Source organism: Bradyrhizobium australafricanum, from assembly GCF_020329495.1.
Classification (GTDB): domain Bacteria; phylum Pseudomonadota; class Alphaproteobacteria; order Rhizobiales; family Xanthobacteraceae; genus Bradyrhizobium; species Bradyrhizobium australafricanum.
The window spans coordinates 1-57,671 of the sequence record NZ_JAGKJL010000030.1; the positions used below are offsets into that span (position 1 = coordinate 1).

General features: G+C 65.3%; 47 protein-coding genes and 2 tRNA genes (1 of these 49 running past the window's edge). 13 read left to right on the top strand and 36 right to left on the bottom strand.

Features of this window, described 5'->3' with window-relative positions:
- From J6525_RS24895 to dusB, 9 genes are all read right to left on the bottom strand, one after another.
- A partial coding sequence (locus J6525_RS24895) for a helix-turn-helix domain-containing protein (protein ID WP_225646685.1) occupies positions 1 to 206 on the bottom strand: 206 nt, incomplete at its 3' end.
- 286 nt (positions 207 to 492) lie between these two features.
- Complete coding sequence (gene mgtE, locus J6525_RS24900; RefSeq protein WP_225646686.1) at positions 493 to 1,863, bottom strand: magnesium transporter; 1,371 nt, start codon at positions 1,861 to 1,863, stop codon at positions 493 to 495.
- A 153-nt stretch (positions 1,864 to 2,016) separates the two neighbouring features.
- Positions 2,017 to 3,399: a GTPase HflX gene (gene hflX, locus J6525_RS24905; protein ID WP_225646687.1), complete on the bottom strand. Its 1,383-nt coding sequence runs from the start codon at positions 3,397 to 3,399 to the stop codon at positions 2,017 to 2,019.
- An 11-nt stretch (positions 3,400 to 3,410) separates the two neighbouring features.
- A complete protein-coding gene (hfq, locus tag J6525_RS24910) occupies positions 3,411 to 3,659 on the bottom strand; it encodes an RNA chaperone Hfq (RefSeq protein ID WP_006020546.1) in 249 nt (82 codons plus the stop codon).
- 376 nt (positions 3,660 to 4,035) lie between these two features.
- Entirely contained in the window at positions 4,036 to 5,406 is a 1,371-nt protein-coding gene (gene ntrX / locus J6525_RS24915) for a nitrogen assimilation response regulator NtrX (RefSeq protein WP_028331957.1), read from the bottom strand.
- A gap of 17 nt (positions 5,407 to 5,423) precedes the next feature.
- Positions 5,424 to 7,907, bottom strand: coding sequence for a sensor histidine kinase NtrY-like (locus J6525_RS24920; RefSeq protein ID WP_225646688.1), 2,484 nt, complete (start codon positions 7,905 to 7,907; stop codon positions 5,424 to 5,426).
- A gap of 189 nt (positions 7,908 to 8,096) precedes the next feature.
- On the bottom strand, positions 8,097 to 9,539 hold the full coding sequence (ntrC, locus tag J6525_RS24925; RefSeq protein WP_050419700.1) for a nitrogen regulation protein NR(I): 1,443 nt from the start codon (positions 9,537 to 9,539) through the stop codon (positions 8,097 to 8,099).
- A 9-nt stretch (positions 9,540 to 9,548) separates the two neighbouring features.
- On the bottom strand, positions 9,549 to 10,724 hold the full coding sequence (locus J6525_RS24930; RefSeq protein ID WP_026192783.1) for a two-component system sensor histidine kinase NtrB: 1,176 nt from the start codon (positions 10,722 to 10,724) through the stop codon (positions 9,549 to 9,551).
- Complete coding sequence (dusB, locus tag J6525_RS24935; protein WP_225646736.1) at positions 10,721 to 11,722, bottom strand: tRNA dihydrouridine synthase DusB; 1,002 nt, start codon at positions 11,720 to 11,722, stop codon at positions 10,721 to 10,723. Before dusB ends, J6525_RS24930 begins: the two co-directional genes overlap by 4 nt.
- A 285-nt stretch (positions 11,723 to 12,007) precedes the next feature.
- Here dusB and J6525_RS24940 point away from each other — a divergent pair, with 285 nt between their 5' ends.
- The 3 genes from J6525_RS24940 to J6525_RS24950 all read left to right on the top strand — a co-directional run bounded on the left by J6525_RS24940 (position 12,008) and on the right by J6525_RS24950 (position 14,389).
- On the top strand, positions 12,008 to 13,219 hold the full coding sequence (locus J6525_RS24940) for a bifunctional 2-C-methyl-D-erythritol 4-phosphate cytidylyltransferase/2-C-methyl-D-erythritol 2,4-cyclodiphosphate synthase (RefSeq protein ID WP_225646689.1): 1,212 nt from the start codon (positions 12,008 to 12,010) through the stop codon (positions 13,217 to 13,219).
- Between the two features lies 1 nt (position 13,220).
- Entirely contained in the window at positions 13,221 to 13,820 is a 600-nt protein-coding gene (locus J6525_RS24945) for a CinA family protein (RefSeq protein WP_038386736.1), read from the top strand.
- Positions 13,821 to 13,993: 173 nt separating this feature from the next.
- The gene (locus J6525_RS24950) at positions 13,994 to 14,389 is read left to right on the top strand and encodes a BA14K family protein (protein ID WP_225646690.1); all 396 of its coding nucleotides are present in this window, start codon (positions 13,994 to 13,996) and stop codon (positions 14,387 to 14,389) included.
- Between the two features lie 86 nt (positions 14,390 to 14,475).
- Here J6525_RS24950 and J6525_RS24955 read toward each other — a convergent pair whose 3' ends face one another.
- From J6525_RS24955 to lipA, 3 genes are all read right to left on the bottom strand, one after another.
- The gene (locus J6525_RS24955) at positions 14,476 to 14,943 is read right to left on the bottom strand and encodes a type II toxin-antitoxin system RatA family toxin (RefSeq protein WP_225646691.1); all 468 of its coding nucleotides are present in this window, start codon (positions 14,941 to 14,943) and stop codon (positions 14,476 to 14,478) included.
- Entirely contained in the window at positions 14,943 to 15,482 is a 540-nt protein-coding gene (locus J6525_RS24960; protein WP_225646692.1) for a P-loop NTPase family protein, read from the bottom strand. The genes J6525_RS24955 and J6525_RS24960 overlap by 1 nt, the downstream gene beginning before the upstream one ends.
- 90 nt (positions 15,483 to 15,572) lie before the next feature.
- The gene (lipA, locus tag J6525_RS24965; protein ID WP_225646693.1) at positions 15,573 to 16,532 is read right to left on the bottom strand and encodes a lipoyl synthase; all 960 of its coding nucleotides are present in this window, start codon (positions 16,530 to 16,532) and stop codon (positions 15,573 to 15,575) included.
- 164 nt (positions 16,533 to 16,696) lie between these two features.
- Here lipA and J6525_RS24970 point away from each other — a divergent pair, with 164 nt between their 5' ends.
- The gene (locus J6525_RS24970) at positions 16,697 to 17,302 is read left to right on the top strand and encodes a DNA-3-methyladenine glycosylase (RefSeq protein WP_092084129.1); all 606 of its coding nucleotides are present in this window, start codon (positions 16,697 to 16,699) and stop codon (positions 17,300 to 17,302) included.
- Positions 17,303 to 17,320: 18 nt separating this feature from the next.
- Here the strand turns inward: J6525_RS24970 and J6525_RS24975 are convergent, their stop codons facing one another.
- The 7 genes from J6525_RS24975 to J6525_RS25005 all read right to left on the bottom strand — a co-directional run bounded on the left by J6525_RS24975 (position 17,321) and on the right by J6525_RS25005 (position 24,997).
- Positions 17,321 to 20,188 carry a valine--tRNA ligase gene (locus J6525_RS24975; protein ID WP_225646694.1) on the bottom strand — a complete coding sequence of 956 codons (2,868 nt, stop codon included), beginning with the start codon at positions 20,186 to 20,188 and terminating at the stop codon, positions 17,321 to 17,323.
- Between the two features lie 172 nt (positions 20,189 to 20,360).
- Entirely contained in the window at positions 20,361 to 21,095 is a 735-nt protein-coding gene (locus tag J6525_RS24980; protein WP_225646695.1) for a PopZ family protein, read from the bottom strand.
- A 334-nt stretch (positions 21,096 to 21,429) separates the two neighbouring features.
- On the bottom strand, positions 21,430 to 22,833 hold the full coding sequence (locus J6525_RS24985; protein ID WP_028331944.1) for a TolC family outer membrane protein: 1,404 nt from the start codon (positions 22,831 to 22,833) through the stop codon (positions 21,430 to 21,432).
- 215 nt (positions 22,834 to 23,048) lie between these two features.
- Entirely contained in the window at positions 23,049 to 23,714 is a 666-nt protein-coding gene (locus J6525_RS24990; protein ID WP_225646696.1) for a protein-L-isoaspartate O-methyltransferase family protein, read from the bottom strand.
- Positions 23,715 to 23,849: 135 nt separating this feature from the next.
- Positions 23,850 to 24,029, bottom strand: coding sequence for a hypothetical protein (locus J6525_RS24995; RefSeq protein ID WP_016842100.1), 180 nt, complete (start codon positions 24,027 to 24,029; stop codon positions 23,850 to 23,852).
- 135 nt (positions 24,030 to 24,164) lie between these two features.
- A tRNA-Asn gene (locus tag J6525_RS25000) sits at positions 24,165 to 24,239 on the bottom strand.
- 272 nt (positions 24,240 to 24,511) lie between these two features.
- Positions 24,512 to 24,997: an anthrone oxygenase family protein gene (locus J6525_RS25005; protein ID WP_092084121.1), complete on the bottom strand. Its 486-nt coding sequence runs from the start codon at positions 24,995 to 24,997 to the stop codon at positions 24,512 to 24,514.
- A 94-nt stretch (positions 24,998 to 25,091) separates the two neighbouring features.
- Here J6525_RS25005 and J6525_RS25010 point away from each other — a divergent pair, with 94 nt between their 5' ends.
- Together J6525_RS25010 and J6525_RS25015 are read left to right on the top strand one after the other, a co-directional pair.
- Complete coding sequence (locus J6525_RS25010) at positions 25,092 to 25,736, top strand: TetR/AcrR family transcriptional regulator (protein ID WP_225646697.1); 645 nt, start codon at positions 25,092 to 25,094, stop codon at positions 25,734 to 25,736.
- A gap of 396 nt (positions 25,737 to 26,132) precedes the next feature.
- The gene (locus J6525_RS25015; RefSeq protein ID WP_016842103.1) at positions 26,133 to 26,315 is read left to right on the top strand and encodes a hypothetical protein; all 183 of its coding nucleotides are present in this window, start codon (positions 26,133 to 26,135) and stop codon (positions 26,313 to 26,315) included.
- 43 nt (positions 26,316 to 26,358) lie between these two features.
- Here J6525_RS25015 and J6525_RS25020 read toward each other — a convergent pair.
- The 6 genes from J6525_RS25020 to J6525_RS25045 all read right to left on the bottom strand — a co-directional run bounded on the left by J6525_RS25020 (position 26,359) and on the right by J6525_RS25045 (position 36,434).
- A tRNA-Cys gene (locus J6525_RS25020) sits at positions 26,359 to 26,432 on the bottom strand.
- 55 nt (positions 26,433 to 26,487) lie between these two features.
- Positions 26,488 to 27,213 (bottom strand): tRNA-uridine aminocarboxypropyltransferase, encoded by a 726-nt coding sequence (locus tag J6525_RS25025; RefSeq protein WP_225646698.1) that lies wholly within the window; start codon positions 27,211 to 27,213, stop codon positions 26,488 to 26,490.
- Between the two features lie 35 nt (positions 27,214 to 27,248).
- On the bottom strand, positions 27,249 to 30,353 hold the full coding sequence (locus J6525_RS25030) for an efflux RND transporter permease subunit (protein WP_225646699.1): 3,105 nt from the start codon (positions 30,351 to 30,353) through the stop codon (positions 27,249 to 27,251).
- On the bottom strand, positions 30,350 to 33,478 hold the full coding sequence (locus J6525_RS25035; protein ID WP_225161975.1) for an efflux RND transporter permease subunit: 3,129 nt from the start codon (positions 33,476 to 33,478) through the stop codon (positions 30,350 to 30,352). Before J6525_RS25035 ends, J6525_RS25030 begins: the two co-directional genes overlap by 4 nt.
- 48 nt (positions 33,479 to 33,526) lie before the next feature.
- Entirely contained in the window at positions 33,527 to 34,975 is a 1,449-nt protein-coding gene (locus J6525_RS25040; RefSeq protein ID WP_225646700.1) for an efflux RND transporter periplasmic adaptor subunit, read from the bottom strand.
- A complete protein-coding gene (locus J6525_RS25045) occupies positions 34,965 to 36,434 on the bottom strand; it encodes an efflux transporter outer membrane subunit (RefSeq protein WP_225646737.1) in 1,470 nt (489 codons plus the stop codon). The genes J6525_RS25040 and J6525_RS25045 overlap by 11 nt, the downstream gene beginning before the upstream one ends.
- Before the next feature lie 614 nt (positions 36,435 to 37,048).
- On the opposite strand from J6525_RS25045, the gene J6525_RS25050 reads away from it, so the two are divergent.
- Complete coding sequence (locus J6525_RS25050) at positions 37,049 to 38,083, top strand: cysteine synthase A (protein ID WP_057016559.1); 1,035 nt, start codon at positions 37,049 to 37,051, stop codon at positions 38,081 to 38,083.
- Between the two features lie 251 nt (positions 38,084 to 38,334).
- Here the strand turns inward: J6525_RS25050 and J6525_RS25055 are convergent, their stop codons facing one another.
- Genes J6525_RS25055 through J6525_RS25070 form a run of 4 tightly spaced genes read right to left on the bottom strand, consistent with a single transcriptional unit; the run spans position 38,335 to position 42,849 of the window.
- Entirely contained in the window at positions 38,335 to 39,075 is a 741-nt protein-coding gene (locus tag J6525_RS25055) for an amino acid ABC transporter ATP-binding protein (RefSeq protein WP_225161972.1), read from the bottom strand.
- 11 nt (positions 39,076 to 39,086) lie between these two features.
- The gene (locus J6525_RS25060; protein WP_225646701.1) at positions 39,087 to 40,607 is read right to left on the bottom strand and encodes an amino acid ABC transporter permease; all 1,521 of its coding nucleotides are present in this window, start codon (positions 40,605 to 40,607) and stop codon (positions 39,087 to 39,089) included.
- Positions 40,604 to 41,809: an amino acid ABC transporter permease gene (locus tag J6525_RS25065; protein WP_225161970.1), complete on the bottom strand. Its 1,206-nt coding sequence runs from the start codon at positions 41,807 to 41,809 to the stop codon at positions 40,604 to 40,606. Before J6525_RS25065 ends, J6525_RS25060 begins: the two co-directional genes overlap by 4 nt.
- 23 nt (positions 41,810 to 41,832) lie before the next feature.
- Entirely contained in the window at positions 41,833 to 42,849 is a 1,017-nt protein-coding gene (locus tag J6525_RS25070; protein WP_028331912.1) for an amino acid ABC transporter substrate-binding protein, read from the bottom strand.
- A gap of 328 nt (positions 42,850 to 43,177) precedes the next feature.
- Here J6525_RS25070 and metC point away from each other — a divergent pair, with 328 nt between their 5' ends.
- The 5 genes from metC to J6525_RS25095 all read left to right on the top strand — a co-directional run bounded on the left by metC (position 43,178) and on the right by J6525_RS25095 (position 48,975).
- On the top strand, positions 43,178 to 44,374 hold the full coding sequence (gene metC / locus J6525_RS25075; RefSeq protein ID WP_225646702.1) for a cystathionine beta-lyase: 1,197 nt from the start codon (positions 43,178 to 43,180) through the stop codon (positions 44,372 to 44,374).
- A gap of 281 nt (positions 44,375 to 44,655) precedes the next feature.
- A complete protein-coding gene (gene cpaB, locus J6525_RS25080) occupies positions 44,656 to 45,456 on the top strand; it encodes a Flp pilus assembly protein CpaB (protein WP_092083935.1) in 801 nt (266 codons plus the stop codon).
- Positions 45,457 to 45,490: 34 nt separating this feature from the next.
- The gene (locus tag J6525_RS25085) at positions 45,491 to 46,939 is read left to right on the top strand and encodes a type II and III secretion system protein family protein (RefSeq protein ID WP_038377148.1); all 1,449 of its coding nucleotides are present in this window, start codon (positions 45,491 to 45,493) and stop codon (positions 46,937 to 46,939) included.
- Between the two features lie 33 nt (positions 46,940 to 46,972).
- On the top strand, positions 46,973 to 47,710 hold the full coding sequence (locus J6525_RS25090) for a CpaD family pilus assembly protein (protein WP_176936961.1): 738 nt from the start codon (positions 46,973 to 46,975) through the stop codon (positions 47,708 to 47,710).
- The gene (locus J6525_RS25095) at positions 47,707 to 48,975 is read left to right on the top strand and encodes a CpaE/TadZ family protein (protein WP_225161967.1); all 1,269 of its coding nucleotides are present in this window, start codon (positions 47,707 to 47,709) and stop codon (positions 48,973 to 48,975) included. The genes J6525_RS25090 and J6525_RS25095 overlap by 4 nt, the downstream gene beginning before the upstream one ends.
- A gap of 15 nt (positions 48,976 to 48,990) precedes the next feature.
- Here J6525_RS25095 and J6525_RS25100 read toward each other — a convergent pair whose 3' ends face one another.
- The gene (locus tag J6525_RS25100; protein WP_225646703.1) at positions 48,991 to 49,818 is read right to left on the bottom strand and encodes a tetratricopeptide repeat protein; all 828 of its coding nucleotides are present in this window, start codon (positions 49,816 to 49,818) and stop codon (positions 48,991 to 48,993) included.
- Between the two features lie 140 nt (positions 49,819 to 49,958).
- The gene (locus J6525_RS25105; RefSeq protein ID WP_026192789.1) at positions 49,959 to 50,204 is read right to left on the bottom strand and encodes a PilZ domain-containing protein; all 246 of its coding nucleotides are present in this window, start codon (positions 50,202 to 50,204) and stop codon (positions 49,959 to 49,961) included.
- A 337-nt stretch (positions 50,205 to 50,541) separates the two neighbouring features.
- On the opposite strand from J6525_RS25105, the gene J6525_RS25110 reads away from it, so the two are divergent.
- Positions 50,542 to 52,242: a Na/Pi cotransporter family protein gene (locus tag J6525_RS25110; protein ID WP_225646704.1), complete on the top strand. Its 1,701-nt coding sequence runs from the start codon at positions 50,542 to 50,544 to the stop codon at positions 52,240 to 52,242.
- 49 nt (positions 52,243 to 52,291) lie between these two features.
- Here J6525_RS25110 and J6525_RS25115 read toward each other — a convergent pair whose 3' ends face one another.
- From J6525_RS25115 to J6525_RS25135, 5 genes are all read right to left on the bottom strand, one after another.
- On the bottom strand, positions 52,292 to 54,094 hold the full coding sequence (locus tag J6525_RS25115) for a M23 family metallopeptidase (RefSeq protein ID WP_225646705.1): 1,803 nt from the start codon (positions 54,092 to 54,094) through the stop codon (positions 52,292 to 52,294).
- Between the two features lie 198 nt (positions 54,095 to 54,292).
- Positions 54,293 to 54,631 carry a lipid-A-disaccharide synthase N-terminal domain-containing protein gene (locus J6525_RS25120; protein WP_016845896.1) on the bottom strand — a complete coding sequence of 113 codons (339 nt, stop codon included), beginning with the start codon at positions 54,629 to 54,631 and terminating at the stop codon, positions 54,293 to 54,295.
- Positions 54,631 to 55,422 carry a glycosyltransferase family 2 protein gene (locus J6525_RS25125; RefSeq protein ID WP_092083923.1) on the bottom strand — a complete coding sequence of 264 codons (792 nt, stop codon included), beginning with the start codon at positions 55,420 to 55,422 and terminating at the stop codon, positions 54,631 to 54,633. The genes J6525_RS25120 and J6525_RS25125 overlap by 1 nt, the downstream gene beginning before the upstream one ends.
- Before the next feature lie 66 nt (positions 55,423 to 55,488).
- The gene (locus tag J6525_RS25130) at positions 55,489 to 56,334 is read right to left on the bottom strand and encodes a phosphatase PAP2 family protein (RefSeq protein WP_092083921.1); all 846 of its coding nucleotides are present in this window, start codon (positions 56,332 to 56,334) and stop codon (positions 55,489 to 55,491) included.
- Between the two features lies 1 nt (position 56,335).
- Positions 56,336 to 57,671 carry the 3' portion of an ArnT family glycosyltransferase gene (locus J6525_RS25135; RefSeq protein WP_376708560.1) on the bottom strand. It continues 410 nt past the right edge of the window, so only the last 1,336 of its 1,746 coding nucleotides appear in the window; its start codon lies off the right edge, out of view — the gene reads right to left on this strand; the stop codon is at positions 56,336 to 56,338.

Here is a 57,671-nt window from a genome sequence, read left to right on the forward strand (position 1 = left end):
TCAGCATTGGCACCGGACAGAACCGGCTTCTTGTGACCGCCGATCTTGCCGGGCGAAACGCCCCCAGTCTCCCGTCTCAGATTCTTCCACTTCGTTACACAGGACGGGCTGATCTGAAGCGCCTCTGCAATCGAACGAACTGTCTCTCCTGCATCAGCTCGCGCCAGAGCCCGTTCACGAAGGTCTTCTGAATAGGGTCGCGTCATCCATGCTGGCCCCCGTTCTCCAGCACGGAGTTTGAATCAGAAATCGCTCCCGCTGGGAATCCCGATTCTGCGAAAAAACAACATGCTCTAGAAAACCGACTCATCATCAAGGGGGTAGCTACTAGGCGAGAGCCGAAATCGGCGGGCGCAACCCTAGTGCAGATGAGTAAGTTCTCTGCGGTTTTCGGCCAACTCTTTGAGAAGACTCCGGAAAGACTGCGGAGGATATGTATATACGCTAGTGCGAAAGCAGGGACGACACCGAGGTTGAGGGCGCAGGCTCAGCCTACAACAGCGTCCCGCGCAGGATCACCGCGGCGACGCCGAAATAGATCACGAGGCCGGTGACGTCGACCAGTGTCGCGACGAATGGCGCGGAGGCGCTGGCCGGGTCGAAGCCGATGCGTTTGAGGATGAACGGCAGCATCGAACCGCACAGCGATCCGAAGGTGACGATGCCGATCAGCGCGGTACCAACGGTCGCGGCGACGAGCACCCAATGCGGGCCGTAGTCGAACAGGCCGAGCGTCTGCCACAGCGTGATCCTGACGACGCCGATCAGGCCGAGAATGGCGCCGAGCACGATGCCTGTCGGCAATTCCCTCACGGCGACACGCCACCAGTCGCGCAGCCGGACCTCGTGCAGCGCCAGCGAGCGGATCAACAGCGAGGTTGCCTGCGAGCCGGAATTGCCGCCCGAGCTCATGATCAACGGGATGAACAGCGTCAGGACGATCGCCCTCTCGAGCTCGCTCTGGTACGACTGCATTGCGGTCGCGGTCAGCATTTCCGACAGGAACAGTGCGCACAGCCAGCCGGCGCGCTTCTTGATCATCTCGCCGAAACCGATCCGCAAATACGGCTCGTCGATCGCTTCCATGCCGCCGAACTTCTGGGCGTCCTCGGTCGATTCCTCGACGATGGCGTCGATGACGTCGTCGACCGTGACGATGCCGAGGATATGGCCGGGGCCGTCGACGACGGCGACGGCGAGCAGGTCGTAGCGCGAGATCAGCCGCGCCGCTTCCATGCGGTCAGCCTCCGGCGAGATCATCAGCGGCTTCCGCGCCGGCGCCGCGGTCAGCACATTGGCGTGCGGATCGCCCGAGATCAGGCGACGCAGCGGCACGGCCTGGATCAGGGTCTTCTTGACCGGGTCGATCACGAAGATCGAGTAGACGGTCTCGCGGGTGCGCTCGACCATCCGGATGTGATGCAGGACCTCGGCGATGGTCCAGCTCGAGGGCACGCTGACGAACTCGGTCGTCATGATGCTGCCGGCGCTGCGCTCGGGATAGGCCAACAGGCCCGAGATGACGTTGCGGGTCTCCGGATTGAGCCCGTTCAGCAGCGTGGCGCGCAGCGGCTCGACCAGCTCCTTGAAGATATCGGCGGCACGGTCGTCGGAGACGCCCGACAGCAGCGAGACCGCGGTATCTTTCGGCAGCTCGGCGAGGATCTCGCAGGTATTGTCGAGCCCGGGCAGGTCGAGCACCTCGATCGCCTTCTCGGCCGGCAGCGATCGCAGCAGCTTCGCGGCATCCGCGGGCTCGCGGGCATTGAGCGCCTCGACGATTTCGGGCGCCCGCTCCTGGGCAAGATCACCGCTCTGGCCGGCGAGCGTCTCTTTCGTGATGGTTTCGCTGGTGTCCTGCATCGATCCGCCTCGGCTTTGCGTTCTGCAGCGCAATGAACCAAGGCGGCGCGGATTTCAAACAGAAAGTGCGACGCCGCGTCGCAGGCGCATCGGCACCCGCAACGTCACGGCATCGTCATATTTCGGAAGATTGCAGGGCCCGTATTCGAGGGCTTACGCCTCGTAGGGGACGGCGGCGAACCGGCTCATCACGATGTCGCGCTTGGTCTCGTCGACGCGCACCGTCATGTCGAAGCGCTCGCCATGCAGCTCCTTGTTCAGGACCTCGGCATTGCGGTGCAGCCAACTGATGCCGGCGCCATCGGAGGCGTCGATCGAGAGATTGAGCGTCGAGCGCTTGGCCGCGAGGCGATCCTCGATCGCGGTGAGCAGCGCATCGATCCCCTCGCCTGTCGCGGCCGAAACCAGGAAGCATGGCCGCTCCGGCGGACGGCGCGCGGCGATATTGCGCAAATTGTCCCGCTCCTCGGGATCGAAGCGGTCGATCTTGTTCCAGACCTCGATGATGCGCTGGCCACCGTCGGCATCGGGATCGATGCCGAGCTGGCGCAACACCGCCTCGACGTCGCGCTCCTGCGCCTCCGCGTCCTCATGGGAGATGTCGCGGACATGCAGGATGATGTCGGCTTCCAGCACCTCTTCCAGCGTGGCGCGGAACGCGGCCACCAGCTGGGTCGGCAAATTGGAGATGAAGCCGACCGTGTCCGACAGCATCGCCTTGCCGCCATGCGGCAGGTTGAGCGCGCGCAGGGTCGGGTCGAGCGTCGCAAACAGCATGTCCGCGGCCTGCACGTCGGCGCGGGTCAGGCGGTTGAACAGCGTCGATTTGCCGGCATTGGTGTAGCCGACCAGCGCCACCACGCGATACGGCACGCGCTGGCGGCCGGCGCGATGCAGCCGCCGCGTCGCCTGCACCTTCTTCAACTCGCCTTCGAGCTTGGTGATGCGCTCGCTGATCAGGCGGCGGTCGGCCTCGATCTGGGTTTCGCCGGGGCCGCCCATGAAGCCGAAGCCGCCGCGCTGGCGCTCGAGATGGGTCCAGGACCGCACCAGTCGGCTGCGCTGGTAGTTGAGATGGGCGAGTTCGACCTGCAGCGCGCCTTCCTTGGTCTTGGCGCGGCGGCCGAAGATTTCCAGGATCAGGCCGGTGCGGTCGAGCACCTTGGTGCTCCAGGCCTTCTCGAGATTGCGCTGCTGGATCGGCGACAGCGCGCAATCCATCACCACGAGCTCGACCTCGTTGCTGGCGACGAGGCCGTTGATCTCCTCGACCTTGCCCTTGCCGAGATAGGTCGCCGGCCGGATCTGGCTGATCGGCGCGATCACGGAGTCCACCACCGTGAGGTCGATCGCACCAGCGAGGCCGGCGGCTTCCTCGATCCGCGCTTCATAGTCGCGGACAGAGGAATCCGTTTGCGCATCGCCGTCGCCACGGCGCGTGCGCAGGTACGGGCCGATGACGATCACCCGCCCGGTGCTGCCGTCCCCCGCCGACCGGGCACGGTCGGCGCCCCCTTCACGATTGAAGGGTTCCAATCAGTTCACTCTCAAGCCGGTGCGTCCTCACCACCTTCGAACAGCTGAATCGGAGCTCCGGGCATGATGGTCGAGATCGCGTGCTTGTAGACCAGCTGCGAGTGACCATCGCGCCGCAGCAGCAAGCAGAAATTGTCGAACCATGTGACAATGCCCTGCAGCTTTACTCCGTTGACCAGAAATATCGTCAGTGGCGTCTTGGTTTTACGAACGTGATTAAGGAAGGTGTCTTGTAGATTCTGTGCGCGGTCTGCCGCCATTGTTTTTGTCCCGCAAGCTTGTGCTTCTTTTTATTGAACCGGTTGCTGCTCTCTCACGGAGCCTCCTCCGGCTGCCCACCTGCCACGAGATCCCCCTCCGGCAGGCATAGCGGTAGGATTAGAGGCTACGCGCGGTTTTTAGGCAAGCCAGTTCGCGGTGCAGTCGGTAGGAACACGGTGGCAATTCTAAGAAAGTGCGGGGAAAGAGACGAATATTCTCGTGGAGAGTGGATAAATCCCCGGTTGTACCGGCCCCGCCCTCGCCCCGCTGATCGATCCAAACCGCCCCCGAGAGCCGCCTGCCGGCACCCCGGCGGGTGATCGCCGGGGCTTCGCTCCGAGCCGCCGGCGGACTTGCCGGCCTGCCGCGCCGGGGTCAGCCGACCCCGAGCGCCTTCAGCTTGCGATGCAGCGCCGAACGCTCCATGCCGACGAACTCCGCGGTGCGCGAGATATTGCCGGAAAAGCGGCTGATCTGGGCGATCAGATAGTCGCGTTCGAACACCTCGCGCGCCTCGCGCAACGGCAGGCCCATGATGTGCTCGCCATTGTTGGAGGTCGGCATCGCCGGCACCATCGAGCCGACGTCCTGCGGCAGCATGTCGGCGGTGATGATCGCCTCCGGACCGCCGCCGGCCAGGATCATGACGCGCTCGACATTGTTGCGGAGCTGGCGGACGTTGCCCGGCCAGACATGCGACTGCAGGACCGCCATCGCGTCCTGCCCGATTTGCCGCTTCGGCAGGCCGGTGGCGGCCGAGATCTGGTCCATGAAATAGTCGATCAGCTCGGGGATGTCCTCGCGTCGCTCCGACAGCGGCGGCACCCGGATCGGCACCACCGAGAGGCGATGATAGAGGTCCTCGCGGAAGCGGCCTGCGGCGATCTCCTCCTCGAGATTGCGCGCGGTCGAGGAGATGATGCGGACGTCGACATGAACCTTGCCGGTGCCGCCCTGGCGCTGGAAGGTCTGATCGACCAGCACACGCAGAATCTTGTTCTGGGTCTCGCGGGGCATGTCCGCGATCTCGTCGATGAACAGCGTGCCGCCGTGCGCCTCTTCGAGCGCGCCGGCCTTGCGCTGCTGCTCGCCGTTCGATCCCTCGATGCCGAACAGCTCGATCTCCATGCGCTCCGGCGTGATCGCGGCCGCATTGATCACCACGAACGGCCCCTCGGCGCGCCCGGAGGCATGGTGCAACGTGCGCGCGGCAAGCTCCTTGCCGGCGCCGGAGGGACCGACGATCAGGATGCGGCTGTTGGCCTTGGCGGCGCGGTCGATGGTCTGGCGCAGCTGGTTCATGCAAGCCGAGCGGCCGGTCAGGACGCTCGCCGCCGGAGCCAGCTGCTTGAGCTCCTTCACCTCGCGCTTGAGCCGCGAGGTCTCCAGCGCCCGGGTCGCGACCAGGATCAGCCGGTCCGACTTGAACGGCTTCTCGATGAAGTCGTAGGCACCGCGCTTGATCGCGGCGACCGCGGTCTCGATGTTGCCGTGGCCGGAGATCATCACGACGGGCAGATCGGCATTGTCCTTCTTGATCTGCTCGAGCAGCTGCAGGCCGTCGAGCTTGGAGCCCTGCAGCCAGATGTCGAGGAAGACCAGATTGGGCCGGCGGTTGGCGATCTCGGCGAGCGCCGAGTCGCTGTCGCGCGCGGTGCGCGTGGAAAAGCCCTCATCGTCCAGAATACCCGCGACGAGGTCGCGAATGTCAGCTTCGTCGTCGACAATCAGAATGTCACTTGCCATGGGTTACACCTGCCTTGTCAGTCGCTCGTCGCGGCTTTGAATTTTGGCTTTTGCGCATTTGGCTCTTGATTATTTGGCCCTTGATCAGCGGGATCTCGGATAGGTTCTTGGGTTGGTTCTTGGGTCGGTTCTTGGATTTTTGGTTCATTGTTGGTCGCTTGTGCCGGGCCGTTGGTCGGCTCCTCCGGCGGATTTTTTTCACTGTCCGGTTCGGTCTTGTCCGGTTTGACGTCCGGTTTTTGGTCCTTGCTTTCGGGCTTGTTCTCCGGCTTGGCCGCCTGGCCCGTGACGGCAAAGCGCAGCCGCATCCAGGCGCCGCGCTGGCCGTCGCGGAAATCGGAGGCATCCTTGAGCTCGATACGGCCGCCATGGTCCTCCAGAACGCGGCCGACGATCGCCAGGCCGAGGCCGGTGCCCTTCGCCCGGGTCGTGACATAGGGCTCGAGCAGGCGCGCGCGGGCGACCTTGGGCAGGCCGATGCCGTTGTCGACCACGTCGATCAGGATGTCGTCGTTCTCGCGCTGCGCCACGACGTCGATGCGGCCCTTGCCGAGCTCCTCGCGCGGGACCTGCTCGATCGCCTCGGTGGCGTTCTTGATGATGTTGGTCAGCGCCTGCGAGATCAGCCGGCGGTCGAACTGGGCGGGCAGCGGTGACTGCTTGATGTCGGCCTCGATGTCGAGATCGGGATGGGCGACCTTCATCAGGAACACCGCCTGGCGCACCACGTCGGCGACGTCCTCACCTTCCATCACCGGCTTCGGCATCCGCGCAAAGCGCGAGAATTCGTCGACCATCCGCCTGATGTCGTCGACCTGGCGCACGATGGTATCGGTGCACTGTTCGAAGATCGACTTGTCCTTCTCCTCGGTGATGGTCTTGCCGAACTTGCGGCGGATGCGCTCGGCGGAGAGCTGGATCGGGGTCAGCGGGTTCTTGATCTCGTGGGCGATGCGGCGGGCGACGTCGCCCCAGGCCGAGGTGCGCTGCGCCGACACTAGCTCGGTGATGTCGTCGAGTGTGATGATGTAGCTGTCGCGCGATTGGCTGGTCTGCTCGGCCGAGACGCGGACCGACAGATTGCGCTCATGGCCGTCGCGCAGGATCGTGACCTGCCCCTGCACCAGGCGCTGCGTTCCCTCGCGCGCGGTCTTCATCATCTCGTCGAGCTCGGGCAGCACGTCCGAGAGCGGATGGCCGAGCGTCTCCGACTCGGCGTGCCCGATCAGCTTCTCCGCCGAGCGGTTGAGGACGCCGATGGTGCCTGAGGCGTCGACCCCGATGATGCCGGCAGAGGCCGACGACAACACCGCTTCGATGAAGCGGCGGCGGCTGTCGATGGTTTCGCTGGCATCGACCAGCTCGTTGCGCTGGGTGCGCAGCTCCTGGGTCATCTTGTTGAAGATTTCGCCGAGCAGCGCGAGGTCGCTTTCCGACTTGTTGACGGGCACCTGGACATTGAGATTGCCGGTCGAGACCTCGCTCGCCGCGCCCATCAGCTGGCGGATCGGCGACACCAGCCCGTTGGCGAAGTTCAGGCCGATCAGCACCGAGGCCATCAGGATGGTCAGCGCGATCACCGCGAACATCAGCGCGAACGCGACCTGGATGCCGAGCCTGCGGGTCTCGAGCTGGGCATATTCGGCCGCGCTGGTCTGGGTCTGCTTGAGCTGGGCAACCACCGCCGGATCGAGCAGCCGCGCCACATACAGGAACATGTCGTCATAGGCCCGCAGGCGGACCACGGAGGCGACGTAGTTTTCCGGAAAGACCGAGATCTTCGGCTCGGTCTCGTTGATGTCCTTCAGGATGTCGGGCGGCGGCGCCTCGTAGTTCAGGCGAACACCGGTCTCGGCGCTGGCGACGATCTTGCCGTCCTTGTCCATCAGCACCGCGACAGGGAGATTGCGCGACTCGGCGCCGGCCGTCATCAGCTGCAGGAACGTCATGCGATCCTGGTCGTAGAGCGGCCGGGCATGGGCGAGATCGTTGGCCATCGCCAGCGTGTCGCCGTTGATGAGCTGGGCGTGCTCCTGCATGTAGGCGCTGGCGATGGTCAGCGAATTCTGGATCACCTGCTTGGTGGGACCCGAGAACAGCCGGTCGAGGCCGCGCTCTATGGTGACGTTGGCCACGATCGACACCAGCACGGCGGGCAGCACCGCGATCACCGAGAACAGGCCGACGATCTGCACATGCAGCCGCGCCGCCGCCCGGCCGCGCCGCCTCGCCTGCACCATCTGCCAGACTTCCCGGACGATGATGCCGACCAGCAGCAGGATGGTGCCGGCATTGATCATCAGGAAGGAGCGGACGACGTCGGAGGTCGGCTCGATCGGGGTCAGGCCGGTCAGCACCACGAAGGTCAGGAAGGCAGACAGCAGCGCGATGGCCACGGCAAACGGCGCCAGCCAGCGCCGCAGCGGGAAGCCCCGCGCCTCTGCATTGGGCTCGGCCGACGGGGCGCGTAATGTTGAAGCGGTGGTCTCTGCGCTGGTCATACCGGCAATTGAGCTGAGAGCGATCGCCCGCGGGAATTGCGAACTGATGCAATCATATCACAATGTTGCCGAATTGCGACATTTCCGCGGCGCAAACCTTTGGTGCGGCGCCGTGTCCCCAAAACCATTTGTGACTACTCAATAACGGTAGCGGGCTTGAAGCGAGGCTTGCGCCCCGCCCCGGCAGCCCTAGCCGCCGCTCCGGTAGACCTGGATGTCGAGGTCGCGGATCTTCTTGCGCAGCGTATTGCGGTTCAATCCGAGCAGGTCGGCGGCCCGGATCTGGTTGCCGCGGGTCGCCGCCAGCGCGGCGGTCAGGAGCGGGATCTCGATCTCCTTGAGGATGCGGTGGTAAAGGCCCGGCGGCGGCACGCCGTTCGGGAAGCCGGAGAAGTGCGAGGACAGATAGGCCTCGACCGCGCCGCCGAGATTGTCGACGCCGACGGTCGCCGTGCTGCCCGAGGTGACCGCGGGCGGCGCCAGCTCGCCGTCGATGACGGAAGACGTGATGACGTCCTGCGGATAGAGGGCGGCGAGCCGCCGGGCGAGGTTTTCCAGCTCGCGAACGTTGCCCGGCCAGCGGTGCTGCTTGAGCCGCTCCAGCGCCTGGGCGTCGAGCTTCTTCGGCGGCAGGCCGTCCTTCTCGGCGAGCGAGAAGAAGTGCCTGATCAGGTCGGGCAGATCCTCGATGCGCTCGCGCAGCGGCGGCAGCCGCAGCGGCACCACGTTGAGGCGGAAAAACAGGTCCTCGCGGAACAGGCCCTGCTGGATCAGGATGCGCAGGTCCTTGTTGGAGGCGGCGACGATGCGCACGTCGGTCTTGATCGGGGTGCGGCCGCCGACCGTGGTGTATTCGCCCTGCTGCAGCACGCGGAGCAGCCGGGTCTGCGCCTCCATCGGCATGTCGCCGATCTCGTCGAGGAACAGCGTGCCGCCCTCGGCCTGCTCGAAGCGGCCGGAGGCGCGGGTGTTGGCGCCGGTGAAGGCGCCGCGCTCGTGGCCGAACAGCTCCGATTCGATCAGGTCGCGCGGGATCGCCGCCATGTTGACCGCGACGAACGGGCCGTTGCGGCGCCGCCCGTAGTCGTGCAGCGCACGCGCGACCAGCTCCTTGCCGGTGCCTGATTCGCCCGAGATCATCACGGTGAGGTCGGTCTGCATCAGCCGCGCCAGCACGCGGTAGATTTCCTGCATCGCCGGCGAACGGCCGACCAGCGGGATCGAGTCGAACTCGCCGTCATCGGCGGGACTGGAGACCCGCTCCTTCGGCTCGGCCAGCGCGCGGCCGACGATGGTGATCAGCTCCTTCAGGTCGAACGGCTTCGGCAGATATTCGTAGGCGCCGCGCTCGGAGGCCCGGATCGCGGTCATGAAGGTGTTCTGCGCGCTCATCACGATGACCGGCAAATTCGGCCGCATCTTCTTGATCCGCGGCAGGAGATCGAACGCGTTCTCGTCGGGCATCACCACGTCGGTGATGACGAGATCGCCCTCGCCCTGGCTGACCCAGCGCCACAGCGTGGCGGCGTTGCCGGTCAGGCGCACCTCATAGCCGGCGCGCGAGAGCGCCTGGTTCAGCACGGTCCGGATGGCGGTGTCGTCGTCAGCGACAAGTATGCTACCTGCAGGCATTGGTGTTCCTCATCGTGCATCCTGAGAGGCAGGCGAGGACGTACCCGGAACGTCATCGCGGTTGCTTTGGTCGAGTTGCTTGGCGGCGCTGTACATCGGCATCAGCACGCGGAAAGTGGTTTTGCGCGGCTGCGACTCGCATTCGATGATGCCGCCGTGATCGCCGACGATCTTGGCGACCAGCGCGAGGCCGAGCCCGCTGCCGGTCTGCTTGGTGGTGACGAAGGGATCGAACAGGTTCGGCAGCAGGTCTTCCGGCACGCCAGAGCCGTTGTCCTTGACGCAGAATTCCAGCGGCAGCGAGACCCGCGATTTCTTGCCGGGCACCGACAGCCGCACGCCCGGCCGGAACGCGGTGGTGAGCTGGATCTCCGCATCGGTACCGAGATCGGCGACCGCTTCGGCCGCGTTCTTCACGAGGTTGAGGAACACCTGGATCAGCTGGTCCTGGTTGGCCAGCACCGGCGGCAGCGACGGATCGTAGTCCTCGATAAAGCGGACATTGCGGGCAAAGCCGGACTGCGCCAGGCGCTTCACATGATCGAGCACGGAATGGATGTTGACCGGGCCGCGCGCCACCGGGCGGTCGTCGCCGAACACCTCCATGCGGTCGACCAGCGTCACGATGCGGTCCGCCTCGTCGCAGATCAGTCGTGTCAGCAGCCGGTCCTCGGAGGACGCCTGCTGCTCCAAAAGCTGCGCCGCGCCGCGGATGCCCGACAGCGGGTTCTTGATCTCGTGGGCGAGCATCGCCGCCAGCGCGATCACCGAGCGCGCCGCGCTGCGATGGGTAAGCTGGCGATCCATCTTGTCGGCGATGGTACGCTCCTGCAGCATCACCACGATATGTCCGGGCCGCTCGGTCAGCGGCGCGACGTGCAGATCGACCTGGCGATCGCCGCCGATCCGCGGCGTGCCGAGATCGACCTTATATTCGTTGACCGGCGAGCCGCTCGTCCGCACCTGCTCGATCAGCGCCAGCAGCGGACTGCCGAACGGCACCAGCTCCTTCAGCGACTGCCGGCGCAGGAACTGGGTCGAGATCTCGAAGAAAGATTCGGCTGCGATATTGGCGTCGACGATCCGCCCGTCGGGTGCGACCAGCAGCACCGGATTGGGCAGCGCATTGAGGATGGCCTCCCCGTCAGTCGGCACCGGCCGGCGGAATTCCATGGCTGACGTCATGCGGCAGCACTCCAGGCAAAATCGTCGTAGGCGTCGGCGAGCGAGCGATGCACGCTGGACGGCTCTTCCGCGGTCAGGATGGCCTGCCGCCAGGCCTTCAATGTCGCGGCCGGCGCGCAGCTATAGGCCGCAGCAGCCTCCAGCGCCCAGCCCAGATGCTTGCGTGCATGCTTGAGCCCGATGCGCAGGCCATAGTGGCTGCAAACTTCGTCATAGAGCGCGCGAATGTGCTTGAGCTGCTCGGCAAGCGACGGCGCGGCCTCGGCGATCCCGGTCTCGAGGCGGCGGCCGATCTGTCCCGGCAGCCAGGGCTGCCCCTGCGCGCCGCGGCCGATCATGACAGCGTCGGCGCCCGACATCTCGAGCGCACTGACAGCCTTGTCGAACGAGGTGATGTCGCCATTGACCACGACCGGGACAGTAACGGCGTCCTTGACGGCGCGGACGGCGTTCCAGTTGGCCTCGCCCTTGTAGAACTGGCAGCGGGTCCGGCCATGCACGGTGATCATCTGCACGCCGGCGTCCTCGGCGCGGCGCGCCAGTTCCGGCGCATTGAGCGAGCGGTCATCCCAGCCTAGCCGCATCTTCAGCGTCACCGGCACCTTGACCGCCGAAAGCGTCGCCTCGATCAGCGTGATCGCGTGGTCGAGGTCGCGCATCAGGGCCGAGCCCGACTGGCCCCCGGTCACGTGGCGGGCCGGACAGCCCATGTTGATGTCGATGACGTCGGCGCCGGCGCCTTCGGCGATCCGTGCGCCCTCCGCCATCCAGTGGGTCTCGCAGCCCGCCAGCTGGACCACATGCGGCCCGACCCCGGCTGCCTCGCAACGCAGCTTCGACATCGGTTTGCCGTTCACCAGATCGTTGCTGGCAGTCATCTCGGAGACCACTAGGCCGGCGCCCAAAGTGGCAGCGAGTCGCCGGAAGGGCGCATCGGTGATGCCGGACATGGGCGCAAGGAGAACCCGGTTGGCGACAGCAATATCGCCGATCTTCAATGGGTTACGAGGAGTACTTTGCACGCCGGTCACAGCCGTCTCGTCGTTCTGTCAGCCACGCCATTGCAGCTGACGTCGTCTATTCTGCGCACAATTCTTGTGCAGTCAAGGCTCATGCCTACGGTTTAGACATTCCTATCATCAGTGCAGGTGCACTGCAACAAGATCTGCTTTTCCCACAGTCATCGGCAAACGCTCTGTTTTTGCGCAGCGGTCATGCTAAGGGCTGTGCGCGGCGATCCTCGCCGTCCCCCTCATCCCCGATTCGTCTGTCACTGGTTCAAAATGCCGAAGCCTGAGCGTACCGCAGCCATCCTTGTCGCAGCCGGCCGTGGACTGCGCGCCGGCGCAGGCGGGCCGAAGCAATACCGGACGATCGGCGGACAGACGGTGATCTACCGCGCCATGGAGGCGTTCTCCGGACACCCGGACGTGTTTGCGGTGCAGCCTGTGGTCAATCCTGACGACACCGCGCTGTTCGATGAAGCGGTCGCAGGCCTCCGCCATCGGCCGCCGACGCCGGGCGGCGCGACCCGGCAGGCCTCGGTCCATGCCGGGCTCGAGGCGCTCGCAGGCGAGAAGCCGGATATCGTGCTGATCCACGATGCCGCGCGCCCCTTCGTCACATCAGCCGTGATCTCGCGCGCGATCGCCGCGGCCGGCCGGACCGGCGCTGCGATCCCCGTGATTCCCGTCACCGACACGATCAAGCTCACCGGCGATGCCGGCGACGTCGAGGCGACGCCGGAGCGCGCGCGCCTGCGGATCGCGCAGACGCCACAGGCTTTTCGTTTCGACGTAATATTGGAGGCGCATCGTCGCGCAGCGCGCGATGGCCGCTCCGATTTCACCGACGATGCGGCGCTTGCCGAGTGGGCGGGATTGACGGTTGCGACGTTTGAAGGTGATGCTGCCAACATGAAACTCACCACACCCGAGGACTTCGTGCGCGAGGAAGCGCGGCTCGCAAGCCAGCTCGGCGACATCAGAACCGGCACTGGCTACGACGTGCATGCCTTTGGCGACGGTGACCATGTGATGATCTGCGGCGTGCGCGTGCCGCACACGAAAGGATTCCTGGCCCATTCCGACGGCGATGTCGGGCTGCATGCGCTGGTCGACGCGATCCTCGGCGCGCTGGCCGACGGCGATATCGGCTCGCATTTTCCGCCGAGCGACGCCAAGTGGAAGGGCGCCTCCTCCGACCAGTTCCTGAAATACGCGGTCGAGCGCGTCACCGCGCGTGGCGGACGGATCGCCAATCTCGAAGTGACGCTGATCTGCGAGCGGCCGAAGATCGGGCCGTTGCGCGACACCATGCGGGCGAAGATCGCGGAGATCTCCGGCGTCCACATCTCGCGCGTGGCAGTCAAGGCCACCACCAGCGAGCGGCTCGGCTTCACCGGCCGCGAGGAAGGCATCGCGGCAACCGCGAGCGCCACGGTCCGTCTCCCTTGGGACGATAAAGGCTGGGACGATAAAGGCCGGAGTGCCTGACATGGGCGGCAGCGACGCTCGTGCCCTCTCCCGCTCGCTGCTCGACCTGTGCCGGATGCGCAAGCTGACCATCGCGACCGCCGAATCCTGCACCGGCGGCCTGGTCGCGGGTGCGCTCACCGACATCCCGGGCTCTTCCGACGTGATCGACCGCGGCTTCGTGACCTATTCGAACGAGGCCAAGCGGGTCATGCTCGGCGTCAAGGCGGCGACGCTCGAAACGTTCGGCGCGGTGAGCAAGGAAACCGCGACCGCGATGGCGATCGGCGCGCTGGAAAAGGCCGGCGTCGACCTTGCGGTCTCGATCACCGGCATCGCGGGCCCTGGCGGCGCGACACCGGGCAAGCCGGTCGGCCTGGTGCATTTCGCCGTCGCCGCGCGCGACGGCCGCATCATTCATCGTGAGCAGCGATTTGGCGCAATCGGCCGCAGCACGGTGCGGCAGCGCTCCGTGGTCGAAGCCTTGCGCATGCTGATGGAGCTGGCGCGCCCGCCGCAGGCCGCCAAGCCGCGCCGCGAGGCCGCCAGCCGGTTGCGGCCAAGGGTGGCTCGGTCGCCGCGAAGCCACGCTGCGAAACGCCGCCGGCCGCCGCGCGGATAGGCCCAACCCAAAGTCGAGTCGCGCCACGGCCCGCCTTACACGGGCTTGTGTCAACTGCGGCCCGGTGACGCCTTCCTAAAATGGAACTTTGACGCGGCTTCGCCGCTTTATGTTGTTCCAACTCTGCTGTTTCGATTGTTCGTCCAACAGCAAAATCCCACAACAAGGAGAAAATGATGAAGTTGGGAACTTTGGTCGTGGCCGCCATCAGCGCTGGCGCCATGACGCTGTCGACTGTCGCGCCTTCGTCCGCCGCACCACTCGCTCCCGCGCGAGTGCAGGACCAGCCTACCTCGGTCGAGCATGTGCAGTATCGACACTGGCACGGTGGTCCGCGCTACGGCTATCGCGGCGGGTACGGTTACCGCGGTGGTTACTATCGCGACCGTGGTAACAACGGCGCGGCGATCATCGGCGGGCTGGCGGCCGGCGCGATCATCGGCGGCGCGATTGCGGCGAGCCAGGCCAAGGCCAACAACGACGCCTATTGCTCCCAGCGTTTCCGCACCTACGACCCGGCTTCGGGCACCTACATCGCATCCGGCGGCGTGCGGCGATCCTGCCCGTAAGTCGGCGAACGGTCTCCCGCATCATCCGTCGTGCCCGGCCTCGTGCCGGGCATTTGCGTTCCAGGGAGGCAAACGAGACGGATTCGCTACGTCGACAGCTGCGGCTTGCCGTAGACCTGATCCGCGCGCTTCTCGAACGCCGCGGCAAAGCGTGAGAATGCGGCGTCGAACATCGAGCCCATCAGCATCGCCAGCATCCGGCTCTTGAATTCGTAATTCAGGAAGAAGCCGACATCGCATTCGGTTTCCGACTTCGGCTCAAAACTCCAGCGATTCTCCAGATTGCTGAACGGGCCGCGCAGATATTCGACCAGGATATTCAGATTGGTCCGGTCGAGCGTCACCTTGCTGGTGAAGGTTTCCCGCACCAGCTTGAAGGACACCGTCATGTCCGCCACCACGACCTCGGTGCCGTCGTCCTTGGGCGTGCGCTGGCGGATCTTGAGCGACTGGCATAGCGGCACGAATTCGGGATAGCGCTCGACGTCGGCGACCAGATCGAACATTTGAGGTGCGGTGTGCCGGACCCGCCGCTTGCTTGAGAATCGTGGCATCAGTGGATACTCGCACGGTTTTGCCCGAGTGCGAGGCGCTTCAGATAATCATCCGCCTGCGCCCGATCGGTGAAACAGACCAGCGATTGATCGGGCCGCAAGCCGGCAAAATACTCGATCAGCTTCGGCCGCTGCTGCCGGCGATAGGTCCAGACGTAGCGGAAGAATTCGAGATCGATCTTCTCAGGGCAGCCTTCCGCCATCTCCGGGCGGACCTCGCCATAGCTCCCGGCTATCCGCCTGAAGATACCGAGCATGCAGGTCGACCGCGGCAGGTCGAACCAGATGATCGTATCGGAGAGCTCCCGGCGCAATTGCCCTGCACCATGCCTCATGTAGTTCCCATCCATGATCCAGCGCGGCTCCGGGGCTGCTTCGGTCATGCGGCGCGCGAATTCGTCCCTGCCCGACTCGACCCAGCCCGGCTTCCAGAACAGCGCATCGATCGACACGGCCGGAATCCCTGTCATCGCGGACAGCCGCCGCGCAAAGGTCGACTTGCCGGATCCCGACGATCCCATCACCAGAACGCGCTGCATTGGTCCAGTCCAAGGTTCGCTCAAGGTTCGGTCAAGGCCCGATCAAGCAACGGCGCGCGACGGCGCCGGCTTACCGCCGTTTGCAAAAATCTAGCGACCGCGGGCCGTGCGCGCCGCCTGTAGTTTGGCGAAATCCTCGCCGGCGTGATGCGACGAGCGCGTCAACGGGCTCGCCGACACCATCAAAAAGCCCTTGGTATAGGCGACCCGCTCGTAGCCTGCGAACTCATCCGGCGTCACGTAGCGCATCACGGCGTGATGCTTGCGGGTCGGCTGCAAATACTGGCCGATGGTCAGGAAATCGACGTCGGCCGAGCGCAGATCGTCCATCACCTGCAGCACTTCGTGCCGTTCCTCGCCGAGGCCGACCATGATGCCCGACTTGGTGAAGATGGTCGGATCGATCTCCTTGACCCGCTGCAGCAGCCGGATCGAATGGAAATAGCGGGCGCCGGGACGGACCGTCAGATAGCGCGACGGCACGGTTTCCAGATTGTGGTTGAAGACGTCGGGCTTGGCCACGACCACGCGCTCCAGCGCGCCGTCCTTGCGCAGGAAGTCCGGTGTCAGGATCTCGATCGTGGTGCTCGGGCAGCGTGCACGGATGGCGCGGATGGTCTCGGCAAAATGCTCGGCGCCGCCGTCGGCGAGGTCGTCGCGGTCGACCGAAGTGACCACGACATGACTGAGCCCGAGCTTGGCGGTGGCCTCCGCGACGTATTCCGGCTCGCTCGCCTCGAGTGCGCCGGGCATGCCGGTCTTGACGTTGCAGAACGCGCAGGCGCGCGTGCAGGTGTCGCCCATGATCATGAAGGTGGCGTGCTTCTTGTCCCAGCACTCACCGATATTGGGGCAGCCCGCCTCCTCGCACACCGTGACGAGGCCGTTCTCCTTCACGATCCGGCGCGTATCTGCATAGCCGCGCGTGTTCGGCGCACGAACGCGGATCCAGTCCGGCTTCGGCGGCGACACGGCATCCGGCCGGTTGACCTTTTCGGGGTGCCGCGGGCGGAGCTGAGTGGTGGAGATGGTGTCGACGATGGTGACCATGGATGCCTGCAAGTCGCGGGAGCATGATCCAGGCAGATCATGCTCCGAACCAAGGGCTTAGCTAATCGGTGTTGACGCGGCTCGCAACCCGCCCCGCGACCCTAGCAGACCTGCCGATATATTGGCAGTCTTGCGGCCCGTTCCATGCCGATTCCCACCTCAAAATGGCTCAAAAACCCCGATCCATCCGCGCGACCGCGCCGCGCCTCGGCAAGGCGCTGAAACGCTCCTTCTTCGATCGCAGCGTCCACGAGGTCGCCCCCGACCTGATCGGCGCGACCTTCCTGGTCGGCGGCGCCGGCGGCATCATCACCGAGGTCGAGGCCTATCATCACACCGACCCGGCGGCGCATTCCTACCGCGGGCCGACCCCGCGCAACCAGGTGATGTTCGGCCCGCCGGGCTTCTCTTACGTCTACCGCTCCTACGGCATCCATTGGTGCGTCAACTTCGTCTGCGAGGAAGCGGGCTCGGCCAGCGCCGTGCTGATCCGCGCGATCGAGCCGACCCATGGGCTCGCGGCGATGCGCCGGCGGCGCGGGCTGGAAGACGAGCGCGCGCTGTGTTCGGGGCCCGGCAAGCTCTGCGAGGCGCTCGGCATCACCATCGCGCACAGCGAATTGCCACTCGACCGCGCCCCGATCGCGCTCCATGCGCGGACCGAAGCCCCCGACATCATCACCGGGGTGCGGATCGGCATCACCAAGGCGGTCGACCTGCCCTGGCGCTACGGGCTGAAGGGATCGAAATTCCTCAGCAAGCGGTTTTGAGCGCCACGGCGTTATCAGCTATGACGCCTTCTTCAACCGCTCGATCGCCTCGAGAATCTTGGCGCGGCGCTCCGCTGCTGCCGCGCGCTTTTCCTTCTCTTCCTCGACGAGCTCTTCCGGCGCGTTGGCGACGAACTTCTCGTTGGCGAGCTTGGCATCGACCCGCTTGATGTCGGCGTCGGCCTTGCCGAGCTCCTTCTCCAGCCGCGTGCGTTCAGCCGCGAGATCGATCACGCCCTTCAGCGGCAGCGCGACCGCCTCGCCGCGGACAAGGAGCTGCACCGCGCCTTCCGGCGGGTGATCGGCGAACGAGATATCCGACAATCGCGCGAGCCGCTTGATGGTGTCGTTCCAGCGCTGCGCGCGGTCCCGTGTCTCGTCGGAGGCGCCCGCGATCACCAGCGGCGTCAGTGTCGACGGCGGGATGTTCATTTCCGCCTTCACCGACCGCATCGCAGTGACGAGATCGACCACCCAGCCGATCTCGGCCTCGGCCGCAGGATCGCTGAACTCGTCGGCGTCGAGCGCGGCAATCACCGGCGGAATGATCGGATCGACCACCGGACCGGCGGTCGCGATCGCGGCCAGCTGCTCGCCGGTCACGCCCGACTTGCGCGGCCAGGACGCCAGCACCAACAGGCCGTCGCGCTTTGCGGTCACCGCCCACAGCTCCTCGGTGATGAAGGGCATGAACGGATGCAGCAGCTTGAGGATCTCGTCGCGGGTCCAGGCGACCATGGCGCGGGTCTCGGCCTTGGCCGCGCCCTCATCGCCCATCAGCACGGGTTTCGCGAGCTCAAGATACCAGTCGCAGAACACGTTCCAGACGAAGCGGTAGATCGCGCCCGCGGCATCGTTGAAGCGATGATCCTCGATCGTCTCGGTGACCTCGCGGGTGACGCGCGAGGTTTCGTGCGCGATCCAGCGGTTCAGCGTCTCCTTTGCGCCCTTCGGATCGAAACCGTCCGGCTTGACGCACTCGTTCATCTCGGCGAAGCGGCAGGCGTTCCAGAACTTGGTCGCGAAATTGCGGTTGGTCTCGACCAGATGCGGCGACAGGCGGATGTCATGGCCTTGCGCTGCCTCGCGGGTCAGCGCGAAGCGCAGCGCGTCAGCGCCGTATTCGTCGATCACGCCGAGCGGGTCGATGACGTTGCCCTTCGACTTCGACATCTTGGCGCCCTTCTCGTCGCGGACGAGGCGGTGGATGTAGACGGTCGAGAACGGCGCCTCCTTCATGAAATGGAGGCCCATCATCATCATGCGGGCGACCCAGAAGAAGATGATGTCGAAGCCGGTAACCAGCGTGTTGGTCGGGTAGTAGCGCGCGACCTCCGGCGTGTCGTCCGGCCAGCCCAGCGTCGAGAACGGCCACAGGGCCGACGAGAACCAGGTGTCGAGCACGTCCTCGTCACGCGTGATGAAGCCCTCGCGCTTGGCGGGGTCGACCGCCATGTCGTGGCCCTGCTCCGGCGTGATGACTTCCTGCTCGACGTAATAGCCGAGCGCGTGGCCGACCGCCTCTTCCTCGGTCTCGGCGACGAACACCTTGCCGTCGGGTCCGTACCACGCCGGGATCTGATGGCCCCACCAGAGCTGGCGCGAGATGCACCAGGGCTGGATGTTCTCCATCCACTCGAAATAGGTCTTTTCCCAGTTCTTCGGCACGAACGTGGTTTCGCCGGAGCGCACCGCCGCGATCGCCGGCTGCGCCAGCGTCTTGGCGTCGACATACCACTGGTCGGTCAGATACGGCTCGATCACGACGCCGGAGCGGTCGCCATGCGGCACCATGTGGGTGTTGGGCTCGATCCGCTCGAGGAAGCCGAACTCTTCCAGCCTTGCGACGATCTTCTTGCGCGCCGCGAAGCGCTCGATCTTGTCAAACTCGTCGGCGAACTCGTCGGCGCCCATCGGCAGGCCGCGCAGATAGTCCTCGTTGCCCACCAGGCTGAGGCTGCCTTCCTGGTCGAGCACGCTGATCTGCGGCAGGCCGTGACGCTTGCCGATCTCGAAGTCGTTGAAGTCGTGCGCCGGCGTCACCTTGACCGCGCCCGAGCCCTTCTCCGGATCGGAATAGTCGTCGGCGACGATCGGAATCCTGCGGCCGACCAGCGGCAGGATGACGTGCTGGCCGACCAGATCGGCGTAGCGCTCGTCGTCCGGATGCACCGCGATCGCGGTGTCGCCGAGCATCGTTTCGGGACGCGTCGTCGCGACCACGATGAACGATTTCGGATCCTCGGGGCTGAAGTTGCGGCCCTCGATCGGGTAACGCAGGTACCAGAGATGGCCCCTGACCTCGACCTGCTGCACTTCGAGATCGGAGATCGCGGTGAGCAGCTTCGGGTCCCAGTTGACCAGGCGCTTGTCCTTGTAGATCAGGCCATCGCGATGCAGCTCGACGAACACCTTGACGACGGCGCGCGACAGGCCCTCGTCCATGGTGAAGCGCTCGCGCGACCAGTCGCAGGAGGCGCCCAGGCGCTTGAGCTGGTTGACGATGGTGCCGCCGCTCTCGGCCTTCCACTGCCAGACCCGCTCGAGGAACTTGGCGCGGCCCATATCGCGCCGGCCCGGCTCCTGCCGTTCCATCAGCTGACGCTCGACCACCATTTGGGTGGCGATGCCGGCGTGATCGGTGCCGGGCTGCCACAGCACGTCGCGGCCGCGCATCCGCTCGAAGCGGCACAGGATGTCCTGCAGCGTGTTGTTGAGCGCGTGGCCCATGTGCAGCGAGCCGGTCACGTTCGGCGGTGGGATCACAATGGTGAAAGGCGCGGCGTCCTTGCGTTCAGGCCGGCCGGCCTTGAACGCACCGCTCTCCTCCCAGATCCGGGCCATCCGGTGCTCGATATCGGCGGGCTGGTAGTTTTTCTCGATCATGACAATGCGCTGTGGACCATGGAAAGCGTTAGAAAGCCGCCGGAGCGCACCAAGTCAACCGGACCGGTACGTCAAATCGACGTTTAGGGCATTTGGGGAGCTGATTGAGGGCCGCCAGGCCCAACGGCGGGAGCCAGCCTCGCGCCGGCTGCGCTGCTAACGCCGCGCGCAGCTAGCGCCCGCGGGATACCCGCTCGATCTCGGCCTTGACGATCCGCTCGACCAGCCCAGGCAGATTGTCGTCCAGCCAGGACTTCAGCATCGGCCGCAGCATCTCCTTGACCAGATCCTCGAGCGTCCGCGCATTGTTGCTCAGCACGGTGTTGGCCAAAGAGTTGAAGGCCGACTCGACGGCCCGCATCGTGGTTCCCGAGATGATCTGCTGCATGGGCGCGGTCTCGATCGCCGGCGGCTCCCGGGCCGGTTCCGGCGCCCGGCTCCGCGCTTCCGTGAACTCGAGGTCGTCCTGCGGCTCGACCTTGCGGAACGACGGCGCGGCGGCCGAGTCCGGCAGCGCCATCTCGTCGGTGAGTTCGAACACGTCGGCTTCGGGCTGGGCCGCGGGCTGCGGCGACGGCCTGATCTCGGCTGCGGGCGTCGCCTCATCGAGGCTGGCGAGCAGCGAGTCGATGTCGTCCTGACTGTTGCTGGCCGCCGGTGCTGGCGCAGGCGGCGGTGATTTCGGCGCGGGCGCGGCGGCCTTCGCAGCTGGTGGCGCTGCGGGCGGCGGGCTCTTCATCGCGGGCTTGGCTGCTGGTGCTGGCTCGACCTTCGGCGCCGGCGCTGCAGCGGCGGCCGCAGGCTTCTCGGCCGCGGCCGGCTTCGCCTCGTCGTCGGCAATGATGCGACGGATCGACGCCAGGATCTCCTCCATCGAGGGCTCTTGGACCTTCGCAGGTTGCGTCATCTCCGACTCCACATCGAAACGATTTTACATCAAGCCTGAGAGGATTCGCCGGTTCCGATGATGCGGGCGGAGATTTTCATTGCTCCCGCCCGACTTGTCCCCAGATCAAGCCCGCCCGAGGCTTTGTGCAAGCTTCGTGTCGCCCAATGCAGCGTGATCACAGGTGGCGTCGCACCTGTCATCACGCTACGCCGGCGCGCCGCGAATCGCCTTGCTGCCCGACAAAACGGTATGTCAGGCCAATTATCGAATGCAAGCAAACGCGCCTATTTGTGATCCTGATTAACTCAGAACCACAAACATGACGCGACAAGCGATGATGATGCGAAGGTGTTTAGCGGCCGTCGGGCGTGCGGACGCCGGCCCAGTTGTCACGAACCTGCTGGTAATGCACGCTCGGATCGTAGACGTTGGTCGAAAGGCCGAGCACTTGCGGCGACAAGCGGCCAACCGCGCTCAGCACGTTATATGACGCGACGACGCGGTCATGCTGCGCGGTGACCAGCGCGTTGCGCGCGTTGACGAGCGCCTGCTGCGCGTTGAGCACGTCGAGCGTGGTGCGCTGACCGGCCTTGGCCTCTTCGCGCACGCCGTTCAGCGCGATCTCCGACGCGGTCACCTGCGCCTGTGCCGACGCCACCTGCGACTTGCCGGCGACCAGCTGGCCCCACGCGGTGACGACGTTGGCGCGCGCCTGATCGCGGGTCTGTTCGAGCACGAGGCGCTGCTGCGCCAGCGATTCCTTGGACTGGCGGATCAGCGAGTACTCCGCACCGCCCTGGTAGAGCGGCACCGACAGCTGGACCGCCGTTCCCGCGCTGAATGCGCGCTGGCTGATCAGGGTCTGCTCGTATTGCTGCTGCACGGACGTTTGCAGGTTGACCGACGGGAACAGCGCACCCTCGCTGACCTTGACCTGCAGGAAGTTGACGTCGACGCCGTACATCGCCGAGGTGACGTTCGGATTCTGGGTCAGGCTGAGATCGACGGCGGAGGCAAGCGTCGTCGGCAGGAAGCGGTCAACCGGCGAGCCCGGCGCGAGATTCTGCGGCTCGTTGCCGATGATGCGGCGGAAATTCGATCGCGTCGTCGTCAGGTTCGATTCGGCGGTGAGCTGCTGGGTTTTACCTGCCGCAAGCTGCGCTTCGGACTGCGCGACGTCGGTGCGCGTCACTTCGCCGACATTGAAGCGGTCCTGGGTCTGCTTCAGCGTCTGTTCCAGCACGCGCGTGTTGCTGCGCTGAACCTCGACGATGGCGGAGTCGCGGAGATAGTCCATGTAGATCGTGGCCGCGCTCAGGATCACGGTTTGCTCGAGCACACGCAGGCCCTCGCGCGCCGCCGAGACCTGGCTTTCCGCCGCGCGCACCCTGGGCGCGGTCTGCGCGTTGAACAGCGATTGGTTGACCGTGAGGCCTGCGCTGCGCGGGGCGTTGGCGCCATGGATTTGGGTGCGGACAAGATTGTTCGCGTCGCCACCCTGTGTCGTCAGCGTATCGGTGTATTGGTACCCCGCGCTTGCCGTCAGTGCGACTTTCGGGCGGTAGCCCGACAGTGCCTGCGGAACGTTCTCGTCAGTTGACCGCACCTGCGCGCGTTGCGCGTTCAGCTGGGGATTGTTTTGGTAGGACCGCACCAGCGCGGCCTCGATTGTATCGGCGAGTGCGGGCACAGGGCCCATCTCCGCCAACAGAAGGACGGCAGTCGCAGCCGCGGTGACAACCTTCACCCCACGCATCCCCGGAAATCCAATCATTGTAGTCGCCGTCTCCCACACGCAAATCAGTCCGGCGGTCGCTTCAGTCGAAGTGAGTCCCGCCTCACCTTAGTCCGCAGCTAGGCCCAACGGAACTACCCCGCAACGGAACACGGTCGAAACTCTTCACATGGGGCAAACGGGCCACACTTCTGATTCGGAACGGGATTTTATCAGCCAATGCGCCGTGATCGCCGTCAGAAGACGAAGGCGGGAACTCGCTCGAATCCGGGTAAAACGGGGGCCGAGGCGTCGAACAACTCGCGATGGCCGAAATCCCCGTGGGAGTGCGTCACCAGGGTGGCGCGCGGCGGCGGCAACAGGCCGAACACTCCGACCAGCCGCCCCCCCTCCTTGAGCTGGCCGAACAGCCCGGTCGGGACGATTTCCGTCGCACCATTGAGGATAATGACGTCAAACGGGGCGCCCGCGGCATCGCCGTCGGCGGCTGCGGCCGTTTTGACGGTGATATTCTGGATCCCGAGTTCGGCGAAAGTCGTGGTCGCCTTTGCGGCAAGCGCCGGATCGCTTTCGGTCGCGCTGACCTCTGCGGCAAAGCGCGCCACGACGGCGGCGGCGTAGCCGGTCGCGCAGCCGACCACCAGGACGCGGTCGGTGGCCTTGATCTCGGCGGCCTGGAGCATCCGGGCGAGCAGCGCCGGCGTGATCAGGCAGCGCCTGGTCGCGCCGCCCTCGGCGACGTCCAGATCAAGGTCGAGATAGGCGAGCGCCTGCTTGCTGGCCGGCACGAAGACCTCGCGCGGCACGGTCAGCATGGCATCGAGAATGCGATCATCGGTCACGTCGCTCGGACGCACCTGACCATCGACCATATACTGGCGCGCGGTCGAAAAACCGGTCATTGGCGGAGACCCTGCAAGTCGCGGCATTGCCGCTGGAGAAGCTAGAACAGGGCCATCTTTTGGAACAAGCTCCGCAAAAACGCAACACGCCGCTGGCGTGCAAAACGCGCTCCCAAAACGCGCTCGTGGCGCCGTCTATTCGATCGTGACGGCGAGTCGGCCGATCAGGCGGGCCACTTCATCGAGATGCTCGGAATCATGCTCCTCGACGGCCCTCGCGAGCCGGCGGACGCACTCATCGTCACTGATGTCGGGGGCATCATTCGGAACGAGCGTCGGTTGCGGCATCGACAGGTCGATCAGGTTAATAGCCATCAAAATCACCTCTCAAGACCCGGCGGGAGCAAGTGTCGACGGCTATTGAGTCGATTTGACGACGTTTTCGGCCTGTCCGCTGCGGACCACGGGCTTGTGATGGCGATTTGGGGGATCGATGGGGCCAGACCAAACTGGCTCCCCGGGCTGGATTCGAACCAGCGACCATTCGATTAACAGTCGAATGCTCTACCGCTGAGCTACCGAGGAATAGGCGAACATCTGTTCGCGAGCGGGCAGCGTATAACAAAGCCTTTCGGCCTTGCAAAGAACCAAATAGCCCCTCCGGCGAAACTTTAGCGCGCACGGTAAGCCTCTGCGATACAAGGGCTTACCTGTCACCCGGCGTGCGACATGCCCAGCCCGCCGGCCCGGCCGCGCTCCTGCGGGCGCCTGGAAACCACCGCCAGCGCGGCGGCCACGCGGCGCCCGCGATTCTGTCAGGGGCGCCACGGCCCAGCTCCTCGCGCAAACGGGGTTGGCTACCGCCCGGCGATGGCAACGATGAACAGCGCGGTCGCGGCCAGCGAGGCGATGGTCCGCACGTGGTTCCAGAAGGTCCAGTCGGTCAGATAGCGCGCCCAAACCGACGCCGCCGACGTGCCCGCCGGGTCAGAGGCCGCAAGCTGATCGTTCAGCGGCACATTGAAGACGACGGTGACGACGAACATGCCGACCACGTAGAGGCCGCCGCCGCAAATCATCGCAACCGCGCCCGGCTCCTGCCATCTGAGCCCGCCGAGCACGACCAGCACGGCGCAGGACAGCGTGGTGCCGAGGAACACCGGCATGAACGGCGAGCGGACGATATCGACATTGATCGCGTTCATCGCCGAGATGCCGGCGGCCTGATCGATGCGGCCGAGCGCGGTCATGACGAAAGCCGAGAACGCGAAATAGAGCCCGGCGAGCAGGCCGCAGCCGAGCGCGGAAAACCACAGCAAGGCCAAGGTCAGGATCTGGCGCATCGTTCCGCCTCCAAATGCGAGATATACTCGTATTTGAAAAATGCGATAAACTCTCGTATTAGAACCGTCAACCCCGATCGCAGGGAAGCGAGAGATGCCGAGACGAAAGGCCGCGCCCGTGGAAGCCGCCCTGCCCGGGCTGGCGCGGCTTGCCCCGACCCAGCAGCGCAGCCGCGAGCGCTTCGAGCGCATCCTCGCCTGCGCGACCGAGATCATGGCGGAAAAGGGCAGCGAGGCTTTCCGCATGAGCGACGTCGTCGCGCGCAGCGGCGTCGCATTCGGCTCGCTCTATCAATATTTCCCGGACAAGGCCGCGATCATCGGCACCCTGGCCGAACGCCATAACGCGGTCGGGCGCGATTGCGTCAGGCGCGATCTTGCCGCGGTGACGACCGCGCGCGACCTGCACCCGGCGCTTTGCCGGATCGTCGACAGCTACTACGAGATGTTCATGCGCGAGCCTGTCATGCGCGACATCTGGCAGGCGACGCAAGCCGACCGCGCCCTGCAGAAGCTCGATGCGGACGACATGGCCGTGCTCTCCGGACTGTTGTCCGACGCGGTGACGCGGATTGCGCCCGACATACTGACTGCCGCCCTCGCCACCTTTTCAGCACTGACCATGACGCTGATCGCAGCCGCCGTGCGTCACGCGATCACGCTGCCACCGCGGAAGGCGCGGCAGGCGCTGACGCAGTTCAAGACCATGCTGCCGCACGACCTCGCCAGTCTGGCATGACGGCTCCGGCACGAGCGTTGGGAATATTCCCTGTACAGAAACGATAGATACGGGCGCATACGGCTTACGCCGTTCGCGTCAGCAGGAGCCGAGGATCGTGCGGCATGCGACTGGTCCCCACCGTGCGATACTTGCCTCCATTGTCACGTCTCCCTAAAATTCCTGCGATATTTGACGGCTATGAATACCGCCGGGAATCCCGGCAAGAGTTTTTAGGAAGTTGTGATTTGTTTCACACGAGGTGCGGCCATGCCGACCTAGGTTCCCGAGGGGATCACCAACGATTCATTAACCAAAGCGGGCGCCATCGTTCTTTTCATAAAATTCGAACGAATCGCTCAATCCGGACCGAAGACAGTTTTGCGACCATGGCGCTCTCGAACCTCGGAGAGCGTGATGAGCGAAGTCGAATTTGATCTGCTGCTGGACGCCGTGCGAACGGCGATCGCGCCCATTGCTCAGGAGGATCTCGTGGCTCAGCCCTCGCCCCGCATTCAGCCGCCACCGCGCGCGGCCAATGACAACCAGGCGCCGTGGCCGCTGATTCCGTTTCCTGAAGGTTGGTACGCCGCGAGCTAATGCGGCTTCTCATTGATTGGCTGCAAGCCATTGATGAGATGAGTGGAGGCCACGACCAGAATTGAACTGGTGTACACGGTTTTGCAGACCGTTGCGTAACCACTCCGCCACGTGGCCCCTTGCGGCGCACTTCATATACGCCCTCTCTGCGATAGGCAACCAAGCCGGACGGCTAACGCCGGCGTCTGCGAAAGTCCCGCTTCTTCGGTTTTGGCGCCAATTCCGGCATTTTGGCCTGCACTTCGCGGAATCTCGCCAGCATCCGCTCGAAACTATTAGTTAACGTTGCGGCAATATCCGGCCGCTTCTCCAGCCCAGCCAGCAGGATCGCCGCCGCCTCGATGGTGGAAAGGCCGTCGCGCCGCGGTTCCCGGCGCAGCTTGCCGTAGAGCGAGGGCCGTTTCGGCCCGAGAATCACCCGCTGGCACTTCAGCATCCAGGCATTGCGCCACCACAGCGCCTTGGCCTGGCTCCAGGTGCCGTCGAGCAGCACGATGCCCTCGATGTCGGCGAGGATCCCGCGCTGATGCGGCTCGAGCTCGCCCTTGCGGTTGATCGCAACGATCTCGGCATCGGTATCGAGGTCTTCGACCTTGGCGGAGCCGAGATAGAGCACCGCCCAGCGTGACGGATCGGGTACCGGCCGGCCGAGCGCCTTGGCCAGGCTCGGCCAGGACAGCCCGATCCGCACCACGGCGTTTTCGAAATGCTGTGCCAACAGTCGCGCGGTGCCGAGCGCCCTGTCCTGCTCCTGCGGATGGATCAGGATCAGGAGCTGGATGCGGCTCTCGATCGGCGTGACGCTGTCGCAGATGCACAGCGGCAACGGCTTGCCGCAATGCGCGCACTCCTCGATCTCGGCGACAATATCGGCTTTTGCTTCGGTCGGTTCGGACATCGCTCCGCTATACGCTTGCAATCGTGCAATTCAAACTATTCCGCGGGTGCATGCACGCCTGACGGCTCGCGGCGCTGGCGCAGCCGGTCGATCAACAGATAGATCACCGGTGTCGTGTAGAGCGTCAGGATCTGCGACACGAACAGGCCGCCGATGATGGTGATGCCGAGCGGCCGGCGCAGCTCGGTGCCCGGGCCGGTCGCGATGACCAGCGGAATGCCGGCGAACAGCGCGGCCATCGTCGTCATCAGGATGGGACGGAAGCGCGCGCGGCAGGCCTCGAAGATCGCGTCCCGCGACGACAGGCCCTGATGCCGCTCGGCCTCGAGCGCGAAGTCGACCATCATGATGCCGTTCTTCTTGACGATGCCGATCAAGAGGATGATGCCGACGAAGGCGATCACGGTCAGCGGCGTGTTGGTCACCTGCAAGGCGAGCAAGGCACCGAGGCCGGCCGACGGCAGTGTCGAGATGATCGTGATCGGATGTGCCAGGCTCTCATAGAGCACGCCGAGCACGATATACATCGCGACCAGCGCGCCGAGGATCAGCAGCGGCTGCCGCCCGCTGGTCTTGTTGAAATCGCCGGCATTGCCGTCGAAGCTGCCACGAATGCCCTCGGGCATGTGCAGCTCGTCGACCGCCTGCTGGATGTTCGTCGTCGCGACCTCCAGCGGCACGTCCGGCAGCAGGTTGAACGACACCGTGGTCGAGGGGAAGCCGCCGGAGTGATAGACCGCGAGCGCCGACAATCCACGCTGGTAGTGCACCAGCGCCGACAGCGGCACCTGCACGTCGTTGGCGCCGGCAACGTAGATGCGCTCGAGGTTCGACGGATCGCTCTGGAATTTCGGATCGATCTCGAGCACCACCACGTACTGGTTGCGCTGGGTGTAGATGTACGAGATCTGCCGCTGCGAGAAGGCGTTGTTGAGCGCGTTGTCGATGTCCTGCACGCGGACACCGAGGCTGGAGGCGGTCTTGCGGTCGATCACGAGGTTGAGCTGCAGGCCGCCGGGATCGCGGTCGGACGAGACGTCCGTGATGCCCTCCACCGTCTCCATGCGCTTGGCCACGATCGGCGCCCATTTCTGCAACAGCTCGAGATCGGTCGAGGCGAGCGTGTACTGGTAGTCGGAATCGCTCTGCCGGCCGCCGGTGCGGATATCCTGGGCGGCGAACATGAACAGGCGAATGCCCGGCACCATGAACAGGTTGCGGCGCAGCCGGTCGATCACCTGTGCGGTCGAAAGCCCGCCCCGCTCCTCCGGCGGCTTCAGGCTGATGTACATGATGCCGCGGTTGGAGGTGGCGCCGCCCGGGCCGCCGCCGGAGCCGACCGACGAGCCGATGCCGGCGACCGCGGGGTCGGCCATCACGATGTCGGCGAGCCGCTGCTGTAGCCCCAGCATCGCCTGAAACGAGATGTCGGGAGAGGCGCGCGTTGCGCCGATCACGAAGCCGCTGTCATCGGTCGGGAAATAGCCCTTTGGTGTCTTGATGTAGAGCGTCACCGTCAGCGCGACAGTGGCGAAGAACACGATCAGGGTCAGGAACGGATAGCCAAGCACGATGCGCAGCGTCGATACGTAGAACGCTACGACCCGGGACAGCGTGCCCTCGATGGCGCGGTCATACCAGGTGGCGCGATCCGAGGTCGCTTCCTTGATGTAGTGCGCGCAGATCATCGGCGTAATGGTCAGCGACACCAGGGTCGACACGATGATGGCAAACGTCAGAGTCAGCGAGAATTCGCGCAGCAGCCGGCCGACGATGCCGTCCATGAAGATCAGCGGCGTGAAGGCCGCGACCAGCGACAGCGAGATCGACAGCACCGTGAAGCCGATCTGCTTGGCGCCTTCGACCGCGGCCGGATATGGCGCCATGCCCTGCTCGAGATTGCGGTACATGTTCTCGATCATCACGATGGCGTCGTCGACCACGAAGCCGACGGAGATCGCCAGCGCCATCAGCGACAGATTGTCGATCGAGAAGCCGGCGAGCCACATCCCGGCGCAGGTGCCGGCCAGCGCCAGCGGCACCGACACGCCGGCGGCGATCGTCGGCACCACCCGGCGTAGGAACACGAACACCACGATCATCACAAGCACGGCGGTCGCCAGCAGCGTGAACTGCATGTCCTCGACACTGGCGCGGATCGTTCCGGTGCGATCGACCAGGGTCGAGATCTCGACGCCCGCCGGAATCCATTTCCTCAGTTCCGGCAGCATCCTGCGAACGCCGTCGACGGTGTCGATGACGTTGGCGTCGCCCTGCTTGGTGATCTGGATCAGCACCGCCGGCTGCTTGTTGAACCAGGCGATCGAGCGCGAGTTGCGCACGGAATCCTCGACCTCGGCGACGTCGGCGAGGCGGACGTAATTGCCGTTCGAGCTTTTGATGACAATGTCGCGGAACTCGGCCGCGGTGCGCATCTGCTTGTTGATCGAGAGCGTCTCGCTCAGCCGGCCGCCATTGAAGATGCCGACCGGTCCCAGCGGGTTGGCATTGATGATCGCGAGCCGGACGTCGTCGGTCGCGATTCCGGCGTTCGCCAGCGACACCGGGTTGAGCGCGATGCGCACCGCCGGCTGGTCGGCGCCGCTGACGGTCACCTCGCCGACTCCCGGCACCTGCGAGATGCGCTGCGCCAGCACCGTGTCGGCGACGTCGTACATCGCGCTGGTCGAGATCGTCTTCGAGGTCAGCGCCAGCACGAATACCGGCGACGCGGCCGGGTTGGCCTTGCGGAACTTGGGCAGCGACGGCAGGTCGCTCGGCAAATCGGCGAGCGAGGCGTTGATCGCGGCCTGCACGTCGCGCGCGGCGCGGTCGATATTGCGGCCGATCGAGAACTGCACCTGGATGCTGGTGATGCCGAGCGAGCTCGTCGAGGTGATCTGGTCGACGCCCGAAATGGTGCCGAGCTTGCGCTCCAGCGGTGCGGCGACGGTCGCGGCCATTACCGAGGGATCGGCCCCTGGCCTGGACGCCGACACCCGAATGGTCGGGAAATCGACATTCGGAACCGACGACACCGGCAGGAATTGGTAGGCGACAATCCCGACCAGGAACAGCCCGATCGCAAGCAATGTGGTGCCCACCGGCCTGCGGATGAAGGGCTCCGAGATCGAGATCACTGCATGCCCTCGGTGGCGCCCGCGATCGGCGGGCCGCTGGGACCCGGCTCCGGCACGGCCCGCTCGATCCGGCGGTTGAGACGGTCGAGCGCCAGATAGATCACCGGCGTGGTGTAGAGCGTCAGCAGCTGGCTCAGCAGCAGGCCGCCGATGATCGAGATACCGAGCGGGAAGCGCAGTTCGGCGCCGGTGCCGCTTTCGATCGCGAGCGGCAGCGCGCCGAACAGCGCCGCCAGCGTCGTCATCATGATCGGGCGGAAGCGCAGCAGGCAGGCCTGCACGATGGCGTCATAGGACGACATGCCCTGGTGACGCTCGGCCTCCAGCGCGAAGTCGATCATCATGATCGCGTTCTTCTTGACGATACCCATCAACAAGATGATGCCGATCAGGCCGATCACCGAGAGATCCTGCCCGCACAGCATCAAAGCGAGGATCGCGCCGACGCCGGCGGAGGGCAGCGTCGAGAGGATGGTGATCGGATGGATATAGCTCTCATAGAGCACGCCGAGCACGATGTAGATCGTGATGATCGCCGCCAGGATCAGCCAGGGCTGGCCGGCGAGCGAGCGCGAAAATTCGGCGGCGTCGCCGGAATAGATCCCGACGATGCTGCCGGGCATTCCGATCCTGCTCTCGATCGCCTTCACGGCCGCGACCGCGTCGCCCAGCGCCTCGCCCGGCGCCAGGTTGAAGCTGAGCGAGACCGACGGGAATTGCGCCTGGTGCGAGATCGCGAGCGGCGCCGTGGTCCGGACCAGCGTCGCCACCGCCGACAGCGGCACCTGCGCGCCGTTGGCGCCGGGCAGATAGAGCTTGTCGAGAATCGACGGGTCGCGCTGATACATCGGCAGCGCTTCGAGCACGACGCGGTACTGGTTGGCCTGGCCGTAGATCGTCGAGATCTGCCGCTGCGCGAAGGCATCGTTCAGCGTGTCGGTGACGCCCTGCAGACTGACGCCGAGCTGGCCGGCGCGCTGGCGGTTGACGTCGAGCGCCGCGCGCAGGCCGCCCTCCTGCGCCTCCGAGGAGACATCGCGGAAGATCGGGTCGCGCCGCATCTCGGCGACGAGCTTTTGCGCCCATTGCGAGACCTCGGCGGCGTCGGTCGCGGTCAGCGTGTACTGGTATTGCGAGCGGCTCGACTGGGTCGAGATCTGCACATCCTGCACCGGCTGGAAGTACACCGTCATGCCGGGCACCGTCGCGATCTTCTCCTTCAGCCGCTCGATCACCTTGACGACGCCCTCGCGCCGCTGGTCGAGCGGCTTCAGCGTCATCACCAGCCGGCCGACATTGGTGGTCGGATTGACCGAGCCCGAACCGATCACCGAGACAACGCCAACCACATCAGGATCGGCCTTGATGATGTTTGAGACCGCGCTCTGCCGCCGCTGCATCTCGGCGAACGAGACGTCGGGCCCGGCCTCGGTCACCGCCGTGATCGATGAAGTGTCCTGCAGCGGCAGAAAACCCTTCGGTGCCAGCACATACATGATCAGCGTCAACGCGATGGTCGCGAACGTCACCAGCAGCGTCGCGCGCTGGCGCCGCAACACCCAGAGCAGCGTCCGATGGTAGAACTCCACCATGCGGTCGATGAAACGGCTGACCGCGGCGAGGCCCGGGACCGCCATCTCCTCATGGATGTTCTTGAGCAGCCGCGAGCACATCATCGGCGTCAATGTCAGCGAGACGATCGCCGAGGTCACGACCGCGATCGTCAAGGTGAGCGCGAATTCGCGGAACATGCGGCCAACCAGGCCGGACATGAACAGCAGCGGGATGAACACCGCGATCAGCGACACCGTCAGCGAGATCACGGTGAAGCCGATCTCGCTGGCCCCCTTCAGCGAGGCCTCCATCACCGTCTCGCCGTCTTCCATGTGGCGGACGATGTTCTCGATCATGACGATGGCGTCGTCGACCACGAATCCGGTTCCGATGGTCAGCGCCATCAGCGACAGATTGTCGAGGCTGAAGCCCGCGAAATACATGATACCGAAGCTCGTGATCAGCGACAGCGGCAGCGCGACGCCGGCGATCAGAGTCGCGCGCAGCGACCGCAGGAACAAGAGCACCACCAGTGTCACCAGCACGACGCTCAGGATCAGCGTGAACTGAACGTCGCGCACCGAGGCGCGGATCGTCACGGTACGGTCGGAGACGATGGTTAGCTTGACGCCGGCCGGGACCGCCCGCTGCAGCCGCGGGATTTCGCCGCGGATCTGCTTGACGACGTCGATGACATTGGCGCCCGGCTGGCGCTGGATGTCGATGATGACGGCCGGCGTGCCCTGGTACCAGCCGCCGGTGCGGTCGTTCTCCAGCCCATCGACGATCTGGGCGACGTCGCCGATCGTGACCGGCGAGCCGTTGCGATAGGCGATGATGATCGGCCGGTAGGCGTCGGCGGCGGCGATCTGGTCGTTGGCGGCGATGGTGTAGGATTGCTGGGCGCCGTCGAGCGAACCCTTCGGCCCCGACACGTTGGCACCGGCGATCGCGTTGCGCAGGTCCTCCATCGCGATGCCATAGGCCGCGAGCCGGGCCAGATCGGCCTGCACGCGCACCGCCGGCTTCAATCCGCCGAGGATCGAGACCCTGCCGACGCCGGAAATCTGGCTCAGCCGTTGGCCCAGGATGGTGTCGGCGAGATCGCTCATCGCCCGCAGCGAGATCGTCTCCGAGGTCAGCGCCAGCGTCATCACCGGCGCGTCCGCCGGGTTCACCTTGGCGTAGACAGGCGGATACGGCAGCGTCTTCGGCAGTATGCCGGCGGCCGCATTGATCGCGGCCTGCACATCCTGCGTGGCGCCATCGATGTCGCGGTTGAGGTCGAACTGCAACGAGATCTGGCTGACGCCAAACGAACTCGTCGAGTTCATCGACGACAGCGACGGGATCTGCCCGAGCTGCCGCTCCAGCGGCGCCGTGATCAGCGAGGCCACCACGTCGGGGCTGGCGCCGGGCAGTTGCGTCGTCACCTGCACGGTCGGGAAGTCGACCTGCGGCAGCGCGGAGACCGGCAGCGCCCAATAGCCGAGCGCACCGCCGATCATCAGGGCGATGCCGAGCAGCGAGGTGGCGATCGGCCGGCGGATGAACGGTTCGGAGACGCTCATGGCTGCGTACTCGCTGTAAGATCGGACATTACGAAGTCAGGATGCCAGTCATGGCTGCGCCTTCGGCGCACCGCCCGACTGTTCGCCCCCTGCTGCCGGCGCGGGCGCCGGTCCGGTCTGCCCCTTCTGATCGCCTTCGCTGTGCTCGTGCCGGCCGCGATGCTCGCCGTCCTTGCCCTGCCAGTCTTTCTTACCGTCCTTGCCCTGCCCTTCGCCTTGACCTGCGCCGCGCTTGCCGGCGGGATTGCGGCTGCGCTTGCGCGGCGCGAGATCGGCGGCCGGCGGCCCGTCATCCTTGCCGACCACGACCTTCGCGCCATCGGCAAGATTGGCAAAGCCGGTCGTCACGACGCGGTCCGACGTGGTCAGGCCGCTGGCGATGACGGCCTCATGCTCGTTCTGCTGGGTGACCGTGACCGGCTTGGCGGTGACGATGTCGCCTTCGCCGATCACGTAGCTGAAGGTGCCGGCCGGACCGCGCTGCACCGCCGAGGTCGGCACCACGATCGCCTGCGGCAGGGTCTCGACCTTGAGCCGCACATTGACGAACTGGCCGGGCCAGAGCTGGTAGCTGGCGTTGGGAAATTCGGCCTTCAGCTTCAGCGTGCCGGTGGTCGGATCGACCTGGTTGTCGATGCCGGTCAGCTTGCCGGTATCGATCACGGTGACGCCGTCATTGCCGAACACATCGACCGCAAGCTGGCCCTTCGCCGCCGCGGCGTTGACGCGCATGATCTGCTGCTGCGGCAAACTGAACCACACCGCGATCGGCCGCAGCTGGGTCAGGATCACGAGCCCCGTGGTATCGGCGGCGTGGATGATGTTGCCCTGGTCGACCTGGCGCAGGCCGGCGCGACCGGAGATCGGCGCGACGATCTTGGTGTAGCCGAGCGTGGCGCGCGCATTGTCGATCTGGGCCTGGTCGGCCTTGATGATGGCCTCCTGCTGTGCGACCAGCGCACGCTGCGTATCGGCCTGCTGCTTGGAGCCCGCGTTGGTGGCAGCGAGCTGCTCATAGCGGGCAAGGTCTATCTTCTGATTGGCGAGCAGCGCTTCGTCCTTGGCCTTCGTGGCCACCGCCTGGTCGTATTGCGCCTGATAGATCGCCGGATCGATCTCGCCCAGAACGTCGTCCTTCTTGACGTCCTGGCCCTCGACGAAATTCACCTTGAGCAGCTTGCCGTCGACCTGCGAGCGCACGGTCACGGTATTCAGCGCCCTCACCGAACCGACGCCGTCGAGATAGACCGGCACGTCATGCACCTGCGGCGTGGCCGCCAGCACCGGCACCGGCAGGTCAGGCCGCCCGCCCGCGCCGCGCCCGCCGCCGCCATTTTGCTTGGGCTGGAAGGCGAGCCAGCCGAGATAGCCGAGCCCGCCGAGGATCACGAGCGTGATGAGCAAGGACACTATGCGCCCCAGCACGCGCGAGAGAAGGCTCCGCTTGCGCGGCGCCGTGCGTTTCTCGTCGTCCGTCGAGTCGGGCTTAAAGAGCATCGACCGGTCTTTCCATCTTCGGTTCCCAGCCGCCCCCTAATGCTTGATATAGGCTCACGATCGCCAATAGCCGGGCCAGTTGGGCCTGCGAATAGGCATCTTCCGCCTGGAACAGGGTCAGCTGCGTGTTTAGCACAGTTACGATATCGGCGGTGCCGGCCTTGAGCTGCTGCTCGGCGAGGTCGAAGGCGCGCCGCGACGACGACAGCACGTCGCGCTGCAGCTGCAGCCGGCGCGTGGTCTCGCGGATCGCGACCAGCGCATTGTCGACGTCGGTGAACGACTGCACCACCGTCTTGCGGTAGGTCTGCAGCAACTCGTCCTGCTTGGCCTTGGTGTATTCGAAATTGCCGAGGATCCGGCCGCCGTCGAAGATCGGCTGGGTCATGCTGCCGACCAGGTTGAAGAAGGCGGCATGCGGCTGGAACAGCGAGACCAGCGCCTGGCTCTGGTAGCCACCCGTCCCGGTCAGCTGGATGCTCGGGAAGAACTGCGCCCGCGCGCTGCCGACATTGGCGGTGGCGGATGCAAGCTGCGCCTCCTGCCGGCGGATGTCGGGACGCTGGGTCAGCAATTCAGACGGCAGGCCCGGCGTGACGCGCGGGATCGCAACGGCGTTGAGGGAGCCGCCGGAGACGCGCACGCTTTCCGGCGGGCGCGACACCAGCACCGCGAGCGCGTTGATATTCTGGGCGAGCGTCTGCCGCAGCGGCGGCACCAGCGCGCGCTGGTTGGCGAGCACGCTCTCCTGCTGCGCGACGTCGAGATCGGAGCCGGTGCCGGCCTTGAAGCGCTCCTTGATCGCATTGAGGATGCGCTCGGCGCTGGCGATGTTGCTCTGCGCGGTGCGAAGCCGGTCCTGCGTCGCGAGCACGGTGAAATAAGCATTAGCGACGCTCGCCAGCGTGGTCAGCGCCACCACCTCGCGGTCGAACCGGTTGGCAACGGCGGTCTCCTCCGCCGCCTGCGCGGCATCGCGGTTCTGGCCCCAGAAGTCGAGCTGATAGCTGGCGCTCAGCGAGGCGTTGTAGTTCACCACCTCGCGCCCGCCATTGGTGAGGCCGCTAGCGCTGGAGCCGGAGGTGCGCGAGTAGGTTTCCGATCCGTTGAGATTGACGGTCGGCAGCAGCGCCGCGCCGGCCTGCCGCGCCAGCGCGTCGGCCTGGCGGAAGCGTGCAACCGCAGCTGCGATGTCGAGGTTGACGGTCTGCGCCTCCTCCATCAGCTGCGTCAGCTCCCTGGAGCGGAAGCCCCGCCACCAATCGAGCGTCGGAAGCGCGTCGCCGGGCCGGCCGAGACGCGCGGCCTTGTAACCCTGCGGCACGTCGAGCGCCGGATCAGGAATGTCCTGGGTCAGGATGCAGCCGGCGCAGCCGACGACCAGGCCGAGCGCAACAAGCGAGCGTCCCGCGAGCCGGCGTGCGCGGACGGCGAGGCCGAACCGGCCTCCAGGCACCATCACGGACACAGGCTGGGTCACACCCGTTCTCCGCCGAAGCCAGACTTCGCCCGTGGCGCACGAATGACGCGTTCAGCGATGGTCTGGGTGACGTTCACGGGGGTATGCTTCCAATGGAACCTGCCTGTCCCATCCTACCCTTGGGACAATGGGGCGGACAGCCCCGTCACAATTGCGTGGCGTCGCATCGCAAGCGATTCGTAGCTACCTTGAATGCCGACTTTTCCCTATTTTTTACCGCATTTCCGCGCATTTCGGACCCGTGCCGGAAGTCACGATTCTTACAAAGATTTCATGGGGATTTCTCGGCTCCTGTTGCATTTGATCCGCAAGATGTGCCGGCGCGGCGCCAGACTCGCGCCACCACGCACCGCACCGTCAGGTTTTGATTGGCCGAGAGCGCGCAACTCACGCGAAACCGCGGACCACAGGAGGATTCTGCTGGCCGACCCGACCGCCGTAAAACGGCGTTCTCCCCAAGCTCGTGGCATCCGCGCGTGCGACGTCAAGCGTGTTGGACCCGCCTTTTGCCGCAGTGCAAAAGCCCTTCCCTTTTTCGATCAGCACACTAGGTTCGCCAAGCAAGATACAGCCCGGCAAAGAAATTCCCCGACATGATATTCAACAAAGACGTCATCGAAGCGATCGGCAACACCCCCCTCATCAAGCTGAAACGCGCGTCCGAACTGACCGGCTGCACCATTCTCGGCAAGGCCGAATTCATGAACCCGGGCCAGTCGGTGAAGGATCGTGCCGGCAAATGGATGATCCTGGAGGCCGAGAGGCGCGGCACGCTGAAGCCCGGCGGCCTTGTGGTGGAGTCGACCGCGGGCAATACCGGGATCGGGCTTGCTGTCGTAGCGAGTGCGCGCGGCTACCGCACCCTGATCGTCATTCCGGAGACGCAGAGCCAGGAAAAGAAGGACATGCTGCGGTTGTGCGGTGCCGAGCTGGTCGAGGCGCCTGCGCTGCCCTTCGCCAATCCGAACAACTATCAGCATCTCGGCAGGCGTCTCGCCGAGCAGCTGCGCAAGACCGAACCGAACGGCGTGCTGTTTGCCGACCAGTGGAACAACCTTGACAATCCCAAGGCGCATTACGACTCGACCGGACCGGAAATCTGGCAGCAGACCGACGGCAAGGTCGACGGCTTCATCTGCTCGGTCGGCACCGGCGGCACGCTTGCCGGCATCAGCCGCTACCTGAAGGAAAAGAACCCGGCCGTCGTCACCGCCTGTGCCGATCCGCACGGCTTCGGGATGTACGAACTGTTCAAGAATGGGCAGGTCAAATCGACGCCGGGCGATTCGATCACGGAAGGCATCGGGCTTGGACGCGTCACGCCTGTGGTCGAGACGGCGAAGGTCGACACTGCGTTCCTGATCTCCGACGAGGAAGCGGTGACCATCATCTATGAGCTTTTGGAGCACGAAGGCCTGTGCCTCGGCGGCTCGACCGGCGTCAACATCGCGGGCGCGATCCAGCTCGCCAAGCAGCTCGGCCCCGGCAAGACCATCGTCACCATCCTCTGCGACTCCGGCAACCGCTATCAGTCCAAGCTATTCAACCCGGCCTTCATGCGCTCGAAGAACCTGCCGGTCCCGGAATGGCTGGAAAAGCGCAGCAAGATCGAGCTGCCGCTGGTCTAGAGCTTTTCCCGTTCCGATGGAATCGGAACGGGGCTCTAGATTCTTGTTTTGACGCGTTTTCTTCACGCGAACCGGTATCCACTTCGCTCGAAAACGCTCTAGGGAGCGAATGGCGTCCCGCAGACGTCATTGCGAGGAGCTATTGAGACGAAGCAATCCATGCTTCCGATGCGCAAGATTGGATTGCTTCGCGGTGTCTGTCATCCGGCGGCGCTTTGCGCCGACCGGGTGGCTCGCAATGACGGCAGAAATCACCGCAGAATCTGGCTCAGGAACAGCTTCGACCGCGCATGCTGCGGGTTGGCGAAGAATTCCTGCGGCGTGTTCGATTCGATGATCTGGCCCGCGTCCATGAAGACGACGCGGTTGGCGACCTCGCGGGCAAAGCCCATTTCATGGGTCACGACCAGCATGGTCATGCCCTCCCTGGCAAGATCGACCATGGTGTCGAGCACTTCCTTTACCATCTCCGGGTCGAGCGCCGAAGTCGGCTCGTCGAACAGCATCACCTTCGGGTTCATGGTCAGCGCGCGGGCGATCGCAACGCGCTGCTGCTGACCGCCCGACATCTGGCCGGGAAACTTGTTGGCCTGATGCGGGATCTTGACCCGCTCGAGGAACTTCATTGCAGTGGCCTCGGCATCCTTCTTCGGGATGTTGCGCACCCAGATCGGCGCCAGCGTGCAGTTGTCGAGCACGGTGAGATGCGGGAACAGGTTGAAGCTCTGGAACACCATGCCGACCTCGCGGCGGACTTCGTCGACACGGCGAAGGTTCGGGCCGAGGTCGATGCCGTCGACCACGATCTCGCCCTCCTGGAACTCCTCCAGCGCGTTGATGCAGCGGATCAGGGTCGACTTGCCCGAACCGGACGGGCCGCAGATCACGATGCGCTCCCCCTTGCCGACCTCCAGGTTGATGTCGCGCAGCACGTGGAAGTCGCCGTACCATTTGTTGAGAGCGGAAATGTTGACGATCGGGGTTGTGGACATGGTGACCTTGTTCAGTGGCGGCGGTGAGCGTTGAGCCGGTTTTCGACGAACAGCGAGTAGCGCGACATTCCAAAGCAGAACACGAAGTAGATCATTCCAGCGAAGGCGAAGCCGGTAAAGGCCGTCGTCGGCGTCGACCAGGTCGGATCGGAGAACGTCGCATGCAACGACCCCAAGAGGTCGAACAACGCGACAATCGAAACCAGCGACGTGTCCTTGAACAGCGCGATGAAGCTGTTGACGAGACCCGGAATCACGTGGCGCAGCGCCTGCGGCATCACGATCAGCGACGTGGTCTTCCACCAGGACAGGCCGAGCGCGCTCGCCGCCTCGCCCTGCCCGCGCGGGATCGCGGCAAGGCCGCCGCGCACCACCTCGGCCTGGTAGGCGCCGGCAAACAGCGCGATGCCGATCAGCGCGCGAACCAGCCCGTCAACGTTGAAGTTGCCCGGCAGGAACAGCGGCAGCATATAGGTTGCGAAGAACAGCACGGTGATCAGCGGCACGCCGCGCCAGAACTCGATGAAGGCGATCGAGAAGATCCGGATCAGCGGAATGGTCGAGCGGCGGCCCAGCGCCAGCGCGATCCCGATCGGCATCGAGGTGACGATGCCGGTGACCGACACCACCAGCGTCACCAGGAGGCCGCCCCACAGCCTGGTGTCGACGATGGGCAGTCCGCCGCGGTCGAGCCCCATCAGCTTGATCACGATCGCGATGCCGGCAAAGCTCGCGAGGCTCCCGAGCAGCGCGCGTTGTCCGGTTCGCATGCCGCCGCCGAGGAAAAACAGGATCAGCGAGACGATCGCCGCGGTCAGCAGGAAGTCGAACCACAGCGGCTGGTCCGACATCCGGAGCTGCTCGCGCAGCCAGGTCAGCGGAAAGATCAGCCAGCCGATCAGGCTGCCGGCGAGTACGATGATGTTGCCGACGGCCCACAGCAGCGGCCCGATCGCCGAACTCCGGCTGAGATTGACCAGCGCCTGGCCGGCATTGACGACGCTGTCGTCGAACAGCTGCAACAGGCTCGCGACCCAGCTGACGCCGAAACCGGCTAGTCCGCCGCCGCGCAGCAGGAAAAAGGCGACCGCCGGGAACGCGAAGAAGAACAGGCTCGCATTCAGGCCCTTCGCCGGCAGGCGCGGAATAAGGAGTGGCAGCAACAGGACGGCCGCGAGGACGAAGGTCAGGTTGACGCGCCAGCGTTCGGCTTCCGGATAGAAGCCGTAGATCAGCTGGGTGAGCTTGGCCTGGATATAGGGCCAGCAGGCGCCGACCTGACGGCCGGCGGTCTCGGCGAGGCATGCATTGCGGTCCTTGCCGCTCCAGACCGCATCGACCAGCAGGAACTTGAACGCGGGTACGATCGTGTACCAGAGCAGCCCCAGCGCCAGGATCGTCAGCAGGATGTTGGTCGGCGAATTCAAGAGTCGCGTGCGGATGAAGCCGACGAGGCCGGTGGTCTTCACCGGCGCCCGGCGTTCGGGCACCAGGTCTTGCCGGACAAAGGATGACGCGGTGACGTCGGTCATGCCCCAAGGCTCCGGTTGATGCGCCAGCCATAGACGCTCATGATCGCGCTGGTGACCAGCGAGATCAGGAGGTACACGCCCATGGTGATGGCGATGATCTCGATCGCCTGGCCGGTCTGGCTCAGCGTCGTGCCGGCGAATACCGAGACCAGGTCGGGATAGCCGATCGCGACCGCCAGCGACGAATTCTTGGTCAAGTTGAGGTACTGGTTGGTCAGCGGCGGAACGATGACGCGCATCGCCTGCGGCACGACGATCAGCCGCAAGGTGGTGCCGCGCGACAGGCCGAGCGACGAGCCGGCTTCCATCTGTCCCTTATGGACCGACAGAATGCCGGCGCGGACGATCTCGGCGATGAAGGCCGCCGTATAGGTCGACAGCGCGACCACCAGCGCAACCAGCTCCGGAATCACCCGCGCACCGCCGGCGAAGTTGAAGCCCTTGAGTTGCGGCAGCTCGAAGGTCACCGGCAGCCCGAACACCAGCATCGTCACCAGCGGCAATCCGGCCAGCAGGCCAAGCACATAGGGCCAGATACGGATCGCCTGCCCGCGTTGAAACAGCGCCCGCCTTGCGTAGCCGCGCAGCGCCAGCGCGCCTGCGATGCCGATCGCAAGCGCGATCAGAAACGGATCAAGTCCGGGCTCGCCGATCGGCCGCGGAATCACCAGCCCACGATTGGAGAGGAAAAAAGCGTTGAACAGCGAGATGCTCTGGCGCGGCCCCGGCAGCGCCGCCAGCACCGCGAGGTACCAGAACAACAGCTGGAACAGCAGCGGCAGATTGCGCACGATCTCGACATAGATCTCGCCGAACCGCGCCAGCAGCCAGTTCGGCGACAGCCGGCACAGCGCAATGATGAAGCCGATGATGGTGGCGAAGACGATGCCAATGCCCGCAACCAGCAGCGTGTTGAGCAGGCCGACGAAGAACACCCGCGTATAGGTGTCCGACCCCGAATACGGGATCAGGTTCAGGCTGACATCAAATCCCGCATTGTTCTTGAGAAACCCGAACCCGGAGGCAATGCGCTGCGTCTCCAGGTTGGCGCGGGCATTGGCCACGATCTCATAGGCTACCCAGGCCAACACCGCCGCGAACACGATCTGCACGGCAAGGCCAGTCCAGCCGGACTGGCCGCCGAGCACGCGCTTCAGGCGGAAGATGAACTGCGGCGGTGGTTTTCGGGGCTCGGTCGTCATCGCCGCAGCCGCCTCGTCGCCAATCAGCGGATCGGAGGCGCGTACTGGATGCCGCCCTTATTCCAGAGATTGTTGAGCCCGCGTGCGATCTGCAGCTTCGATCCGGCGCCGACGTTGCGATCGTACATCTCGCCGTAATTGCCGACGGCCTTGATGATGCGGGAGAACCAGTCCTTGGTCAGGCCGAGCTGCTCACCGAGATTGCCGTCGGTGCCGAAGGCGCGCTTGAGGTCGGGCTTGTCCGACTTGGCCATCTCGTCGACGTTCTTCTGGGTGACGCCGAGTTCCTCGGCATTGATCTGGGCGAACAGCGCCCACTTCACGATGTCGAACCACTGGTCGTCGCCATGGCGAACCATCGGGCCGAGCGGCTCCTTGGAGATGATCTCGGGCAGCACGACGTGGTCGGCCGGGTTGGCGAGCTTCAGCCGCTGCGCATAGAGCTGGGACACGTCGGAGGTGAACACGTCGCAACGGCCGGTCTCGTAGGCCTTCACGGTCTCGTCGGCGCCGGCGAACGCGATCACCTCGTACTTCATGTTGTTGCCCTTGAAGTAGTCGGCGAGGTTCTGCTCGGTCGTGGTGCCGGTCTGCACGCAGACCGACGCGCTGTTCAGCTCCAGCGCCGAGTTCACCTTCAGCGACTTCTTCACCAAAAAGCCCTGCCCGTCATAATAGGTCACGCCGGTGAAGTTGGCGCCGAGCGAGGTATCGCGCGACAGCGTCCAGGTGGTGTTGCGCGACAGCACGTCGATCTCGCCCGACTGCAGCGCGGTGAAGCGGTCCTTGGCCGACAGGGGCACGAACTTGACCTTGGACGGATCGTCGAAGATCGCCGCCGCGATGCCGCGGCAGATGTCGACGTCGATGCCGGTCCAGTTCCCCTTGTCGTCCGGCGACGAGAAGCCCGGCAGGCCGCCGCTGACGCCGCAGGACAGCTGGCCTCGGTCCTTGACCGTCTTGAGGGTTTGCGCCGAGGCAGCCTGGACCGACAGGGCGGCGGCAGCGGCAAGGGTGACAGCCAGGGATACGCGTTTCATGGGCGGGGCCTTTCAGGGTCGTCCGGTGGACGTTTGCATTGCGATCGCCTCGCGTTCACGGGCCATCCCAATGATCCCTTGCAGCAAAAATGCCGATTTGACCGGCAGTTTGACCTGCAAACCGGTCAGGCAACGGATCGTAGGTCGCGGCAGGCCCCTCAACGTGCGGCGACTGGTAGTTGCGCCGCATCACATAGCGACTGACGAGCCGGGTCAAGGGGTTGACGCATGTCTTCTACCTCTTGTTAGTAACACCTCCCGGCCCGGCCCCGTCTTCCCGACGCGGTACGGCTGCGGCAAAAAGTCTAAAGTTTAACGGCAGCGCTCCATGACCTCCTCCGACGGCTCCACGCCCTCCCACCCGCAACAGGCCGCCACCCGCCTGGTCACGGCCGGCCGCGACACCAAGGCCCAGAAGGGCTTTGTCAATCCGCCGGTGTTTCACGGCTCGACCGTGCTCTATCCGACCGCGGAGGACCTCCACGCCCATCGCGCCGAATTTACCTATGGCCGCCATGGCAGCCCGACCACGCGGGCGCTGCAGGACGTGCTGATGGCGCTGGAAGGCCCGCAATGCGCCGGCGTCGGCCTCGCCCCGTCGGGACTGGCGGCGATCAGCACCACGCTGCTCGCCGTACTCAAAACCGGCGATCACCTCCTGGTATGCGACAATGCCTATCGGCCGACCCGCAATTTCTGCGACAACATGCTCAAGCGCTACGGCATCGAGACCAGCTATTTCGATCCGCTGATCGGCGCCGGCATCGAGACGCTGTTCAAGCCGAACACCCGCGCCGTGCTGATCGAAGCGCCCGGCTCGCAGACGTTCGAGATGCCGGACGTGCGGGCGATATCGGCCGTGGCGCACGCCTGCGGCGCGCTCATGATCGACGACAACACCTGGGCGACGCCGCTCTATCACCGCTCGCTCGAACAGGGCGTCGACATCAGCATGCAGGCCGGCACCAAATATATCGGCGGCCACTCCGACATCATGTTCGGCACCATCGCAGCCAATGCGAAAGCCTGGCCGCTGATCCAGGAGGCGATCCGCCTGCTCGGCGTCTGCGCCGGCCCCGACGACGTCTATCTCGCGCTGCGCGGGGTTCGCACGCTATCGGTGCGGCTTGCGCAGCACCACCGCTCCGGACTCGAGATCGCGCGCTGGCTCGGCGCGCGGCCCGAGGTCGATCGCGTGCTGCACCCTGCGCTCGACACCGATCCCGGGCACGCGATCTGGAAACGCGACTTCACGGGCGCCTCCGGGTTGTTCAGCATCGTGCTGAAGCCGGTGCCGCAGACCGCGGTCGATGCAATGCTGAACGCGCTCACCCTGTTCGGCATGGGCTTTTCCTGGGGCGGCTTCGAAAGCCTCGCGATCCCGTTCGACTGCAGCGACTATCGCACCGCGACCAAATGGTCGCCGGGCGGGCCGACGCTGCGGCTGCATATCGGGCTCGAGAATCTCGACGACCTCAAGGCCGATCTCGACCGTGGATTTGCGGCGTTGAAGGCCGCGCTCTGATCCTCGCGCCCTGCCACGTTAGACGACATTAACCACGCTCCACCGGCGCTGACGCCGCGTTGCGACCAACGTCGTACGTCTTAAGCACGCGCGATCCCCGGGATTCTGCGGAGATGCAACGGCGCCGATAACCCGCCGTTCACCATCCCCGCCAATCCCTTAATTGTCCGGACCTTCCATCAAGTTCCCTTATACTTTTGCGGCCGTAGTGATGCCTCGGGAAGGGCTGTCAGTGCCGCAAGGACGCGATTGCCCTGTGTGAAGGGCATTCAGACAATCGCATGAAAACGGCACGCATCGTGGTCCTCGGCATCGCCGGCGTCGCAGGCCTCGCGGCCATGTATCTCGCGAGCGTTGGCGATCGCAAACCGGCGCCGGTCGCGCCGCCCGTCGCGCAACTGCCGACCGTCGAAGTGCTGGTCGCAAAGTCCGACATCGGGCTCGGTCAATCGGTCAAGGCCGAAGACATCCAGTGGCAGCGCTGGCCGGCTGAAACTGCAAGCAGCGCGTTCATCCGTCACGACGCCAACGCCAATGCCATGAACGACGTCATCGGTTCGATCGCACGCGCGCCCTTCATCGTCGGCGAACCGATCCGCGAGCAAAAGCTGGTCAAGGCCAATGGAAGCGGCTTCATGGCCGCGATCCTGCCCTCCGGCATGCGCGCGATCTCCACCGAAATCTCGCCGGAGACCGGCGCCGGCGGCTTTATTCTGCCGAACGACCGCGTCGATGTGATCCTGTCGCGTCGCGACAAAAATCCCGACCAGCAAGGCGGCCGCGATATCGTCACCACTGAAATCCTGCTGTCCAACGTCCGCGTGCTGGCGATCGACCAGGCGCCGAAGGAGAAGGACGGCAACAACTCCCTCGTCGGCAAGACCGTGACCCTCGAGCTCAAGCCCGAACAGGCCGAGACGCTGGCGCGCGCCCGGCAGAGCGGAACGCTGGCGCTGGCGCTGCGCAGCATCGCCGACGTCAACGAGCAGATCGACGAGACCAGAGACCATGCCCCGAAGCGGGGCGAGAGCATCAAGGTGGTGCGTTTCGGCATCCCGAGCTCTCTGACGACACAGAAGTGATGGGGGCTTCGATATGACGACGGGTGCGAAACAAATGGCGACGTCGACCACGCTGGTCCGCGCGCTGTCATTGTCGGCGATCACTGCGCTGATGCTGATCCCTGCCCTTGCCAGCGCGACCGATCCCGACAAGAACGCGGATGTCGCGGTGACCAGCAGCATCGCCGCCAAGACGCGCTCCGTCTCGCTCGGCGTTGGCAAGTCGGTCGTGGTCGACCTGCCGCGCGAGGCCAAGGACGTTCTGGTCGCCGATCCCAAGATCGCCAACGCCGTGATCCGCTCGGCGCAGCGCGCCTATATCATCGGCGCGGCGGTCGGCCAGACCAATGTGGTGTTCTTCGACGCCGACGGCAACCAGGTCGCCTCCTACGACATCGCGATCAAGCGCGACCTTAACGGAATGCGCGCCGCGCTGAAGCAGATGCTGCCCGGCGTCCAGATCGAGGGCGTCGGCGACAGCGTCGTCCTGACCGGCACGGTGGCAAGCCCGGTCGAGGCCCAGCAGGCCGGCGACATCGCCGCCAAACTGGTCGGCAGCGCCGACAAGGTCGTCAATTCCATCGTGGTCCGCGGCCGCGACCAGGTGATGCTGAAAGTCACTGTCGCCGAAGTCCGCCGGGACGTCGTCAAGCAGCTCGGCGTCGACCTCAGCGCCAACATGAACTACGGCACCGCCGCGGTGGTCTTCAACAACGCCAACGCCTTCACCGCCAATAACGGTGCGCTCGCCCCCAACAACGGGCTGACGGGCGCAGCCCTGAACAAGCTCGGCGTGCCGACCGTCACCGCGACGCTGCGCGCGATGGAGAGCGCGGGCGTGGTCAAGACGCTGGCCGAGCCCAACCTCACCGCGATCTCCGGCGAGTCGGCGACCTTCATTTCGGGCGGCGAGTTTCCGATTCCGACCGGCGTCACCTGCCAGACGACGACGTCGGGCACGATCGGCAATTGCGTGCAGACCGTCAGCTTCAAGAAGTTCGGCATCTCGCTCAACTTCACGCCGGTGGTGCTGACCGAGGGACGGATCAGCCTGAAGGTGATGACCGAGGTCTCCGAAGTCTCGATGGAGAACGCCCTGACCGGCGGCCAGAACGGCACGACCATTCCCTCGATCAAGACCCGCCGCGCCGACACCACGCTGGAAGTACCCTCCGGCGGCTCGATCGCGATGGCCGGGTTGATCCAGGAGCAGACCAAGCAGGCCATCAACGGCATGCCCGGCGTCGATCAGATCCCGATCCTCGGCCAGCTCTTCCGGAGCCAGGACTTCGTCAACAACGAGACCGAGCTCATGGTCATCGTGACGCCCTACGTGGTGCGCGCCGTTGCGCAGAAGGAGCTGTCCCGTCCCGACGACGGATTTGCCCCGGCTTCCGACGCGCAGTCGGCACTGCTGGCGCGCGTCAATCGCATCTACGGCGTCGCCGCCCGCAGCGAGCCGATCGGCGCCACGCCGGTCAATTTCGGCTTCATCATCGACTGAGGCGCGGACCTGAAGGGGTTGGGGGATCCTATGATGACACGCAACACACAAGCCGGTCGTGCCAGGACGCTGTCGCTGTTCGGCGCCCTCGTCGTCAGCGCGATCGCACTCGGCGGCTGCAATCTGACGGGCGATGTTGTCACCGGCACGGTGCCCGACGACTACCGGCAGCGGCATCCGATCGCCGTCACCGAAGGCGAGCAATCGATCGTCGTCTTCGTCGGCCGCGCGCGCGGCAACCTCACCGAAACGCAGCGCGACGACGTCATGGGGCTAGCGCGCACCTGGCGCCGCGAAGGCACCGGTGCGATCGCGATCGACGTGCCGGCCGACAGCTCGAACGCGCGCTCGGCACAGGCGGTGTATCAGGAGATCCGCGGCCTGCTGGCGTCGATGGGCGTGCCCGCCCATGCCATCACCAGGCGCTCCTATCATCTCGACGATCCGCGCGCGCTTCCGACCATTCGGCTGAGCTATCCGAAGATGGCCGCCGTCGCCGGTCCCTGCGGAGTGTGGCCGGCCGACCTCGGTCCCTCGATCTACAATCCGAGCTACAACGAGAACAAGCAGTACGACAATTTCGGCTGCGCCACGCAGCGCAACCTTGCAGCCATGGTCGCCAATCCATCCGACCTCGAACAGCCGCGAACCGAGACCGCAGCCTATACGCCGCGCCGTACGATCGCGTTCGATAAATACCGCAAGGGTGAGTCGACCGCGACCGCCTACCCCGAAGCCGAGAAAGCCAAGTTGAGCGACGCCGCGAAATGACCGAACAGCAAGACGAGCCGCAGCACGCCAACGATTACATCGCGCCGGCGCCGCGGATTTCCGTGCAGGCGTTCTGCGCCAGCGTCGCGACCGCCGCGAACGCACGCGCGGCTGCCGACGACCGCCGGCTCGCCAAGGCTCATCTCTCGGTCCATATGGGCGGCATCGCCGCGGCGATCGACGCCTACCACAAGGCGCCGACGCCCAATGTCATCATGCTGGAGACCGAGCCGGATCATGATTTCCTGGCCGGTCTCGACGAGCTCGCCACGGTCTGCGATCCCGGCACCCGCGTCGTGGTGCTCGGCAGGCCCGGCGAGACCGCACCGTATCGCGAATTGGTCCGGCGCGGCGTCAACGACTACGTCATCGGGCCGGTCAAGGTGCTCGACATCGTGCGCTCGATCTGCAGCCTGTTCTCGGCCTCCGAAGCGGTCTCGGTCGGCCGCCTGATCGCGGTCGCGGGCGCCAAGGGCGGCGTCGGCGCCTCGACCATTGCCCACAATGTCGCCTGGACCATCGCACGCGACCTCGGGCTGGACTCGGTCGTCGTCGATCTCGACCTCGCCTTCGGTACCGCCGGGCTGGACTATAATCAGGACCCGGTGCAGGGCATCGCCAACGCCGTGTTCTCGCCCGAACGTCCGGACTCTGCCTTCATGGAACGCCTGCTCGCAAAGTGCGGCGATCATCTCAGCCTGCTGGCGGCGCCGGCCACCCTCGACCAGGTCTACGATTTCGGCGCCGAGGCGTTCGATGCGATCTTCGATACGATGCGCATGACGACGTCCTGCATCGTGCTCGACGTGCCGCATCAATGGACCGCCTGGACCAAACGCGTGCTGGTCGGTGCCGACGATATCCTGATCGTGGCCGAGCCCGACCTCGCCAACATGCGCAACACCAAGAACATGATGAACCTGTTGAGGACCGCGCGTCCGAACGACCGTCCGCCGCTCTACTGCCTGAACCAGGTCGGCATGTCGAAGCGCCCCGAGATCGAGGTCAAGGATTTCGCCAAGACGATCGAGAGCCAGCCGATCGCGGCGATCCCGTTCGACTGCAGGCTGTTCGGTGAAGCCGCCAACAATGGCCAGATGATCGCGGAAGTCTCCGCGCGTCACCGCACCACAAGGACTTTTCTGCAGATCGCGCAGCGCCTCACCGGCCGGCCCGACCTCGCCGAAGCCCGCGAGTCATTCCTGTCGCCGATCCTCAAGAAGCTGCAGTCGCGCCGAAACGACGGGCGCCGGGCCGCCGGCTAGTGTCCCGGTAGCGCACTAGTCGCGGCGACTGGCTGCGACCGGGATCTTCTCGGCGTCGGTGCGGCTCGCATCCCTGCGCGCCAACAACCGCTTCAGCGCGGCGACGTTGGCTGAGCCCTGCTCCGCCGGCAAATCGGCCTTCATGATGGTTTCCGCCTCGGACTGGCGGCCCTGCAGGCCAACCACGACGGCGAGATTGGTCCGCACCCGCATGTCGCCGGAGGCGCGCTCTCGCGCGCGGCGCAGCGTCTCCTCGGCCTTCGGCAGGTCCTTCGACAGCAGGTAGGACAGCCCGATATTGGAGAGCACTGACGGATCGTCAGGCACGATCTTCAGCGCGCTCGCATAATACTGCCGCGCTTCGTCGTGGCGGTCGAGCTGGTCGAGCACGGCGCCCTGCGCCGACAGGATGCGCCAGTCCGGATCTTCCGGGGTATGCGCGCGCCCGAGCACGTCGAATGCCTGCTGGAAATTGCCGTTGTCGGCGAGCGCCCGTCCGTAGCCCGCGAGCAGCGCCTTGTTGCTGGGCTGCGCCAGCACCGCCTGCTCCATGACGGCGACCGCCTGGGCCCGCTGGCCGGTGGCGCGCAACGCCCGGGCGTATTTCAGCGCGGCGTCGGTGTCTTTCGGGTTGGCGCGGACGCGCTCGTGGTAGGTCGCGATGTCGCGCCGCGGATCGGCCGGCGCCGGCGTGGCCTCCGCCGTGTCGCCCAATGAGCCGGTGATGTCAGACGGGCCGGACGTTTGACAGGCAGACAACCCGATCAGCAGGATCGCGGCAGATACTACCGTGCCCGCGAGACGGCGCGCGCGGCCTGAGGGTCGGGGGAATTTCTCAAACATAAAGCGAGACTCGGAACGGCGAAGGTTCCGGGATGCTCACAGCTTAACCCTAAGGTCCGGTTAAGGATGCCATCATGTCGCCGTCATCCGGCCCAGATGCGGTGCCGGACGCCTGGCGAGACAGCAGCCAAATGGCAGATTCAATCGACGAACTGGGCGCCGAACTCGTGCCCGATTTGCCAGGCCAGCCGGCACTGACGCGGACTGCCGGTCGAAAGGATGATGGTGAATTCCGGCGGGATCTCCAGATATTCGGCGATCACCTTGACGCCGCCGGCCGAAATATCGGTGATCATGCAGTCGCGTGGCAGCGACCCTGTGCCCAGCTGAATTTTGGCGACGCTCCGGCACGGGCGGCGTTCGCTCTTGCGGCGATTCATAAACATTCTGATCCCCAAGCCTTTCTGGGCAACTTCCTGGCCTATCGTCATAGCGGGGAAAGATTGGAAACTGCCTAGCGGAACCCATCGCAATTGAGCGGTCGCGTTCGAGATTCGTTTACCGGGGGGCGCCCTCGCCGGGAGACACGAGCTTGATCAATCAAAGATTGAATAGTTGAATGATATGTGCTGCAGGTCGAATGAGGTCTCCCTGATGGGCCGCCTCACTCGATAGCCTGCGTCGTTCCCGCCGTGGTCGCATGAGAACAAAAAGGGGTTGATCGCCAGTCGATAGACGATACCTATGTTCATTCGACTCGAATTCGCCGGGATGCCAGGAAGCATGGGAAGCATTGTTCTGCTCGATCTGATGGGGGGCGTGGCGCTCCTGCTGTGGGGCCTGCACATGGTCCATAGCGGGATTCTGCGCGCCTTCGGGCCGGATTTGCGGTTGCTGCTCGCCCGGGCGCTGCGCAATCGCTTTACCGCCCTTGGCGCCGGTCTCGGCCTGACCGCCCTGCTCCAGAGTTCGACCGCGACTGCCCTGATCACCAGTTCCTTCGCCGCCGAAGAGATCGTCAGCCTGGTGCCGGCGCTTGCGATCATGCTCGGCGCCAATATCGGCACCACGCTGATCGTGCAGGTGCTGTCGTTCAACGTCGCCGCCATCGCGCCGGTTCTGTTCATTGTCGGCCTCGTCGCGTTCCGCAGCGGGCCGCGCTCCCGGATCAAGGATCTCGGCCGCGTCTCGATCGGCCTCGGCCTGATGCTGCTGGCGCTGCACATCCTGCTCGATACGATGGCGCCCGCCGAGAATGCTCCGGGCGTGCGCGTGTTCCTGGGCGCGATCACCAGCGATCCCGTGCTCTGCATCCTGATCGGCGCCGTCGTCACCTGGCTGGTCCATTCCAGTGTCGCCAGCGTGCTGCTGGTGATGTCGCTGGCCTTTTCCCAGTTCATCTCGCCCTATGCCGCATTTGCGCTGGTGCTCGGCGCCAACCTCGGCAGCGCCATCAATCCGTTGCTGGAGGGCGCGCGGCGCGACAATCCGGCGAGCTACCGGCTGCCGGTCGGCAACCTCGTCAACCGCGTCATCGGCATCCTGCTGGTGGCGCCGTTCCTGCGCCCGATCACCGAGATCATCTACGCCTGGCAGCCCGATCTCGCCAAGGCGACTGCGCTGTTCCACATCGCCTTCAACGTTGCGACCGCGCTGCTGTTCATCGGCGTGCTCGACCACATGGCGCGGCTGCTTGAGCGTTTGCTGCCGAAGCGAGCGCAGGAGACCGATCCATCACGGCCGCGCTATCTCGACGAGAGCGCGCTGGAGACGCCTTCACTGGCGCTGGCCGATGCGGCGCGCGAGGTGCTGCATATGGGCGATCACACCGAGGCCATGCTGCGCAAGGTGATGGCGGCGATGCTGACCAACGATCGCGCCCTGGTCGACCAGGTGTCGAAGATGGACAACACCGTCGACCGGCTGAACGAGGCAATCAAGCTTTACGTCACGAAACTCACCCGCGGCAGCCTGGACGAGCGCGAGGGTCAGCGCGCGATGGAGATCGTCGCGTTCGCGATCAATCTCGAGCATATCGGCGACATCATCGACAAGAACCTGAGCGAGCTCGCGACCAAGAAGATCAAGCATCGCCTGCAATTCTCCAGCGAAGGCGCCGAGGAATTGTCGGCATTCCACAAGCGCACGATCGACTCGCTGCGGATCGCGTTCGGCGTGTTCATGTCGGGTGATGCCAACGAGGCGCGCAAGCTGCTCACCGAGAAGGCGGCGCTGCGCGCGGCCGAATTGGCCGCCGTCGAGCGCCATCTGGAGCGCCTGCGCGAAGGCCGGCCCGAAACCATCGAGACCACTTCGCTGCATCTCGACGTGCTGCGCGACCTTCGCCGCATCCATTCGCACATCTGCTCGGTCGCCTATCCCGTGCTCGATGCCGCCGGCGAGACCGCCGCCGATCGCGAGAGCACCACCATGGAAGCGACCGAGGTTGCGGCGCCCGTGCCTTCGAGCTCTCCGGGTTCCTGACCCCGGCAAGGCCCGCCGCGCCGGCATGGCGTGATGCGATCTACGCTCGCTATGTCGGCGGCCGATGTTCGGAGCCGAAACGCCGCTGCGGAAGCGCGGAGACGGAGGCCAGTTGGTCGATGCTGTCACGCTGGCGATCGAAAGCCCCGAGCAGATCGCCTTGCAGCAGCCGGCCGCCCGACAGCTTCATCCGAAGCGGATCGACGTTGCGGCCGTTGATCCGCACCTCGTAATAGAGGTGCGGTCCGGTCGAGAGCCCGGTCGATCCGACAAAGGCGATCGTCTCGCCCTGACGAACGCGGTCTCCGATCTTCAGCCCGGGCGGGAAGTTCGCGACGTGGGCATAGGTCGTCTCATAGCCGCGGTCGTGCCGCACGCGGATATATTTCCCGTACCCGCGTTCGTACCCTTCGGTCTCGACGACGCCGGCGCCCGCGGCCGCGATGGGCGACCCATAGGGCGCCGCATAATCGACGCCCTCATGGAAACGGCGGTCGCCAAGGATCGGATGAATCCGCCAACCAAAGCCATCGCCGAGCCGCCCGCTCACCACCGGCTTGCGCAACAGGAATTTGGTGATGGACTGGCCGGTCTCATCATAGAAATCGGAGCTGCCATCGTCCGGCGCCGTGAAGCGATAGTACCTGCGGGTCTGTCCGCCCGCCGTCAAATCGATGAAGACCAACTCCGGCTGACCGATGTCGTTCGGCGCGTAGATGATCTCAGCCACATCGGCGTCGCCGAGCGGCTCGTCGAGGTCGAAATCGCGGCCACAGAGCCGCATCAGTTCAGCAACGATCCCCTGGTCGACGTGGTTGGAGCGCGCGAGCGCGTCAAGGCCGTCACGCAGCGTTTCGCCTGGAACGGAATGCGTATCGATCGACTCACGCAGCGGGCTGTCGCTCCGCACGGCGATGTCGGGCTGTTCCGGCACGATCGGCTGGTATTGGCCGCCATCGGTGCGACCGACGGCCGAAACATCGGAGCCGGCCCGTTCGATCGACACCTTCGCAACATGGCCGCGCGGCGAACCGGAGTCTTCGCCTTGTTCGACGACCGTGATTTTCTCGCCACCGGACAGCGTCTCCAGAGCACTAGGCGACGGGAAAGCGGCCAGGATCGCCGGCGCGTCCTCCGCGGCGGCCGCCAGCGCCCGCAGAATGGCGGACAGCGTGTCGCCGCTTCTCGCGATAATGACATGTCGACGGTGACGCGACGACGAAGGCGACTTCGGAAAATTGGTGACGTTGACAGCCTCACCGATCGGAGCCGGCGGATGATGCGGCACGTCTTCACCGTCAGCATAGGCGCTGGTGCCGCCCGGCAGTGGGCGCCGCGATGGACCCGTCCGTATGATGGCCGGCAACTCCGACAGCAGGTCGCGTCGCGAGCCCGGTCGCGCGTCGTCCTTTTCGTCTCCCCGCGCTTCCTGGTGTGGTTCGAGATCGATCTCCGCGAGCCGCGCTGACACGCGGGTAAATCGACGGACCGCGCCGGCATCGCTCAGCTGCTCAATCTTGAGCGCAGCGGAATTGCCCTGCGGGCCGAGCCTCCGGTCGAGACGATCGCCGCGTCGCGCCTCGTCAACTACCTGCCCTGCGAAGCGCGGAAGTGACACGACCGGCGCGGCTGCGAATCGCGCGTGATCGCCAAACGCCCCGCGAAGCGCGCCGGCAAGAAGAGCGACGGCGGCGGATCCGATCAGAATCGTCCCCGCCATCCAGCGGAGGCTGACGGCGCGCCGGTCAGGCAATTTGCGCTCGCCGGTCAGCGGTGGCTCGTCAAGCGACGGAATATCGCGGACGCTCGATAGATAACCACCCGCTTTCGTCGCTTCGTCACGGCTGGTCATCAACGCCCCTCATCCCCTGGGGCACGGTCTCGAGATGCCGCCACGCCCACGGCAAGCCGTAGATGCCATGCGGCTTGGGGCGAATGTTTGACCTTGGTTCAGATTCGGTCGCAATTGATGCCGGGCTGAGCCCGATGCTGGAATCTATCGAGATTCCCGAACAAGGCCTACCGCTCGCCGCTCCGACGATGACGGCAATCAGCTATCGAGCGTCTTCGACCCGCGGCCGCGGTTCTTCACGATCAGCATGATGTTGCGGATGTAGATCAGCGTGGCCAGCCCCTGCCCGATGATGATGACGGGCTCGCGCTTGGCAAGCCCGTAGATCAGCGTCATCAGGCCGCCACCCATCGAAAAGAACCAGAACGCCATCGGCACCACGCTCTGGCCGGCGCGTTCGCTGGAAATCCACTGCACGAGGAAGCGCGCGGTGAAGAACAGTTGCGCGATCAGGCCGAACGCCAGCCAGAAGTCGAACTTGGCGATGAACACGTCGTAGAGATAGGCGCTCAGCGCCTGACCGTACTGAATCAGCATCACTTCACCTCGGTCACGCCTGGCACGCCAGCGACATCGGGCACCTCAGCGACCACTTCAGTGACGACCGGCGTCGGCTTCTTGCGGCGGATCAGCCACCACACGCCACAGAGATCCATAATCCCGATCCAGAGCCGGTCGAAGAATCCATAGTTCGACACGCCGGAATGGCGCGGCCGATCGACGACGTCGACATAGGCAATCGCCAACCCCTCGCGGCGGACCAGCGCCGGAAGAAAACGATGCAGCCCGTCGAAGTAAGGCATCGCCAGAAACACCTCGCGCGGAAACGCCTTCAGGCCGCATCCGGTGTCGCGGGTGCCGTCGCGCAGGATGATGCCGCGCACCGTGTTGGCGATGCGCGATTGCAGCTTCTTGAAGCCGGTGTCCTTGCGGCCGACGCGCTGGCCCGCGGCGAGGCCGACGCGGCCGTTGCCGCTCTCGACCGCCGCGATCAGGTCCGGCAGGAAGGCGGGATTGTTCTGCCCGTCACCGTCGAGCGTCGCCACGATCGCGCCGCGTGCCGCGCGCACGCCGCTGCGCACGGCCGCCGACTGGCCCGACGAGACCGCGTGGCGGAGCTGCCGGAGATTGGGCCGCTCGGCCATGATCGCGCTGAGCCGCTCGCCGGTGGCATCCGTCGAGCCGTCATTGATGTAGATGATCTCGTAGGCCCAGCGTCCGTCGAGCGCGGCCGCGATCTCGGCGATCAGCGGCGCGATATTGTCCGCCTCGTTGCGCACAGGCACGACGATGGAAACGGCGACCGGCGTCTGGTCGGGAGCAGGCAAATCGGCACTCGTGGTTGGTGTTGTCGGCGATGGAACCAGCCCGATCCGACCGTCGGGCGACCGCTTTTATGGGGCGAAGGCGCTCCTCGCAACCCTTTTGAGACGCCCGTCCGACGGTCCTGACAGCGCCACCACAGTGCCGTCGCGATGAATGGCAAAACCAAGGCGGCGGGCGGCGAACCAGTAGCGCACGACCATTGCGCCGATCACCCCGACCAGCGCACCGGCCACCACGTCGCTCGGATGATGCGCCAGCAGCACGAGCCGGGTCGCGGCGATGACCAGCGCATAGACCAGCATCGCGAACCGCGCGCCCGGCCACACCGCGGACACCGCAAAGGCAAGTGCGAACGCCGTAATCGAATGTCCCGACGGAAAGCTCGAATAGGCCTCGGTGCCGGCGAAATGCTGGAAGTTGAAGGCATTGGCCTTGCCGCCGACAAAGGGCCGCCCGCGGCCGACGATCCACTTGATCAATTCACCGACAGCGACCGAGAGCACGACCGACAGAAACAGGTATTGCAGCCTTGTCCCGAAGCCAAGCAAGGTGGCGCGCGGCACGCCGCGCAGCGCAGGCGCCGCCAGCGCGACCGCGATCAGCAGCAGGCCAAGCGCGCACAGCACATACTCGTCCTTGCCGAAATCGGTGAGCGTCTTCACCCACCACAGACCCGGCGTGCCGCGTGGCGGCATCAGACTGATCTCGGTGACATCGAACGCATACATCAGCGTGATGATCACGCCGCCGACGATGACGACGAGCAAAAGTCCGTGGCGCGCGGAGCGGCGCGCCGCCTCGGCGCGGCGCGAATGCGACGGTGCCCGCACGAGCTGGGCAAAGGACAGCCAAACCAGTGTCAGCAATCGTCCGAAATAATTGGCGGATTCCGGGGTGGCTGGAAGCGCCGGCATGTCATTCCGTCCCTTCGGAACGGAAGATCGCGATCGAGACCGCCTTGCCCTGCGAGATGTTGTAGCCCTCGACGCGCACCGGCGCGTTGTAGCGCAGGCCGATCGCCTCGGCGCGCTGCACGAAGGCGCGCTCCGAGCGCTGTTCGACCAGCGCGAAGCGGCAGGAGCCCTGCCCGAGGAAATCCGCGGCGCCCGATCCGTCGGTGAGAAGCGTCGAGGTATCGGTCATGAAGACGAGGCTCGGCTCGTGGAAGCCGGCGGCTGCCGCCTTCGGGCCGACGCAGGTCACGTTGCGCAAGGCGCGTGCGACCTCCTGGCTCGGAAATACGGTGGTAAGCCGCGGCAGCACCACACCATAGGTGCCGGCTGCCATCAGCGCCGCGGCAATCACCGCATTGAGCAGCGAGCGCTCGGCGCGGCTGTCCTCGAACAACCACCACGCGATCAGGCCGAACACCATCGCAACGGCGAACAACGGCCAGGCCGGAAACACCGGCTGATGGATCGCCTTGATGGCGCCGACGATCACCAGCACGGCACCGAATGCGGGGATCGCGAACCACCAGGCGGCGCCCCGCAACAGCCAGGGCGAGCGCGACAGCACGCGCCGCTCCAGCGCGCCGACGGTCAGGATCGCGATCGCCGGATAAAGCGGCAGCACGTAATGCGGCAGCTTGGTCAGCACGGCCTCGAACACGATCCAGGACGGGATCAGCCAGGCCAGCAGGAACTGCGCACCGGGCTCGCGCCGCGCCCGCCAGACCGCAGGCGCCGCCATGCCGGCGAGCGGCGCACCGGGCCAGAACGTGATCCAGAACAGCAGCAGATAGACTCCAGGGGGCGCACCGTGGGATTCCTGCGCACCGAGCTTGCTCAGCATGTCGCCGCCGACCGAGTCGGCAAAGAAGGTCTCGCCGGCGCGCAGGAAGATCAGCACGAACCACGGCAGCACCAGCACCAGGGTCCACATCAGGCCCCAGACCGGGCGCATGCGCCAGAACCAGGCCGCCGATCGGTCGAGAATCGCAAGCCCCGCCATCGCAAGGCCGACGAACATCAGGATCAGCGGCCCCTTGAGCAGGATGCCGACCGCCAGTGCCGTCCAGAAGACCGCGGGCGGACCCCATGACGGGTGTGCGGGATCCTCGCCGCGCTGCCACGACAGATAGACTCGCGCCATCGCGCCCATCGCCGCGGTGACGGTCAGCAGTAGCATCGCGTCGGTCTTGGCGAGCCGCGCTTCGACCCCGAGCAACACGCAGCTTGCCATCATCAGGGCGGCCAGCACCGCCCCCTGCCGCGTCACGAAGGCCAGCGCCGTCCAATAGGTCAGCAAA

Coding starts and splice junctions, on each gene's coding strand:
- mgtE (WP_225646686.1), bottom strand. CDS start 1,863: ATGCAGGACACCAGCGAAACCATCACGAAAGAGACGCTCGCCGGCCAG.
- hfq (WP_006020546.1), bottom strand. CDS start 3,659: ATGGCGGCAGACCGCGCACAGAATCTACAAGACACCTTCCTTAATCAC.
- ntrX (WP_028331957.1), bottom strand. CDS start 5,406: ATGGCAAGTGACATTCTGATTGTCGACGACGAAGCTGACATTCGCGAC.
- J6525_RS24920 (WP_225646688.1), bottom strand. CDS start 7,907: ATGACCAGCGCAGAGACCACCGCTTCAACATTACGCGCCCCGTCGGCC.
- ntrC (WP_050419700.1), bottom strand. CDS start 9,539: ATGCCTGCAGGTAGCATACTTGTCGCTGACGACGACACCGCCATCCGG.
- J6525_RS24930 (WP_026192783.1), bottom strand. CDS start 10,724: ATGACGTCAGCCATGGAATTCCGCCGGCCGGTGCCGACTGACGGGGAG.
- J6525_RS24940 (WP_225646689.1), top strand. CDS start 12,008: ATGCCGAAGCCTGAGCGTACCGCAGCCATCCTTGTCGCAGCCGGCCGT.
- J6525_RS24945 (WP_038386736.1), top strand. CDS start 13,221: ATGGGCGGCAGCGACGCTCGTGCCCTCTCCCGCTCGCTGCTCGACCTG.
- J6525_RS24950 (WP_225646690.1), top strand. CDS start 13,994: ATGATGAAGTTGGGAACTTTGGTCGTGGCCGCCATCAGCGCTGGCGCC.
- J6525_RS24955 (WP_225646691.1), bottom strand. CDS start 14,943: ATGCCACGATTCTCAAGCAAGCGGCGGGTCCGGCACACCGCACCTCAA.
- J6525_RS24960 (WP_225646692.1), bottom strand. CDS start 15,482: ATGCAGCGCGTTCTGGTGATGGGATCGTCGGGATCCGGCAAGTCGACC.
- lipA (WP_225646693.1), bottom strand. CDS start 16,532: ATGGTCACCATCGTCGACACCATCTCCACCACTCAGCTCCGCCCGCGG.
- J6525_RS24970 (WP_092084129.1), top strand. CDS start 16,697: ATGGCTCAAAAACCCCGATCCATCCGCGCGACCGCGCCGCGCCTCGGC.
- J6525_RS24975 (WP_225646694.1), bottom strand. CDS start 20,188: ATGATCGAGAAAAACTACCAGCCCGCCGATATCGAGCACCGGATGGCC.
- J6525_RS24980 (WP_225646695.1), bottom strand. CDS start 21,095: ATGACGCAACCTGCGAAGGTCCAAGAGCCCTCGATGGAGGAGATCCTG.
- J6525_RS24985 (WP_028331944.1), bottom strand. CDS start 22,833: ATGCGTGGGGTGAAGGTTGTCACCGCGGCTGCGACTGCCGTCCTTCTG.
- J6525_RS24990 (WP_225646696.1), bottom strand. CDS start 23,714: ATGACCGGTTTTTCGACCGCGCGCCAGTATATGGTCGATGGTCAGGTG.
- J6525_RS24995 (WP_016842100.1), bottom strand. CDS start 24,029: ATGGCTATTAACCTGATCGACCTGTCGATGCCGCAACCGACGCTCGTT.
- J6525_RS25005 (WP_092084121.1), bottom strand. CDS start 24,997: ATGCGCCAGATCCTGACCTTGGCCTTGCTGTGGTTTTCCGCGCTCGGC.
- J6525_RS25010 (WP_225646697.1), top strand. CDS start 25,092: ATGCCGAGACGAAAGGCCGCGCCCGTGGAAGCCGCCCTGCCCGGGCTG.
- J6525_RS25015 (WP_016842103.1), top strand. CDS start 26,133: ATGAGCGAAGTCGAATTTGATCTGCTGCTGGACGCCGTGCGAACGGCG.
- J6525_RS25025 (WP_225646698.1), bottom strand. CDS start 27,213: ATGTCCGAACCGACCGAAGCAAAAGCCGATATTGTCGCCGAGATCGAG.
- J6525_RS25035 (WP_225161975.1), bottom strand. CDS start 33,478: ATGAGCGTCTCCGAACCGTTCATCCGCCGGCCGATCGCCACCTCGCTG.
- J6525_RS25040 (WP_225646700.1), bottom strand. CDS start 34,975: ATGCTCTTTAAGCCCGACTCGACGGACGACGAGAAACGCACGGCGCCG.
- J6525_RS25045 (WP_225646737.1), bottom strand. CDS start 36,434: ATGGTGCCTGGAGGCCGGTTCGGCCTCGCCGTCCGCGCACGCCGGCTC.
- J6525_RS25050 (WP_057016559.1), top strand. CDS start 37,049: ATGATATTCAACAAAGACGTCATCGAAGCGATCGGCAACACCCCCCTC.
- J6525_RS25055 (WP_225161972.1), bottom strand. CDS start 39,075: ATGTCCACAACCCCGATCGTCAACATTTCCGCTCTCAACAAATGGTAC.
- J6525_RS25060 (WP_225646701.1), bottom strand. CDS start 40,607: ATGACCGACGTCACCGCGTCATCCTTTGTCCGGCAAGACCTGGTGCCC.
- J6525_RS25065 (WP_225161970.1), bottom strand. CDS start 41,809: ATGACGACCGAGCCCCGAAAACCACCGCCGCAGTTCATCTTCCGCCTG.
- J6525_RS25070 (WP_028331912.1), bottom strand. CDS start 42,849: ATGAAACGCGTATCCCTGGCTGTCACCCTTGCCGCTGCCGCCGCCCTG.
- metC (WP_225646702.1), top strand. CDS start 43,178: ATGACCTCCTCCGACGGCTCCACGCCCTCCCACCCGCAACAGGCCGCC.
- cpaB (WP_092083935.1), top strand. CDS start 44,656: ATGAAAACGGCACGCATCGTGGTCCTCGGCATCGCCGGCGTCGCAGGC.
- J6525_RS25085 (WP_038377148.1), top strand. CDS start 45,491: ATGGCGACGTCGACCACGCTGGTCCGCGCGCTGTCATTGTCGGCGATC.
- J6525_RS25090 (WP_176936961.1), top strand. CDS start 46,973: ATGACACGCAACACACAAGCCGGTCGTGCCAGGACGCTGTCGCTGTTC.
- J6525_RS25095 (WP_225161967.1), top strand. CDS start 47,707: ATGACCGAACAGCAAGACGAGCCGCAGCACGCCAACGATTACATCGCG.
- J6525_RS25100 (WP_225646703.1), bottom strand. CDS start 49,818: ATGTTTGAGAAATTCCCCCGACCCTCAGGCCGCGCGCGCCGTCTCGCG.
- J6525_RS25105 (WP_026192789.1), bottom strand. CDS start 50,204: ATGTTTATGAATCGCCGCAAGAGCGAACGCCGCCCGTGCCGGAGCGTC.
- J6525_RS25110 (WP_225646704.1), top strand. CDS start 50,542: ATGGGAAGCATTGTTCTGCTCGATCTGATGGGGGGCGTGGCGCTCCTG.
- J6525_RS25115 (WP_225646705.1), bottom strand. CDS start 54,094: ATGACCAGCCGTGACGAAGCGACGAAAGCGGGTGGTTATCTATCGAGC.
- J6525_RS25120 (WP_016845896.1), bottom strand. CDS start 54,631: ATGCTGATTCAGTACGGTCAGGCGCTGAGCGCCTATCTCTACGACGTG.
- J6525_RS25130 (WP_092083921.1), bottom strand. CDS start 56,334: ATGCCGGCGCTTCCAGCCACCCCGGAATCCGCCAATTATTTCGGACGA.